We start from the raw sequence: 55,398 nt of genomic DNA, 5'->3' as shown, positions 1-55,398 counted from the left end.
AACGTCCCCGGACGAGATCGACCTGCTGCTTGTGTGCGCGCCGACGCCGCTTTCCTACCCGCTGCCGGCCCGGCTGAACGACTGGCTGCGCCGCCTGGACAGCCGCCGTGTGGTGCTGGGCGGCATTGCCGGCGGCACCGAAGTGCTGGCGCGCTGCGGGCTGCTGGAGGGCTATCGCGTAACGCTGCCCTGGCCGCGCTTTGACGCCTTTGCCCAGGCCTACCCCGAGGTAACGCTGTCGCGCCAGCTCTACGCGCTGGACCGCGAGCGGCTGACCTGCGGCGCCGGCACCGCCGCGCTGGACATGATGCTGAAGCTTATCGCCCTGACCCACGGCGCTGACCTTGCCGGCCGGGCCGCCGAGCATCTGGCCTGCGAGCGCATTCGCCCGGCCGGCGAGCCGCAGTACGTACCGCGGCAAAACGGTATCGGCCATGCCCCGCAAAGCCTGCGCGACGCCGTGGCGCTGATGGCGGCCAACGTCGAAGAGCCGCTTTCCACCCTGGAGCTGGCCGAGCACCTGGGTATTTCCCGCCGGCAGCTGGAGCGTTTGTTCAAAAAACATCTGCAGACGGTGCCCAGCCGCTACTATCTGGATCTGCGCCTGCAGCAGGCGCGCCGCCTGCTGCGCCAGGGCCGCGCCCCGGTGGGCGATATCGCCCTGGCCACGGGCTTTTCATCCGGGGCGCATTTTTCCACCGCCTACCGTCAGCGTTTTGGCCTTGCCCCGCGCGAGGAGCGTCTGCTCTAGCTGCGCGCTTTTGGCAACTTAACGTCACATTGCTGAAAGCAGGGTGGCCGCTGCGCACCGTATACTCCCTTTCACTGCCTTTTTTTATGGCCCACGCCGATACCAGCGGAGAGACATCCATGAGCGCTACCCCGACCCGGCACGATTTCGACCAGTACATGATGCCCAACTACGCGCCCCAGCCGGTGATTCCGGTGCGCGGCGAGGGCAGCCGCCTGTGGGATCAAAACGGTCGCGAGTACATTGATTTTGCCGGCGGCATTGCCGTCAACGCGCTGGGGCACTGCCATCCGGTGCTGGTCGAGGCGCTCAAGTCCCAGGGCGAGACGCTTTGGCATCTGTCCAACGTGTTCACCAACGAGCCGGCGCTCAAACTGGCCAAACGCCTGGTGGAGCGCACCTTCGCTGACAAGGTGTTTCTGTGCTCATCGGGCGGCGAGGCCAACGAAGCCGCGCTCAAGCTGGCCCGGCGCTACGCGGTGGATCATCACGGCGAGCACAAAGACAAGATCATCTCGTTTTCTCAGTCGTTTCACGGGCGTACCTTCTTTACCGTCAGCGTCGGCGGCCAGCCCAAGTATTCCCAGGGCTTCGGCCCGGTACCGGGCGGCATTCTCCATGCCGAGTACAACGATCTGGACAGCGTGCGCCGGCTGATGGGCGATGATACCTGCGCGATCATGGTCGAGCCCATGCAGGGCGAAGGCGGGCTGATTCCCGCCGACCCTGACTTTCTCCAGGGCCTACGCGATCTGTGCGATGAGCACGACGCGCTTTTGGTCTTCGACGAAGTGCAAACCGGCGTGGGCCGCACCGGCAAGCTCTACGCCTACCAGCACTACGGCGTGACGCCGGACATTCTGACAAGCGCCAAGGCGCTGGGCGGCGGTTTTCCCATGGGTGCTGTGCTCGCCACCGACAGCGTGGCCCGCTCGCTGGTGATCGGCACCCACGGCTCGACCTACGGCGGCAACCCGCTGGCATCCGCCGTGGCGCTGGCGGCGCTGGAGGTTATTGATACCCCCGAGGTGCTTGCCGGCGTGCAAAAGCGCCACGACCGTCTGCGCGGCCACCTGGAGCGGATCAACGCCAAACACGGCGTATTCAGCGACATTCGCGGGCTGGGCCTGCTGATGGGCGCGCAGATGGCCGAGGCCTGGGCCGGGCGAGCGAAGGAACTTCTGCCGCTGGCGATCGAAGAAGGCGCCATGGCGCTGATCGCCGGGCCCGACGTGCTGCGCCTGGCGCCGTCGCTGGTGATGCCCGAGGCCGATATCGACGAAGGCATGGCCCGGCTTGAACGCGCCGTTGAACGCCTGGTTGCCAAGGGCTGAGGCCCCCGCCAAAAGGAGCTGGCGATGCTGATCATTCGACCCGTAGAGCCTGCGGACCTGCCCGCGCTGGAAGCGCTGGCGCGCCAGGCCGTGCCGCCGCTGACCAACCTGCCGGCCAACCGCGAGCGCCTGGAGCAGCGCGTGGCGCGCTCCCAGGCCGCGTTCAACGACGAGGTGGACTACCCCGGCGACGAGCAATATACCTTCGTGCTGGTCAACACCGCAGCCGACGCCGCCGAGCGTGTGCTGGGTACCGCCACCGTGCGGGCCCGGGCCGGCGCACGCGAAGCCTATTACACCTACCGTCAGGAAACCCTGATTCACGCCTCCCAGCAGCTTAACGTGCGCCGGGAAGTGCAGACGCTGGCGCTGTCCCACGAGGTGTCTGACGCCACGCTGCTGTGCGCCATGTCGGTCCATCCGCGATATCAGGGCACCAGCGCCGAGAGCCTGCTGCGCCGGGCCCGGCTGATGTTTGTGGCCCAGTATCCCGAGCGCTTTGCCGACGTGCTGGCAGTGGCCTTTCCCGGGCATCTGGAAGCCGGCGGTGCATCACCGTTTTGGGAAAGCGTGGGCCGGCATTTTTTTGCTCGCAGCTACCAGGACATCAATCGCATTGCCGGGCTGCGCTCAAAAAGTTTCATCGCCGAGGTGATGCCGCAGTTTCCGCTGTATCTGCCGCTGCTGACCCCGGCGGCGCGGGCGGCCATCGGCCGCGAGCACCGGGCCCATGAGCCGGCGCTGAACGAAATGCTTGCCGAAGGCTTTGCGCGTTCGCGCCATGTGGATATCTTCGATGCCGGCCCGGTGATCAAAGCCGATCGCAGCGGGCTTGCCACCGTGCGCCGGGCGGCCTGGCATCCGGTGCGTATTCGCCCCGAGCACGCCCTGCCCGCCGCCGAGCCGGCGCTGGTGGCCAACCAGCAGCGCACCGGCTTTCGCTGCGTGGTGGCGCGCTATGCGCGCTCGCCCACCGGCCAGCTGATGCTCACCGCCGAGCAGGCCGAGGCGCTGGGCGTGGAGAAGGGCCGCGCCGTGCTGGCGGCACCGCTTTCACTGCCTGCCGCCGAAGACCGGCTCGACGAAGGAGAAATGTAATGCGCATTCGACCTATTGCCCGCGGCGATCTGGACGAGCTGCAGGCGCTTGCGCAGCAGGCCGGGGTGGGCTTTACCTCGCTGCCGGACAACCGCGAGTTCCTTGCCGGCAAGATCGAGTCGGCGGTGAACGCTCTTGACGCGGGCCGGGGCCGAGAAAGCCAGCTTTACTTTTTTGTCCTCGAAGACGAAGTGGGCGGCGAGCTGGCCGGCTGCTGCGCCATTGAAGGGCAGGTCGGCCACGACGTGCCGTTTTATCACTATCGGCTGGGCACGCTTGCGCACTCGTCGGTACAGCTGGATCTGCACCGCACGCTGGACACGCTGTTTTTAAGCTCGGATCACACCGGCAACGCCGAGGTCTGCTCGCTGTTCGTGCGCCCGGAATACCGCGGCGAGGCCAACCGCCACCTGCGCTGCGGTGCGCTTTTGTCCAAGGCGCGCTGGCTGTTTATCGCCGAGTTTCGCGAGCGTTTTCCCGACAAGGTATTGGCGGAAATGCGCGGGCTTTTCAACGACGACAACAAAAGCCCGTTCTGGGAAAGCCTGGGCCGGCACTTTTTTCCCATGGACTTTGACGAGGCCGACCGCCTGACCGGGCTTGGCCAGAAAAGCTTTATCGGCGAGCTGATGCCGCGCTTTCCCATCTACACCACCTTCATGCCCGAAGCGGCGCGCGCCTGCATCGGCCAGGTGCACCGGGATACCCGCCCGGCGCTTGCAATGCTGGAAAAAGAAGGGCTGCGCTGGGAAGGCTACATCGATATCTTCGACGGCGGCCCCACGGTAGAGGCCTACATTGACGACGTGCGCGCGGTGCGCGACTCAAGGCGCTATGGCGTTGAGGTAGACGCCGGCGCCGAGCAGGAAAGCACCGGCCGCTGGCTGGCGGCCACCACCGCGCTGCAGGGCTTTACCGCCGCCTGGATCGGCCGCGCTCCCGGCGCCGAGCACGTTGTGCTGACCCCCGCCGAAGCCCGGCGGCTAAACGTTGGCGCAGGCGACACCCTGCGCCTGCTGCAAACCTGACGCTGATACACTGAGCCGCTTACGGCCAAGGGAGACGGATATGCACGCCACGCAGCAGCAGCTGATCAACGGGGCATGGATCGACGGCGCCGCGCCGACGTTTGCCAAACACGACGGCGTTTCCGGCGGGCCGCTGTGGCAGGGCGCCGCCGCCGACGACGCTCAGGTCGCGACGGCGGTGAGCGCGGCCCGAAACGCCTTCGCCGGCTGGGCCAAAACGCCCTTTGCCGAGCGCCAGGCGCTGGCCGAGCGCTTCGCCGAAGTGCTCAACGCGCGCAAGGAGGTGCTTGCCGTCGCCGTTGCCAGCGAAACCGGCAAGCCGCTGTGGGAGGCGCGCACCGAGGTCGGGGCGATGATCGGCAAGGTGGGGCTGTCGCTTCAAGCCTATGCCGAGCGCACCGGCGAGCGCGAAAAACCCGCAGGCGAGGCCCGGGCGGTGCTGCGCCATCGCCCTCACGGGGTCATGGCCGTTTTCGGCCCGTACAACTTCCCCGGGCACCTGCCCAACGGCCATATCGTCCCGGCGCTGTTGGCGGGCAATACCGTGGTGTTCAAGCCCAGCGAGCAGGCCCCGCTCACCGCGGACTTGACCCTGCAGTGCTGGCTTGAGGCCGGCCTGCCCGACGGCGTGATCAACCTGGTGCAGGGCGGGGCGCCGGTAGGCCAGGCGCTGGCCGGTGACCCGGCCATCGACGGGCTTTTGTTTACCGGCAGTGCGGCGGTGGGCCGCATGCTGCACCGCCAGTTTGCCGGCCAGCCGGGCAAGATTCTGGCGCTGGAGCTTGGCGGCAACAACCCGCTGGTGGTGAAAAGCGTGCCCGACCAGCGCGCCGCGGTGCTGACGATTCTGCAGTCGGCGTTTGCCTCCGGCGGCCAGCGCTGCACCTGCGCTCGGCGCCTGCTGGTGCCCGAAGGCGAAGTGGGCGACCGGCTGGTCGAGGCGCTGGTGGACGCCGCGGGCAAGCTGCGCGTGGCCGAGCCCTTCGACGAGGCCAACCCGCCGTTTTACGCCGGCCTGGTCAGCGCTGCTGCCGCCGACGGCCTGCTGGAGGCCCAGCAGGCGCTGGAAGCTAAAGGTGCTACGGTGCTCCGGCGCATGGAGCGCCTGGCCGACGGTACCAGCCTTTTGAGCCCCGGCCTTCTTGACGTCACCGGGCTTGACGTGCCCGACGAGGAGCACTTCGGCCCGCTGCTCACCGTGCAGCGCTATGCCGGCTGGGACGAGGCCATTCGCCTGGCCAACAACACCCGCTACGGGCTTTCCGCCGGGCTGATCGGCGGCGAGCAGGCCGACTGGGACGATTTTCTGCTGCGCATTCGCGCCGGCATCGTCAACTGGAACCGCCAGACCACCGGCGCCTCGGGGGATGCGCCTTTCGGCGGCGTGGGCGACAGCGGCAACCACCGCCCCAGCGCCTACTACGCCGCGGACTACTGCGCCTACCCGGTGGCCTCCATGGAAACCGAGACCCTGGCGCTGCCCGAGCAGCTGCCGCCGGGGGTGAGGCTATGATCAGCGCGCGAGATAGCGACAGCGCCGTCGGGGTTAACGTCTGCGAAGTGAATTTTGACGGCCTGGTCGGCCCCACCCACAACTATTCGGGGCTGGCGGCGGGCAACGTGGCCTCAAGGCGCCACGCGGGATGGGTGGCCAACCCGCGGGAGGCCGCGCTGCAGGGGCTTGAGAAAATGCACGCGCTGTACCGAGCCGGCTACGCCCAGGGCGTGTTGCCGCCCCAGCAGCGCCCGGATACGGCCTTTCTGCGCCGGCTGGGCTTTGCCGGCAGCGACGCTGACGTGCTGGCCGCCGCCGCGCAGCGGGCACCGGCCATGCTGCGCGCGGCGTGCTCGGCCTCCAGCATGTGGACGGCCAACGCCGCCACGGTGACGCCAAGCGCAGACGCCCGGGACGGGCGGGTACATTTCACGCCGGCCAACCTGCAGTCCGGCCTGCACCGCTGCCTGGAGCCGGCCACCACCGGGCGTATGCTGCGCGCCATATTTGCCGATCCGGCGCATTTCGCCCACCATGCGCCGCTGCCGGCCACCCCGGCGCTGGCCGATGAAGGCGCGGCCAACCATACCCGGCTCGGCGCCGACTACGGCGCGCCCGGGGTGCATCTGTTCGTTTACGGGCGTGACGCCTTCGGCCTGGAGCCGGCGCCGGCACGCTTTACCGCCCGGCAAACCCGGGAGGCCAGCGAAGCCGTGGCCCGCCAGCACGGCCTGAATGAAGCGCAGACGGTGTTTGCCCGCCAGCACCCGGACGCCATTGATGCCGGGGTGTTTCACAACGACGTGATCGCGGTGGGTAACGGCCCGGTGCTGCTCTATCACGAGTATGCTTTTGCCGACGAGCAGGCCGTGCTTGACGCGCTGCGGGCGAAAATGCCCGAGCCGCTGATCCCCGTGCGCGTGCCGGCAGAGGCAGTAAGCCTCGACGCCGCCGTGGCGACCTACCTGTTCAACTCCCAGCTGCTGAGCAATCCCGACGGCAGCATGACGCTGGTCGTGCCCGGCGAGTGCCAGCACCATGAAGCCGTGTGGCGCACGCTGCAGGATTTGGTCCTGGCCGGCGCCAATCCCATCGGCGAGGTTATCGTCAAAGACGTCAAGCAAAGCATGCAAAACGGCGGCGGCCCGGCCTGTTTGCGCCTGCGGGTAGCGCTCAGCGGCGCCGAGTGCGCCGCGCTGTCCGGCCGTGTTTTGATGACCGACGAGCTTTATGCCGCGCTTGCCGGCTGGGTCAAACGCCACTATCGCGACCGTTTAGCGCCGGAGGATCTGGCCGATCCGCAGCTGGTGGCGGAGTCGCTTACCGCGCTGGACGAGCTGACGACCCTTCTGCAGCTGGGCGCGATCTATCCGTTTCAGCGCAGCGGCTGAGCGGGCAACGGGCATCAAGGAGTACAACGCGTGAGCCAACTGGTGTACTGGCTGGATCTGGCCGGGGTGATTGTCTTTGCGCTTTCCGGGGTGGTGCTGGCGTGTCGCAAGCGCATGGACCCGGTAGGCATGCTGGTTTTGGCCGCGGTGACCGGCATCGGCGGCGGTACGCTGCGCGATCTGGTGCTGGGCGTGCGTCCGGTATTCTGGGTGGACGACCCGACGTATCTATGGGTGATCGTGGCCACGGTGGCGCTTTCTCTGGTCGGCTTTCACTATATTCATCGGCTGTCGCGCGGGTTCATGCCGGTGGCCGATGCCTTCGGGCTTGCGATCTTCACCGCGCTTGGCAGCCACAAGGCGCTGGCGCTGGGCTATACCGGCGAGGTCGCCACGCTGATGGGCATGATGACCGGAGTCGCCGGCGGCATGATCCGCGATGTGCTGGCCCGGCGCGTGCCGATGGTGCTGCGCGAAGAGATCTACGCCACCGCGGCGTTTGCCGGCGGCGTGGCCTATGTGGTGCTGTATAGCCTGGGCGCCCCCACGGTGCTGACCATCGGCGCCTCGCTTGCCGCCACTCTGGGCCTGCGGCTGGCCGCCATTTACTGGGGGCTGGCGCTGCCGGTGTTTGCCTGGGTGACCATACCGACCAGGCCAGCGGAGGAGGGCCGGGCGGCAGCGCAAAAGGCCAAAGAGCGGGTGCGAATGATTCAGCGTCAGCGCAAGCGCCGTTGACCCCGCCGCTTTCGCGGAAAGTCGCTGCTGTTGGCCGGTGTTTTGTGGCATTATGCGCGGCGTTGGTAGCGACAGACTTTCAATGACAACACCAGGCAGGCAGCGAACGCCATGTTCAAGGATTTTTACACGCAGCGCGGTGATACCGTCGTTATCTCCGCCGAGCAGGCCAGCCGCTTCGCCAAGGGCGTGGCCGGTGATTACAATCCGATCCACAACCCTGATGCACGCCGCTTTTGTGTGCCCGGTGACCTGCTGTTTGCGCTGGTGCTGGAGCGCTTCGGGCTTTCCCAGCACATGGAGTTTTATTTTCTCAGCATGGTGGGGGCGGACACGCCGCTGACGTTTCGCCCGTCGGCCAGCGGCGATATTCACGTTATCGACGACGCCGGAAGGTGCTATCTGGAAGTGGTGCGCAGCGGCGAGACCACCTTTGAAGCGGAAGCGGTGGATGCTTTTACCCGCTGCTACGTGGCGTTTTCGGGCAAGAACTTTCCGCATTATTTAAAGCCTTTGATGCAAGCCCACGGCGTGATGTTCAATCCTCGCCGGCCGCTGGTGATCTACCACAGCATGGGGTTTACCCTGGAACGGCTGGACGGTTTTGCGCCGGGGCTGTCTCTGGCGCGCTCGTCGCTTGACGTTCAGGGCAAGCGTGCCGATGCGCTGCTGGAATTTACCATTGAATCGGCCGGAAAGCCGCTGGGCGTGGGCTCGAAAAAGCTGGTGGTCAGCGGCCTGTGCGACTACGACGCCGGGGAAATGGACGCCATTGTGGACGAGTTCTATCGCCTCAAGGCGGCCTGGGAAGCCGCCTGACGCGCCGGCGTGCCGGACGCCGGCGGCGCGCGCATCCCCGAACGGCCTGATCATCGGGCGCTGAAAAGCAATGGCTATATAAGTTGGCGCTGTGATAGCTTAACGGTTTGTGTTTTTTCTTTACCCATCAGCGCGTAAAGCATCGCCCCATGCGGGCGGTGATAAAAGCGCGCACCGCAACGCGGTGCCGGGGTTGAAGGTTCCATTACCACCTGATATTTATACAAAATGAAGAAACGCGCCTACAAGGAACGGTCNGGGAAACGCTCACCCACTCGGCAGCGGAAAAGCGGCTGGTGGCCCTCAAGGCGGAATATCCGTGGCTGAGGGACGTGTCCAGCGTGATCCTGCAACAAGCCCTGCGCGATCAAAAAGCGGCCTTCGATAACTTCTTCAACACCAAGCTCAAGGCGCGCTATCCGCGCTTCAAAGCCAAGAATGGCCGGCAATCCCTCCGGCTGACCAAGGCTGCCTTCCGCTATCGGGACGGCGAGATCACTATCGCCAAAACGAAAACACCGCTACCGATCCGCTGGAGCCGCCCATTGCCTGGCGCTCCCTCCAGCGTCACCCTTTCACGCGACCGTGCAGGCCGCTACTTCATTAGCTGCCTGTGCGAATTCACGCCCGAGCTGTTGCCGTTCTCTCCTAACACCGTGGGTATTGATCTGGGGCTGACCGACCTGTTCATCACCAGCCAGGGGCAAAAGTCAGGCAACCCGCGCTACCTCAAACGGTACGCCGCCAAACTGGCCTACCTGCAACGCCGATTGAGCAAAAAGCAGCGAGGCTCGAACAACCGCCACAAAATGCGCCGCAAGGTGGCGCGTCTGCACGCCAAGATAGCGGACTGCCGCCGCGATTCCATGCACAAGGCCACTCGAACGCTGATCAACGAAAACCAAGTGATCTGCGTCGAGACGTTGAACATTGTCGGCATGCTAAAGAACAAAACGCTGGCCAAAGCCATCAGCGATGCGGGCTGGGGCGAGTTCCTGCGCCAGCTGGCCTACAAGGCCGACTGGGCGGGCCGCCAGCTCATTCAGGTCAGCCGGTGGCTGCCCAGCAGCAAGACGTGCCACCATTGCGGCCACAAGATCAAAAAGCTGCCGCTATCGCAGCGCCACTGGCACTGTGACGGCTGCGGCCAAGCCATTGACCGCGATATCAATGCGGCCAGGAATATCGAAACCGCCGGACGGGCGGGGGTAGCCTGTGGAGCGACTGGATCGGGGGCTGTGGCCTAATCGTCACGGTCTAGTGAAGGCGTGTTGAAGCAGGAAGGTTCTCGGGGTGACCCTGGAACTCTCGCCCAAGGCGCAGTGCGCGGCGGGCGGGGAGTGTCAGACGCCATCAACATGAAGGCCATTGCCATGACGTTATCTAATAATATGCACGCCGGCAGCGCCGCCACTCGCCGGGAATCCGACCTGCTGGGCCACCTGGACGTGCCGGCATCCGCGTATTACGGCATTCAGACGCTGCGCGCGGTGCACAACTTTACGCTTAGCGGCGTGTCGCTTTCCCACCATCCCCGCCTGATTATGGCGCTGGCCATGGTCAAGCAGGCCGCCGCCGACGCCAACCATCGCCTGGGCAACCTGGAAACCCGTCGCTTTGAGGCCATCGAGCACGCCTGCCAGCGGATTATCCACGGCGAATACCACGACCAGTTCGTGGTCGACATGATTCAGGGCGGGGCAGGCACCTCGACCAACATGAACGCCAACGAAGTCATCGCCAACGTAGGGCTGGAATTTCTGGGGCGCGCCCGGGGGGACTACCAGCACCTGCATCCCAACAACGACGTCAACATGGCGCAGTCCACCAACGATGCCTACCCAACGGCGATTCGTCTGGGGCTGATGCTTGGCCACGATGACCTGCTGGAAAGCCTTTCCGGTCTGTGCCGGTCGTTTTCGCGCAAGGGCGATGCGTTCGCCGACGTGCTCAAGATGGGGCGCACCCAGCTGCAGGACGCCGTGCCCATGACGCTGGGCCAGGAGTTTCATGCCTTTGCCACAACGCTTGGCGAAGACCATGATCACCTCAAGCGCCGGGTGCCGATGCTTTTGCGCGCGGTCAATCTGGGCGGCACGGCCATCGGCACCGGCATCAATACCGATGCGCGCTATCAAAAAATCGCCGTCGAGCGCCTGGCCGCCATCAGCGAGCACGACGTGGCGCCGGCGCACGATCTGATCGAGGCCACCTCGGACATGGGCGATTTCGTCATGTTTTCGGGGATGCTCAAGCGGCTGGCGGTGAAGCTGTCCAAGATCTGTAACGACCTGCGCCTGCTTTCCAGCGGTCCGCGTACCGGCTTTAACGAGATCAATCTGCCGGCGCGCCAGCCGGGCAGCTCGATCATGCCGGGCAAGGTCAACCCGGTGATTCCCGAGGCGGTCAACCAGGTGGCGTTTGACGTTATCGGCAACGATCTGTCGCTGAGTCTTGCCGCCGAGGCCGGCCAGCTGCAGCTTAACGTCATGGAGCCGCTGATCGTCTACAAGATCTTTGACTCCATTCGTCTGCTGACCCGCGCCATGGATATGCTGGGCACGCTGTGCGTGGACGGTATTACCGCCAACGAAGCACACTGCCGGGAACTGGTCGAGCGCTCCATTGGCCTTGTGACCGCGCTCAATCCGTATATCGGCTACGACAACGCCACGCGCATCGCGCAAAAGGCGCTGACCACCGGGCGCGGCGTGCTGGAGCTGGTGCGCGAAGAAAACCTGCTGGACGACAACACTCTGACCGAGGCGCTGCGCCCGGAAAACATGGTCATGCCGCGCTAGGTCGCGGCGTAAAAAGCCTGCTGCCGCCGCCAGGCGGGGACTAGAGAGGGTGAAACAGCGAGGTCGTATCTTCCAGCAGCTGCTGGAACGGTTTGAGCTGGCTTTCGTGGAGAATCAGCCGCGTCTCTTCCCGGGCGGCTGCGCTGTGCGGGGGCAGCAAAAAGGCAAACTCGCCTTCTTCCAGATGAAACTCGTGAATTTCACGTAGCCCGGCATCGGTCTGGCACCGGCTGCTGCGATAGAAGTCGTCTTCGCCGTACACCAGACGGTGATACATCTTGAACAGGGTATACAGCGTCAGGCCATGGGCAAACGCCGGCCAGCTGGCGGGATGCGCGATGATTGCATCGTCCAGCGGCTGGCCGCCGCGCCTGGCGGTGGCAATGGCCTGGGCCAGCGGCGGGCCGAGCAGCGGGTGCGAGGTGGCGCTGCGTTCGCCGTAGAAGTCCGCCACCGCGGCGTTGAACGCCTCAAGGCTGCCCAGCGGGTAGTCGGTACAGATAAGCGCCTGGGGGTCGTCGTTGCCGTTTTCCCAGCCGTGGAGCACGCGCAGGGTCAAAAGGCCGCGCTCCATGGGGCAAAAGGCCAGCAGATAAAGCATGACCCGTATATGCAAAAGCCGTTCCTGGCTGTCGTTGTCAAACGCTGCATAGGGGTCGCTGAACAGATCGTGAAGACGACCCTGAACGTGCTCCTTGGCTTCGGTGTAGTGCATGGCGATCCCTTTATACGTGGCAGGAAAATGCGTAAGCCCTCAGGGTAGACCAAGAGCAGGGACTCGCCAAACATGGGGCCCTAATGGAGCTCTATGGGGAGCGCTAGCGGCCAAAAAGCCGGTCAGCCTCGCCCTGGCCGGCCTCGTGGGCCAGCAGCCACTGCTTGCGTGCAAGCCCGCCGGAGTAGCCGGTCAGCCGGCCGCCCGCGCCCACTACGCGATGGCAGGGCACGATAATGGCCAGCGGATTCTTGCCGTTGGCCATGCCCACCGCCCGGGCGGCGGTGGGTTTGCCCAGCGCGGCGGCAATCTCGCCGTAGGTGCGGGTCTCGCCGTAGGGAATGGCCTGGAGCTGGCGCCACACTGCCTGCTGAAACGCCGTACCCTCTGCGGCCAGCGGCAGGTCAAACTCTCTTCGCGTGCCGGCAAAGTATTCTGCCAGCTGCTGCTTGCAGCGCTCCAGCAGAACATGCGAGCGCGGCGTATTGGCCAGGGCGCGGGCAAGCCCTCGGGAAAAGTCCACGCGGGTAATGCCGGACGCATCGGCCGTCAGGGTTAGCCGCCCCAGCGGTGACGCCGCCGGCGGGTCGAAATGATCCAGATACATGGGCTAGGGCTCGGTTGGCAACGTATGGGCTAACGTATGGGCTCAGGGGGTGACCTTGCCGCGCAGGGCCTTGGTTTGGCCTCGGCGGGTTTTGTTGTCTGTGCGCTTGCGCCTGGCACTGCGGCTGGGGCGCGTGGGGCGGCGCTTTTTATGCACGGCGGCTGCGCTTTGGATCAGCGCTTGCAGGCGCGCCAGGGCGTCTTCCTTATTGCGCTCAAGCGTGCGGTGCTTTTGCGCCTTGATGATGATCACGCCGTCCTGGGTGATGCGCTGGTCGGAAAGCGCCAGCAGCCGCTCTTTGTAGAAGGGCGGCAGCGTCGAGCGGTGAATAGCAAAGCGCAGGTGCACGGCGGACGCCACTTTGTTGACGTTCTGCCCGCCGGGGCCCTGGGCGCGCACCTGCTCAATGTGAATTTCCCAGTCGGCAAGCGTTACGTTGTTGGAAATGCGCAGCATAAAAGCTCCTTGCACGTTCTGGCGCGATGCCGGCCTGATCAACGCGGATGCAGCCGCGCCTTGAGCGATGCAAGAAAGGTGTGAATCCGGGCGGCGTTGGTGCCCACGTCGCTTTTGCCAAGCCTTGAGGCCGAGCGCATGTCCACCCGGGTTTGGCCGTCTTTTTCACTCAGGCGCACCACCACGTCGTCCTTGAAGCCGAACCAGCGGGTGGTGGCCGTGGCTTCGACGCGCCTCGGCCCCACATCAGCAATGTGCCAGCCGGCATTTTGCATTTCCGTTTGAACGGCGGCAAGGACCGTGCCGGGCGGTGCATCCACCGTCAGCGGCTGGATCTCCGGGTAGGCGGCGCGCTGCTGCTCGGCGGTGCGCGCGCCGGGATAGTCCACGGCGTTGGGCGCTTTTCTGCGTGCATTCGCCACGGCCTCAAACGCCGGCGGGTTGGTCATATCGGTGGTGATGTCGTGAATCGCCGGCACCGCCTGGGCGCGCTGCCAGTGCTGCCAGGGTACGTACAATAGCGCCACTGCGGCGGCCATCACCAGCACGGCGACAGTGCCCGGACCGAAACGGCGCTTCACTGCGGCTGCAATCAGCGTCACAAGCCCCAGCGCGGCGGCGGCCACCGCGGCGTAGGTGGCGTAGCGCAAAAGGCTAAAGGCATCGCCCAGCGGCAGCATTTCCATGCGGTAAGCCGGGCCCGCAGCGGCGATCAGCACGGCGGAAGCCAGCAGCAGCGCGACGCTCAGCCAGGCCAGCCGGCGCGGCCAGCGAGGCCTTTTTGCGCGCTGGATAATCGGTTGGTGTGCCATGCAAGCCCCCTGTAAAAGTGAAGAATTGTATAGTTGATGGTTCAATCATGTACAGCTTGGCAGCCGGCTGCCAGAATTGCACGCAGCCGTATTTACGGCCGCCTATTTCATCAGGAGACTACGCTATGAGCCAGGTACATGCCTACGCCGCCCACGCTGAAGACGCGCCGCTTGTGCCTTTGACCATCGAACGCCGGGCGCTGCGCGACGACGACGTGGCCATTGATATTCACTACTGCGGCGTGTGCCACAGCGACCTGCACGTGGCGTATAACGACTGGGGCTCGACGCGCTATCCGATCGTGCCCGGCCACGAAATTGTCGGCAAGGTCACCGCCGTGGGCAAAAACGTCACCCGCGTGGCCGTGGGCGACGCGGTGGGCGTGGGCTGCATGGTGGATTCCTGCGGCAGCTGCGCGGCGTGCCACGACGGCGTGGAGCAGTACTGCTTAAACGGCGTGACCATGACCTACGGCAGCGACGACCGCATCGACGGCACCAAGACCCAGGGCGGCTACTCCAGCGCCATTGTCACCCGGGAAGATTTCGTGCTGACAATGCCCGAGGGCATCGAGCTGGCTTCGGCCGCGCCGCTGCTCTGCGCCGGCATTACCACCTACTCGCCGCTGCGCCATCACGGCGTGGGCAAGGGCCATAAAGTCGGCGTGATCGGCATGGGTGGGCTTGGCCACATGGGCGTGAAGCTGGCCCGGGCGCTGGGCGCGGAAGTGACGCTGTTCACCCGCTCCGAGGCCAAGGTGGAAGAGGCCAGGCGCAACGGCGCCCACCACGTGGTGGTGTCCACCGACGAGGCGCAGATGGAAGCCGTGGCCGAGACCTTTGATTTCATGCTCGACACCGTGCCCGTGGCCCACGATATCAACCCCTACCTGGACGCGCTCAAGTACGACGGCACGCATATTCTGGTAGGGCTGATCGAGCCCGTTGAGCCGGCCATCCACGGCGCCCGGCTGATCGGCAAGCGCCGCGCCGTGGCCGGCTCGCTGATCGGCGGCATTGCCGAAACCCAGGAAATGCTGGATTTCTGCGCCGCCCAGAAAATTACCTGCGACGTGGAAATGCTTGATATCAAACACATCAACGAAGCCTACGCGCGCATGCAGAAAGGCGACGTGCGCTACCGCTTTGTGATCGACATGGCGACGCTTGACGCCTAGTCCGCGCGCGCGGCCTCAATCCGGCTTGCGTAGCGCCGGGCGAGAAACGCGCCGACCAGAATCTGGATCTGGTTGTAGCACATGATCGGCAGCACGATCATGCCAAACCCCGGGTGGCCCGCGAACAGCACCTTGGCCATGGGCAGCCCGGAGGCGAGGCTTTTCTTCGAGCCGCAAAACACCACGGCGGTTTCGTCGGCAAGGCTAAAGCCCAGTCGCCGCGAGACGATCTGTGCCAGCCCGATCACCGCCGCCAGCAGCAGCGCACACAGGCCGATGGCAACCATAATCGCCAGCAGCGGCAGCTTCTGCCACAGCCCGTCGGCCACGGACTGGGAAAACGCGGTGTAGACGATCAGCACAATCACGCCCTGGTCGTAGCGGGTGGTCAACGTCTTGCGGCGGTTGAGCCACCTGCCCAGCACCGGGCGCATGGCTTGGCCGGCGGCAAACGGCACCAGCAGCTGCAAAAAGATATCGCGCAGGGCGTCGGCCACCGCAAAACTCCCGCCCGAAGAGCTCACCAGCAGAATCAGCAGGAAAGGCGTGAGCATCATGCCGAACACGTTGGACGCCGCCGCGCTGCAGATGGCGGCGGGCACGTTGCCTCGCGCCATGGCGGTAAAGGCGATCGACGACGACACCGCCGAGGGCAGCACGCCCAGATACAAAAAGCCCACCGCCAGGTCTTCGGGAATCAGCCCCGGGGCGAGCAGCGTAATCGGCAGCACCAGCAGCGGAAAGACGATAAACGTAAGCGCGGTGATGACCAGATGCAGCCGCCAGTGCATGGCGCCGTTGAGCACTTCGCCGCGCGAGAGTGCCGCCCCGTGCAGGAAAAACAGCAGCGCGACGGCTGCGACGCCGGCGCGGTCCAGCCAGCCGGCAAGGGGCGGGCCGGCAGGGAAGAAGGACGCCAGCGCAACGGTGGCCAGCAGTACCAGCGTGAAAGGGTCAAGACGTAGGCGCATAAAGGCAGCGACTCCTGGGTTCCAGGCGGTTTCAGGCGCCGGCAGCGCAAAGCCCTGCGGGTCCTTTGACTGGCCCGGAACGGGCGGGTAGGCGTGGTACGCTTGAGACAGTGCGTATGCACTGGATGAGCGTTCACCCTAAAAAATTTCCTGCTTGAAGGCCAGCGCTACCCGGCGGCTTTTGGCTCATGCCCGGCGATCGGTGCGCCGCGGGGCAGCTGTTGCCGGTGGCGCAGGTTGCCAGTAACCTTTCTGCAGCCTTTGCTGTGCCGGCAGAGGTGTGCGTCCGGCAGAGATGTGCGCTCTGTATCCGGCAGGCTCTACCCCAAGTGACCGCACTCGACCGTGAGTATAACCAACATGACTGATACCCAAGACGCCTCCCGCCGCCATTCCTCGAAGGTCGTCGACGGCCCGGGCAAGTCCGCCAGCCGCGCCATGCTGCGCGCGGTGGGCTTTAACGACGACGACTTCACAAAGCCCCAGGTGGGCGTGGCCTCGACCTGGAGCATGGTGACGCCGTGCAACAGCCACATCAACGAGCTGGCCGAGCACGCCCGGGACGGAGCCGACCGCGCCGGCGGCAAGGGCGTGATTTTCAACACCATCACCATCTCCGACGGCATTGCCAACGGCACCGAGGGCATGAAGTACTCGCTGGTCTCTCGCGAGGTGATTGCCGATTCCATCGAAACCGTGGCCGGCTGCGAGGGCTTTGACGGCATGGTGGCCATCGGCGGCTGCGACAAGAACATGCCCGGCTGCATCATGGGCCTGGCGCGGCTCGACCGCCCCGGCGTCTTCGTCTACGGCGGCACGATTCTGCCGGGCAAGAACCACACTGACATCGTCTCGGTGTTCGAGGCCATGGGCGCGCACTCCCGGGGTGACATCGACCGCATCGAGCTGAAAAACATCGAAGAGACGGCGATTCCCGGGCCCGGCTCCTGCGGCGGCATGTACACCGCCAACACCATGGCCTCGGCGATTGAAGCGCTGGGCATGAGCCTGCCGGGAAGCTCGGCGCAAAACGCCGTGTCCAACGACAAGCGCGACGACTGCGAAGCCGCCGGCGAAGCGGTCCTGGAACTGCTCAAGCGCGACATCAAGCCCTCCGACATCATGACCCGGGCAGCGTTTGAAAACGCCATTACCATCGTCATTGCGCTGGGCGGCTCCACCAACGCCGTGCTCCACCTGGTCGCCATGGCGCGCACCGTGGGCGTGGACGTGGCGCTTTCCGACTTCACCGAGATCGGCAAGCGCGTGCCGGTGGTCGCCGACCTGCGCCCCAGCGGCCACTACATGATGAGCGAGCTGGTCGCCATCGGCGGCATTCAGCCGCTGATGAAGCTGCTGCTCGACGCCGGCCTGCTCCACGGCGACTGCCTGACCGTCACCGGCAAGACCCTGGCGGAAAACCTTGCAGGCGTTGAGGGCTACCCGGACGCGCAGGAGATCATCGCGCCGCTGGACAAGCCGCTGAAGGCGGAAAGCCACCTGCGGATTCTTTACGGCAACCTCGCGCCGGAAGGTGCGGTGGCCAAGATTACCGGCAAGGAAGGCACCCACTTCCGCGGTACGGCGCGGGTGTTCAACTCCGAGGAAGAAGCCCAGGCGGGCATCAACGACGGCACCGTGGTGGCCGGCGACGTGGTGGTGATTCGCTACGAAGGCCCCAAGGGCGGGCCGGGCATGCGCGAAATGCTCACGCCGACCTCGGCGATCATGGGCCGGGGGCTGGGCAACGACGTGGCGCTGATCACCGACGGGCGCTTCTCCGGCGGCAGCCACGGCTTTGTGGTCGGCCACGTCGCGCCCGAAGCCTTTGACGGCGGGCCGCTGGCGCTGGTGGAAGACGGCGATATCATCACCATCGACGCCGAGGCCAACACCATTGACGTGGCCATCGGCGGCGAAGACCTCGAGCAGCGCCACGCCGCCTGGCAGCGCCCGGCACCGCGCTATACCAAGGGCGTGCTGGCCAAGTACGCAAGGCTGGTCAGCTCGGCCAGCACCGGGGCGGTGACCGACGAGGACTGACGCGCTCGGGCGTCAGTCCCGCGCTGGCGCCCGATTCAACCCTCCACGCGGCTGATCCGAACGGGCAGCCCCTGGCGCACGGCGGCGCCGCTGACGCCTTCCAACCAGGTGCCCGCCACCTCGCGGGTGGGATCGGCAAAGCCCAGATCGTTGATGTTGATGCCGGCGCCGATCCACGGGTTGCCGGAGAACGCCTGGCCGTCGATCTCGTGCTGGCTGGCGCCCAGCTCGGTATGGCCGAAGCTGTGCTCGATGCCCAGCGCGCCTTTCATCACGCCGTCGCTGACCAGCGCCAGCGCCTTGACGGCCCGCCCAGGGCTTTCGATGCGCACGGTATCGCCGTGGGCAATGCCGTGACGCGCGGCGTCGTCGGCGTGCAGCAGCACCGGGTTGTACGGCTTGATCATGCGCAGCCGCTCAAGGCCGATGGCATAGGAGTTCATCACGTTGGACTTGTAGGAAAACGCCAGCAGCGGCCATTCATCCTGCGGGTACACCTCGCGCATGGGCGTGCCGTCGGCCATGTTCGCCGCCTGCAGGCAGGGCGTGCCGGACAGACGCTTGCCGGTCTGGCTGTCGACGGTGGTGCCCACCTGGGGGTTGTACACGCACAGCGCCCGGGACCAGGCGTGGGCGAGCTTTTTACCGTCGCCGAAGGCGTCTTCGTGGTCTTCAAAGCGCCCGCCCCGGGCGTACAGATAGGCCACTCGGCCGCGCTCTTCCGCCGGCAGGGTGCGCGTGAGCTTGGGCAATAGCGGTTCGATGCCGCTGTGCATTACGTCGCTTTTGTCCGCTTCGGGCAGCGGTTCACCCATGTAGGCGATGTTGGCCGCCGCGCGCAGAAAGAAGTCCTCGGCGCGGTTTAATGGATAGAGCTTGCCGTCGGCGCCGGGAATGGCGTCGTCGCCGAAGCCCGGCAGCCCCAGCCGCTTGGCCGTCGCGATGAAAAAGCTTTCCATGCTGATGGGCTCGCCGTCCTCGGTCTTGTCCTGGCGCGGCTCGACAATCGGCCAGCAGGCCGTGGTCATTTTGGTCAGGGTGCCGCTCCAGGCGCCGGTAAAGCCCCAGACTTCATACATCACCGAGTCCGGCACAATGTAGTCGGCAAAGCGGTTGGTTTCGTTGATAAAGCCGTCTACCGCCACGTAAAGCCCGAGGTGTTTGGGGTCCTTGAGCTTGTCGATAATGGTGTCGTGCAGCCCGGCCTGGCCGTACAGCGGGTTGGCCATGCAGCCGATCACCGCCTTGATGGGGTAGGGGTAGCCGTCCAGCGCTGATGCCAGCTGCTCGGTGAGAATCGGCGGGGCGAGCGGGCGCCAGGGGGCCTTGGCCGGGTAGGGGTTCTCGCCGGCGTCGATCTTGCGCTGGTACTCCGAGGTGTCCTCGTAGGCAAAGCGCGTGCGCGAGACAAACACGCCCTTGGGGCCGCGCTTGCCGGGGAAGTCGGCGAGATCGTAGCGCGGGCCGCTGCCGGTGCCGTTGAACTTGCCGCCGCCGAGCGCGGCACCGCCCTGGCGGTTGAAGCTGCCGGCGAGCAGGTTGAGCATCATCAGCCCGTAGGCGCCGTAAAAGCCGGTGGCCGACATCATGCCGCCGTGGGTATCCACCACGGCGTCGCGGCCGTAGGCGGCGAAGCGCTCGGCGATGTGCTTGATCACCCGGGCCTCGATGCCGCAGTGCTCGGCGTACTCTTCCAGGCTGTGCTCGTTGGCGGTATCGCGCAGTTTTACCAGGCTGCTTTTGACGCTGACGGTGCCGTCTGTCGTTTCAACCTCGCGCTCAACAAACAGCTCGGCCTTGCGCACCTCGCGGCTGGGCTTCAGTTCGCCCTCGGGATTCACGACCATCACGTCGTCGGCGTTGCTGCCGGCCTCCACGCCGTCTTCAAGGTCCGAGCGGCGCAGAAAGTGGCCAAAGCGCGGATGGTCTGCGTTTTCGATGACCAGGTGGGTGGCGTTGGTGTGGCCGTTTTCACCCGCGGCGTCCACCGCTTCGGGGCTGGGCATGGCCAGGTAGTCGGCGGCGTAGGCTTCGTGCTCGATGAGCCACTGGATCATCGCCATGGCGAAGGCGGTGTCGCTTGCCGGGCGAATGGGCACCCAGCGGCTGCGCTCGCCGGCGGCGTGAGAGGCGCTGGCGTTAAGCCCGGGGTCGATGACCACGTAGTCCAGGTTGCCGGTAGCGCGTGCCTCGGCCAGCAGCCGCCCCTGGCGTTTGAAGGGGTTGCCCGCCTGGCTGGGAGCGGTGCCGATAAACAGCGCGAATTTCGCCCGGGTATAGTCGGGCTTGACGTGGGCAAACTTGGCCATGTCGTCGAGCAGCGCACCGGAGCCCATGCGAAACGCGAGCCCGCAGTAGGAGCCGTGGTGGCCGTAGTTGCGGGTGCCGAAGGCGTTAAAGCCGAAGCGCTTCAAGATCGCCGAGCGGCCGTAGTCGGTGGCCTCCATCATCAGCAGCTGGTTGGCCTTGGGGCCGTACTCGGGATTGTCGGCGTCGACCGGCTCATCGTGGTTGTGAATCGTGCGCAGGCCGTCAACGTGGCCTTCGCCGAACAGGTCGCCGCCTTCGCAGATTTCCTCGATGAGCTTTTCAAAGGAGATGCGCTCCCAGCGCCGCTCGCCGCGCCCGCCTGCGCGCTTTAAGCAGTGGGTGACGCGGTGGGGGCTGGTGATCTGGCCGATCATGGCGTTGCCCCGGGCGCAGGCGGTGGAGCGGCCGGCCAGGCCCTGCTCGTCATGGCCGCTTACGTGCTTGAGCGCATCAACGACCGGGGTGCGCATGGGCAGGTGCGGCTCGCTGGAGAGCGGATGGTAGGGGTTGCCCACGGTGCGCAGCACTTCGTCGGTGTTGCTGTCCACGCGTACCCGCACGCCGCACTTGGTGGTGCAGCCGTAGCACACGGTAAAGGGCATGCGCTGATCGGGGTTCAAGGTCAGCTCGCCGGAGTCCTGATCGACGGTATACTCCGGCGCCAGGGCGTTGCCGTAGATGTTGTGTTCGGGCTTTTCCCCGGCGCTGCCGGAGACGCCCTTGGCCATCTTGGTCAGCGGGCCGGAGTAGCCGGCAACGAAAGCCGCAGCGCCGCCGGTGGCAGCGGCGCCCTTGAGCAGGCGACGACGTGAATTATCCATGGCGGACTCCTTGCGAAGCGGGAGAAACGGGCGACGCGGCAGAGGCAAAAGCGCCGGCGGCAGGCGCGTCGCGCTGCGGGTCGAAAGAGGCCTGGCGCCAGGGCACGAACAGCTCAATGACCAGCAGGGCGGTGAGCCAAAGGCCGAAAATGCCGATGATGCCGGTCAGCCCGTACGAACCGAAGGCGACGTGGTAGTCGTGAAAGCCGGCGCTGTTGCGGGCCACGGTCTGCACGTTCATCAGCACCACCCAGCGGAACATCCACGCCACGTGCAGGGCGAGCAGGCCCAGCACCCAGCCGAACAGCCGGCGGCGCGCGTGGCCGCGGCGTGCGACAAAGGCCAGCACGGCCAGCAATACGCCGGCGGTGATGCCCTCAACGGCGGTGGCGCGCCAGGCCGGGCTCTGGTCGACGGAGTCCAGCGCGGCGGCCACCGAGCCGGACACCGCATTGGCGCCGTCAAGAAACCAGGTGAGTGCGATAAAGCCCGCAGCGATGCAAGCGCCGACCAGAATCGCCAGCATCTGGCGGTTGGTGTCGGGGCTGCGCATGCCGGACATTCGGTTGAGCAGCAAAATCAGTCCGCAGACGCCGATGACGCCGGTGGCGACAAACATCGGCGGCAGCCAAGCGGTGTGCCACAGCGGCCGGCCCTTGACGATGGCCACTTCGGCGCCGGTGTAGAGCATCATGCCCATTGAGGTGGCAAGGGCGGCGAGCCCGACCAGCACCATGACTTTGCGCGAAGCCTGCCAGTCGCCCCAGGCGATCCAGCCGGCAATGCGCGAAAACCAGCCGTCATTCGACCGGGCGCGAGATTTCAGCGCCGGGCGCCAGGCAAGCCAGGCCAAAAGCACCGTGGCGACCAAGTGCAGCGGGAGCAAAAAGCTGCCGATGGACATCCACGACCAGGGCGTGGGGTGAGCGTAAAAGTGCCAGAAGCGCAGCGGCTGGTGCAGATCGGCGAGAAGCGCCACCGGCGCGACCAGCGTGGTGGATACGCAGGCAAGCAGTGCCAGCCGCGAAGTGGCCAGCCAGTGCTGCTTGCCCAGAATGATCCCCGGCGCGGCGACCCAGAGACTGGTGTAGGAAAGCGCAATCAAAAAGAAGTACTGCACCGCCCAGGGGTACCAGGCAATGCCGTAGCGCGGCACGACCACTTCAGTGACCAAACTCATAGTCCAGCTCCTTGCCCGCTTCGTTGATAACGTCCCAGATGCCGGGTTTGGCTTCCGGGCGGTGGGTAAAGCGCTCGTCCATGCCAAGGTAGAAGACCTGGGGGTGAGTGCCTTTCTCCGGCTGCAGCACCATCAGCTCGTCGCGGTGTTCGGCCATCATGCGGCTGATCTGGCTTTCAGGGTCGCGCATATCGCCGATGATCCGCGCCCCGCCCACGCAGGATTCCACGCAGGCGGGCAAAAGCCCGGCCTCCAGGCGGTGGGCGCAGAAGGTGCACTTGTCCGCGGTCTGGGTTTTTTCGTTGATAAAACGGGCGTCATAAGGGCAGGCGTTAACGCAGTAGGCGCAGCCCACGCAGCGGTCGCTGTCCACCACGACGATGCCGTCTCGGCGCTGGTAGGTGGCCTGTACCGGGCAGACCGGCACGCAGGGCGGGTTTTCGCAGTGGTTGCAAAGTCTTGGGAGCATGAAGGTGGCAAGCTGGCCGGTGCTTTCCTGCTCGACCTCAAACTGTGAGACAACGGTGCGAAAGTTGCCCAGCGGGGCATCGTTTTCAATATGACACGAAACGGTACAGGCCTGGCAGCCGATGCACTGGCGCAGATCAATGAGCATTCCGTAGCGTTTTTCCGGGTCGCCCTCTCGGCGCGGCGGCTGATCGTTGATGCCGGCGCTGGCGACGCTTGATAGCGGCACCATGGCCGCACCGGCGCTTAGGCGCGCCAGCTGGCCGAGAAGGGAGCGGCGTATGGGATCCATGGCGCCTCCTTGGTAGGGCAGCGCAGCGGCTGCGATGAATCGTCGGGACAGATTCATTGTACCCTGCGCCCTGACAGGAAAAGTTGATGCCCATCAAGGGGTTATAGGCCGTTTTTTAATGCTGCCTTAATCCTGTTGAGACAACTGCTTGTTTATTCGCCTATTTATGAGAACGGGTGTGCCGGCGAAGGGCGAGGACGGCGTGCCGGGGAATTATCGGTATGGGTGTGCCGGCAAAAAAAGGCAGGGCTATAAAAAAACCGGCCCTGACAGGGCCGGTTTTCGCGATGCGAACAGCTGCTTTCTGGCCGTTTGCATCGTGCGGTGTCTCAGTGAGCCGAAATCACTGCAGCGGCGTTTCCGGCTCCAGCGTACGGTGCAGGACATTAAGCTCGTCGGCGTTTAAGTGCTCAAGCTTGCCGGCCAGCAGGTCGCTTACCTTTTGCACGGGCAGCCCGGCGCGGCGCGCGATATCGCGGCTGCCAAGCTCGGATATGGCCATTAGCCGAGTAATGATGCGCATCAGGCGCGTGCGTTTTTCCAAATCCCTGACGTCAAAATCGTCAGGGCCGGTTCGCGGAGGTTCGGTCAGTTCTGCATGCGCAGAGGAGCGTGCCGTGCTCATGGGTCTCCATCGGTGGGAAATGGCAACATCAACAATGCCGATAAGCGCACGGGTTTTCAATGCCCGCCGCGTTAAAATTTCCCGCCGCGACAATGTCCGCCGGCAAGGCGGTACTGGTAAACTCTGTGGCTTCTTTTCAGGGCTGCTGATTCGGCGGTCTGTTTTCATTTTTGTCAGTGCAAGTCCAGCCAGGGAGCAAAGCAATGGCGTCAGCAAGCCCACCCGTTGTTGGAGTTATCATGGGGTCGCAGTCGGACTGGTCGATCATGGAGCATACCGTTGCCATGCTCGAACGGCTGGGCGTGGCCTATGAGACCCGGATCGTTTCGGCCCACCGCACGCCGGATCTTTTGTTTGACTATGCCAAGGGCGCGGCCGATCGCGGGATTCAGGTAATCGTTGCCGGGGCCGGCGGGGCGGCGCACTTACCGGGCATGGTGGCCGCACAAACGCCGCTGCCGGTGTTTGGCGTGCCGGTGGAATCCAAAGCGCTCAAGGGGCTGGACTCGCTTTTGTCCATCGCCCAGATGCCCGGCGGCGTGGCCGTGGGGACGCTTGCCATCGGCAAGGCCGGCGCTACCAATGCGGGCCTGCTGGCCGCCCAGGTGGTAGGGCTTAGCGATGCCCAGGTGCGCGCCAACGTCGAGGCGTTCCGCGCCGAGCAGACCCGGACCGTGCTCGATCACCCCGATCCGCGCGCCGGCGCCTGAGCGGGCGCCCGCCATCCGCCGCTACTGGCAAACCACCCCGGAGATGTGAAATGAACATTGGCATACTCGGCGCCGGCCAGCTCGGGCAGATGCTCGCCCTTGCCGGCTATCCGCTGGGCAACCGCTTTACCTTTCTCGATACCACCGGCGGCCACAGCGCGGCCATCGGCGATATCATCAGCGACCCGCAACATCAGCGTCTGGCCGAGTTTCTTGAACGGGTCGACGTGGTGACCTATGAATTTGAACACCTGCCCGTCGCGCTGATCCGCGAGATTGAGGCGCACCGGCCGGTGTATCCGAGCAGCCGCGCCATTGCCGTGTGCCAGAACCGGGTGGAGGAAAAGGCGCTGTTTGACCGGCTGGCGATTCCCACGCCGGAATATCGCGTGGTGGAAAGCGCCGAGGCCCTTGAGCATGCAGCGCGGGCGCTTGGCTGCCCGGTGGTGGCGAAGTCCACCACCGAAGGCTACGACGGCAAGGGCCAGGCGGTGCTCAAAGCGCCGGAAGATGCCCAAAGCGCCTGGGCCGCTATCGGCCATTCGCAGCTTGTTGTCGAAGCGTTCGTCGATTTTGTGCGCGAGGTCTCGATTATCGCCGTGCGCGGCCGGGACGGCGAAGTGCGCTTTTATCCCATGGCGGAAAATCAGCACGTGGACGGCATTCTGCGCTACTCCGTGGCGCCGCTGCCGGATCTTGACGATGCCGTACAACACACCGCCGACGGCTATATCCGCGCGCTGCTCGACGAGCTGGACTACGTGGGCGTGCTGGCCCTTGAGCTGTTTCAGACCCGGGACGGCCGGCTTTTGGCCAACGAGATGGCGCCTCGGGTGCACAACTCCGGCCACTGGACCCAAAACGGCGCGGTGACCGGCCAGTTCGAAAATCACCTGCGCGCGGTGCAGGGCTTGCCCCTTGGCGATACCGCCGCCCGGGGCGTGACCTGCATGGCCAACGTGATCGGGCGCGAACCGGCCAGCGCCGAGGTGCTGGGCCAGCCGGGCGCGCATCTGCACCGCTACGGCAAGGCCGAGCGCGCAGGTCGCAAGCTTGGGCATATCAACGTCGTCGCCCCGGACCACGCGGCCCTGCAGACGCGCCTCGATGCCGTGGCCGCGCTGCTGCCGGGCGCGCCGGCCCCGGCGTTCAGCTTCGTTTCCTGACGCTACCCGGCGTTGGCGTTATTGGGCGTCATCAAAGTAGCGCGCCTTGATCTTGTCGTAGGTGCCGTTGTCTTTGAGCGTTTCCAGCGCCTGGTTGAACTGCTCGGCCAGGTCGCGATCGCGCTGGCGAAACGCAATGCCGAAGCCGTCGCCGAAATACTGCTTGGGCTCGGTGATCATCTCACCGACGACCTGGTAATCGCGGCTGTCGCTTTCCAACAGCGTTGACTGGCCTACCGGGTAGTCGAGAAACACGATGTCCAGCCGCTCGGCTTCCATGTCCAGCACCATATCGTCGGCGGTGGAGTAGCGGTTGATGTCGGCCACGTCGCCGTACATGTCGGTGGCGTAGTTGTCCTGCAGTGTGCCGCGCTGTACGCCGATGGTCATGCCGTCAAGCGATGCGTCGGTGGCCTCGTCCAGCTCGGTGGTGGACGGGGCAAACCAGGCCGAGGGCGGGGTGAAATACGGCTCGGAGAACAGCACTTTTTCGCGGCGTTTGTCGTTGATGGTCATCGACGACATGATGGCGTCGTATTTGCGCGCCATGAGGCCGGGAACGATGCCGTCCCAGCTTTGCACGACCCACTCGCACTGCTTTTTCATCTCGGCACAAAGGGCGTTGCCCAGCTCGATGTCAAAGCCGGTGAGCTCGCCGTCCGGCGTGCGGTATTCCATGGGCTCGTAGGGTACGTCCACGCCGATGCGGAGCTGATCGTCGTTGCGTGCCTGGGCGGCGGTGGCGGCCACGGCAAGGCTCAAAAGGGAAAAGGTCAGCAGTTTTTTCATTGTAAGTATCTCCTCGCTAAGGGGATGCACCGCCAAGCGGCGATCAGTCTCAACGTACCTTTGCCGGGGTGTCGGGGCAAAGTTTTTTTGCTGCCGGAAAGGGGCGCGCCTAGGTAGCCGGGCCCAGGTGGGCCAGCAGGCGCTTTTCCAGAAAGCGGAAAAAGTAAAGAATGGCAAACGTCAGGCACAGATAGATCGCCGCGACGAACAAAAAGGCATCGAAAGGCGCATAGAAGCGGGCATAGACAAAACGGGCCGCGCCGGTCAGATCCATCAGCGTCACGACGCTTGCAATGGCGCTGGCGTGGAGCATAAAGATCACCTCGTTGCCGTAGGCCGGCAGCGCGCGGCGAAAGGCGCTGGGCAGCACGATGCGCCGCAGCGTCAGCATGGGCGACATGCCGTAGGCCCGGGCGGCCTCGACCTCGCCCTTGGAGGTGGCCTTGATCGCGCCGCGGAAAATTTCGGTGGTGTAGGCGGCGGTGTTCAGGGTAAAGGCCACCAGCGCGGGCACGAAGGGGTCTTTGATCAGCGGCCACAGCCAGGACTGCTGCACGCCTTCCACGAACACCACGCCGTAGTAGATCAGGTACAGCTGCACCAGCAGGGGCGTGCCGCGAAACACATAGGTGTAGGCAAAAATCGGCCATTTGATCCAGCGCCGCCCGGAGCAGCGGCCCACGGCCAGCGGCACGGCCAGCAAAAGCCCAAGGAGCAGCGAGAGAAACACCAGCTGTACGGTGGTGGCCAGCCCGTCGCCGTAGTAGGCAAGGGTCTGTAGCGTGAAGATGCTGTTGTCGGCGAGCAGCGCCTCCAGCCGGTCAACGAGTGCCTGCATTAGTCCCCCTCCCCGTAGCCGATGCTGTAGCGTTTTTGCAGCCGGGCGAAAATCCATTCCGAGACGCTGGCGATCAGCAGATACGCCACGGCGACGACCATCATGAAGGTGAACGGCTCGCGGGTGGCCTTGGACGCCTCGGCGGCAATGCGCACCATGTCGGACAGGCCGATCACCGAGACCAGCGCGGTGGTCTTGAGCAGCACCATCCAGTTATTCGAAAGCCCCGGCAGGGCGTGGCGCATCATCTGCGGAAAGCGAATGCGCCAGAACACCAGCCGCGGGCTCATGCCGTAGGCCTTGCCGGCTTCGATCTGGCCCTGCTCCACGGCCATGAAGGCGCCGCGGAAGGTTTCGCCCATGTAGGCGCCGAAAATCAGCCCGATGGTGACCACCCCGGCGACGAAGGCGTCGATATTGATGAAAATATCCACGTCAAAGGTGTAATAGAGCCAGTCGGTGAACGTGTTGACGCCGATCTGGCCGCCGAAGAACAAAAGCATCATCAGCACCAGATCGGGCACGCCGCGGATCAGCGTGGTGTAAAGCGTCGCTGCGCGGTGTGCCACCCGGCTTGGCGACATCTTGGCGCTGGCGGTCACCAGCCCCAGCACGATAGCCAGCGCAAGCGACAGCACGGCAAGTGATACGGTGACGCCGGCGCCTTCCAGCAGCCGGGGGCCGTAGCCCTGTAAATCCAGCATGGTGGCCTCCGGAGATCAGTACTTGGGCGCCAGAAACTGCTTGAGACGCGGCGACTGCGGGTTGCCGAGCACGTCGGCGGGCGCGCCGGCCTCTTCTACCAGCCCCTGGTGGAGATACATCACCCGGCTGGAAACGTCCCGGGCAAAGCCCATTTCGTGAGTCACCACCACCATGGTGCGGCCTTCGCGGGCCAGGTCGTGCATCACCTTGAGCACATCGCCGACAAGCTCCGGGTCCAGCGCCGAGGTGGGCTCGTCAAACAGCATGACGTCCGGGTCCATGGCCAGCGCCCGGGCAATGGCGCCGCGCTGCTGCTGGCCGCCGGAAATCTGTGTGGGGTAGGCGTTGGCGCGGTGGCTTAAGCCCACGCGTTCGAGCAGCGCTTCGGCGTGCTCAACGGCGTCTTTTTTTGACTTGCCCAGCACATGAATCGGCGCTTCGATGATGTTTTCCAGCACCGTCATATGCGCCCAGAGATTAAAGCCCTGAAACACCATGGAAAGCCGGGCGCGCATGCGCACCACCTGCTTCCAGTCGGCGGGCTCGCGGCCTTTGGCGGTGTTTTTAAAGCGGATGGGCTCACCGTGGACGATCAGCTCGCCGGCGTCGGGCTGCTCCAGCAGGTTCATGCAGCGCAAAAAGGTGCTTTTGCCCGAGCCAGAAGCGCCGATCAGGGTAATGACGTCGCCCTTGTGCGCTTCAAGCGATAGCCCTTTCAAAACATCAGTGTCGCCAAAGCGCTTGGTCACGTTGCGCACTTCAAGAGGCAGAGGAGTGGCGGCCATAGCAGGGGCTCCAGAACAGGGATTGCCGCGGCAACCGTTGCGTATCAATCAGAACAGGGCGTTAAAACGCTATGCCATAGTGCCGTATTTGGCGGGTAGCGTCGTGGTTGGCGCGCAAAAAAGCTGGTGATTTATTTGCCTGGAGCGCCGGGTGCCATCGTGCGCGCGGCCAGCAGCGCTGCCCGAGCGCCGATTTCCACCTGGGCGTTGGGAAAAACCACGTGCAGCGGCTCGCCGCTCACCCGGGTGTCGCCGCCCTGGCCGTCGTGGGCGATGCGCGTACCCGGGGCAAAGGCGGTAAAGTTGGGCGTGTCGTCGGCAAAGCACAGATGAAAGTCGTCGCTTTCGCGCCTGATTTCCTGCACGACGCGAAAAAAGGCCATGCGCTCGGTGCAAGCTTCAGCAGGTGTGCCGCCGCCGGCCAGCGTTTTCAGCAGAGCGAGCATGGGCGCCAGCGCGTCCAGGTCGTTGTGGCCGAAAGGTGCGACCTGACCCAGCTCCAGGGTGAAGGCCTCGGCAGCGTGGTAGTGGCGGCTGTAGTGAGAAAACGTCCAGCTATGGCGGTGCTGGCAGAGTGCTGCCTGCATGCCGGCGGCGGCGAGGCGCCGCCAGTGCGCCAGGCAGACAGGCGCGTTCGAAAACGGCGCCAGGGCAAAGCGCGGATAGCGGCTCTGGCGTATGGCGGTGTGCAGGTCGTAGTGCAGCGGGGGCAGCGCTGCGTGACGGGCATAAAAGGCGTCGACCTGAGCCATGAGCGCCCGGGCGCGGTCGGGCTCGTCGCCGGGCGTTGCCAGGCCGCGGTGAAAAAGCCGGTTGAGGTTGGTGTCGATATAGCGCACGCCGGCGCGCAGCGCGGGAATATTGCCAAGCATCACCAGCAGCGGCGCACCCGGGCGCAGCACGCCGGCCTCGATGGCGCAGAGCAGCTCGCCGATCAGCTCCACCGGCGCGGTTTCGTTGCCGTGGACGGCGGCGGAAAACACGCAGGCCCGGGCGTTGGCTGCCTGCTTTGCGGGTATGATTTCCACTACGCCCGGGGCGTGCAGCGTATAGCCGTACGCTGCCAGCACGCCTGAGCGCACCGGCGGCGTACCGTCCAGCGTTATGTCCAGCCATTGGTCGAGCATGGTTTTCCCCTGTGCCTAGGCACGTTTTTGTTGAATCGCGCTGAATTTTTTACTTAAAACTGTATTTATTGCTATTTTATGCCGGGCTCAAAAAGGGTAGACCGCATCATCGATGACGGCCAGTGCGGCATCGTGCTTGGGCCTTTCCCTATCATCCGCAAACGGAAAAACGCCATGGACAACACTTTTTTTGCTGCCTTCGCCGGGCTGGTGGATGCCGGCAACGGCCTTTTATGGGGCAGCGTGCTGATTTATCTGCTGCTGGGCGCGGGCCTTTATTTCACGGTCATGACCCGGGGTATCCAGCTACGCTATTTCGGCCACATGTTCAAGCTGCTGCGCCATTCCCGGGAGTCCGACGGCGGCATTTCTTCGTTTCAGGCGCTTTCCACCAGTTTGGCGGCGCGCGTGGGCACCGGCAACCTTGCCGGCGTGGCCGTGGCCATTTCGCTCGGCGGCCCCGGGGCGGTGTTCTGGATGTGGATGACGGCCATGGTGGGCATGGCGACCAGCTTTATCGAGTCGACCCTGGCCCAGGCGTTCAAGGTAGATCACGGCGACGGCACCTTTCGCGGCGGCCCGGCGCGCTATATCGAGCGCGGTCTGGGCCTGCGCTGGCTGGCCGTGGCGTTTTCCGTGTGCCTGATCATTGCCTTTGGCCTTGCGTTCAACAGCGTGCAGGCCAACTCCATTGCCCAGGCCATGGAGCAGGCCTTTGCCGTGCCCACCTGGGCCATCGGCGTGCTGCTGATCGCGGTGGTTACGCCGATTATCTTCGGCGGGCTGAAGTCCATCGCCCGGGTGGCGGAGCTGATCGTGCCGCTGATGGCGCTGCTGTATCTGCTTTTGGCGCTGGTCGTGGTCGCCACGAACGCCGCGGAGCTGCCCGGCGCCCTTGCCACGATTGTCAAAAGCGCGTTCGGCCTGGAGCAGGCCGCCGGCGGTGCGGTGGCCTATGCTGTGTCCCAGGCGATCATGAACGGTATTCAGCGCGGCCTGTTTTCCAACGAAGCGGGCATGGGCTCGGCACCCAACGCCGCGGCGACCGCTACCACCAAGCCCGACCATCCTGCCGCTCAGGGCTTTATTCAAATGCTCGGGGTGTTTCTCGATACGCTGGTAATCTGCACGGCGACGGCGGCGATTATTATTATGGCCGGGCCGGGGCTGCTGGCCGGTGACGAGGTTAACGGCATCCAGCTGACGCAGATGGCGCTTTCCAGCCACGTAGGCCAGTGGGGCGGCATGTTCGTTGCCGTGGCGATCCTGCTGTTTGCCTTCACCTCGGTGATTGCCAACTACTCCTACGGCGAGGCCAACGTGGAGTATCTGGCCGGCTGCCGTGCGCCGGTGGCGGTGCTGATCTATCGGCTGGCGGTGCTGGCCATGGTCATGGTGGGCTCGGTGGCAAGCCTGGGGCCGATCTGGAACTTTGCCGATTTATCCATGGGCATGATGGCGCTTATCAACCTGGTGGCTATTTTGCTGCTTTCGCCGGTGGCCTTTGCGCTGTTTCGCGACTACGAGCGCCAGCTCAAGGCCGGGGTGGAGCCGGTCTTTGACCCGGCGCAGTTCCCGGATTTGGCTCACAAGCTGGACGCGCAGGCCTGGCCGGCGCGCAAAGCGGGCCGCGAAACCCGATAGCGTTTTTCATCAACGGACGAAGCCATGGCCCGCCCTGAGCTGCTGGAGCAGATTCACACCGTAGTCGCGCAGATACCGCCGGGGCGGGTGACCACCTACGGCCGCGTGGCGCAGATGACCGAAGGCGCGACGGCGCGGATGGTGGGCACCGCCATGCGCAAGCTGCCCGCGGGCAGCGAGCTGCCCTGGCACCGGGTGGTGGCAGCCAGCCGGCGGCCGGCCGATCACGGCGGCGCCGATCGCCAGCGAGCACGGCTGGCTGACGAAGGCGTTGTATTTGATGCGGCGGGGCGTATCCCCGCGCATTTGCTGTGGCCCGATGCCGGCCCCGGGCCGGGCGGCTAGCCGTCGCGCCTTTTGTCCTGTTCCAGGTGGGCGCCGGACTTCCACGACCAGTCTCGCCAGCGCAGATCGAACAGGTCTTGCCGGCGATCCTTGAGGTTGGTCACCGAGCCTTCGGCGCGCACCACGGTCAGCCGGGTCAAATCCAGGTCAGAAAAGAAGATCATCTCGGTGTTGGGCGTGGTTTCTGCCAGCACCGCGTCGTGGGGAAAGGCGAAGTCTGACGGCGAGAATACCGCCGACTGGGCGTACTGGATGTCGAGATTTTCGATGGACGGCAGGTTGCCGACGCTGCCGCACAGCACCACGTAGCATTCGTTTTCGATCGCCCGGGCCTGGGCGCAGTGGCGCACCCGCAAATAGCCGTTTTTCGTGTCGGTCCAGAAGGGCACGAACAAAATATCCATGTCCTGGTCTGCCAGCAGCCGCGACAGCTCGGGAAACTCCACGTCATAGCAGATCAGAATGCCCACCCGCCCGGCATCGGTATGGAAGACGTGCAGCTCGTCGCCGCCCTCGATCACCCAGTCCCGGCGCTCCTGGGGCGTAATGTGCAGCTTCGCCTGGCGCTCGACGCTGCCGTCGCGATGAAACAGATAGGCGATATTGTAAAGCCGGTCGTCGTCGCCGATTTCAATCATGGAGCCGCCGACGATATTGATGTTGTAGGCCACCGCCATGCGCGAAAGCTCCGTTTTGAACGGCTCGGTAAAGCCGGCCAGAAAACGGATAGCGCCGATGGAATCCTGCTGCGCGGCGCGGTCCTGCAGCCCGATCAGCGGCGCGTTAAAAAGCTCCGGGAAAACGGCAAAGTCGCTTTGGTAGTCCGACAGCGCATCGACGAAATATTCGATCTGCTGCAGCGCGGCTTCCACCGAGGAAAACTCACGCATCTGCCACTGTACGGCCCCCACGCGCACCTGGGTGGGGCGGGTGTTGAGCACGCGCTCGGCGGGCTCGAAGAGGATGTTGTTCCATTCCAGCAAGGTGGCGTAGCCCCGGGACGGGGCATCTTCAGGCAGGTATTTGCGCAATAGCCGCTTGACCTGAAAATCGTTGGCCAGCTGAAACGACAAAATGGGGTCGTGCAGCTCTTTGCGCGCGACTTTTTCGATGTATTCGCTGGGGGCCAGATCCTCGGCATGCTCGTAATATCGGGGAATGCGTCCGCCGGCGAGAATGGCGCGCAGGTTAAGCGAGCGGCAAAGCTCCTTGCGCGCCTCGTACAGCCGGCGCCCCAGGCGGTAGCCGCGATAGTCCGGGTGGATGAGCACGTCCAGCCCGTACATGGCGTCGCCGTCGGGATTGTTGAGAACGGTCTCCCGGTGATCAATCAGGTCATCGTAGCGGTGAGGGTTGGAAAAGGCGTCGTAGTCGACCTGAACGGTCAGCGCCACTCCGACGATAACGCCGTCGTTTTCAATGGCGATCTGCCCGTCGGGAAAAGCCTGGATCAGCTTTTCGATCGTGCGCGCCGGCCAGGCGCCGCCGAGATCGTGATAGACGGCGTCCATCAGCGCTTTGAGCTGCGGATAGTCGGCGGGTGTCAGATTGCGCAAGTTCAGTTGCAGGTCTTCTAGCGACATGGCAAAACCCCGGATAAGAAAAGACGGCGCACTATACCGCGCATAGGGCAAGGCCGATAAGGCCGCAATGCAAAAACCCGGCACATGGCCGGGTTTAGCGCGTATGTTGTCAATGCGCCTCGGGCAGGCGCAGAGCCCGGCCTTGAAGCCTGGCCCTGCGCGGGCAGCCGCGAGCGTTATCCTTTGACGTTGGCGGAGTCGACGCCGTGATCATCTACCAGGCCGTCATCTTCCGGCAGTTTGCCGTCCGGCCCGTTTTCTGCGGAGGGAGCGTTGGCGCTGTTGGTGCTTTCCTGCTTGGTGACAACCGGATCGCCCGGATCGACTTCACCGGCTTGGCGCGTTTCGGCCTGTACGTCCGTGGGGTCGTTGGCGGAATCTGCCGCCTGGTCCGGATGTACGGCGTTTTCACCTTGCTGATCGGCGAGTGCCGTGCCGGAAACCAGGGTGAGAGCGCCGGCGATGGCGGCTGTCTGGATAACGTGTTTCATTGATAGCTTCATGCTCACCTCGTTTCGTAGGATGGAAAGCCTTGTAGGATACAAGGTGTTGTAGGATACAAGGTGTTGTAGGATGAAAAGTTGTGCAGGATAGAAGGCGTTGCCCGTTGCTCGCTGTTGTTTTTAGTTCTGCTCTCAGCATAGATGATACAGCGTATTTTTCAAATACAGCGTTTGATAAACCCTGCTATCCGCCGGCAGTGCGCCGCCGTACGGCGTGAGCCCGTGAAGATCCGTACGCATCGTCTCAGGCGTTATACGCTTGTTTGAAAACCGCACGACAAGAGCGTGATGGCACCGTATCCCGGACGTTGCCAACCGCCGCACCCGGGCTTGCCGCGACTGGCAGCGGCGCGTTACTTCAGGGTCAGCCGGCAGACGTCCACGACTGGCACCAGCCTCCGGAGGCTACGCTGTGCTGCGGGAAAAGCTGGCAGCCCTGGGTGTCAGCGGTGTAGAACATGCAGCTAGCGCAGGTCTGGCCGGGTTCGTAGGCCGGGTGATCGCTGGCGTTGCTGGCCTTTTCTACATAGTTGAGCGCCCGGGCGTTGCTGGAGGACGGGTCCAGCCGGGGCAGGGATTGCGCCTGCGCCGAGGGGGAGAGCAGCCCGGCGCCCAGCGGCAGGGCCGCCATGCCCAGCGTGCTTTGGCGTATAAAGCGGCGGCGGCTTTGATCAGCCATAAAAACCTCCTTGGGTTGTCAATGGGCGTAGTGCACGTCCGCATTCATGCTAGCGCAGCCGCTTGCCGGGTGCGACCCGCTGTGTGGCGCGGCGCTTGCTGCTATACTCGCCTGGCTGCCGGCAAGGCAGACAGCTGATTTGACACAGCGCTGCACCGAATACGTGCGCAGGGGGAGGTTATGCAAAACGCGGTAATTCTGATCAATACCCAGCAAGGCCAGGTCAAGCCCGTGGCTGAACGGCTGGCCGAGGTGGACGGCATCAGCGAAGTGTATTCGACCTGCGGGCGGTACGACCTGGTGGCCATTGCCCGTACCCGGGATTTTGAAAGCCTGGCCGAGCTGGTCACCGGCAAGCTCAACGCCGTAGAAGGCGTCAGCGATACGGAAACCCTCAACGCCATGCAGGTGCACTCGCGCCACGATCTGGAAAGCATGTTTTCTCTGGGCTGGTAGCGCCCCGATCACAGGAGCCTGATGTGGCCAAGCCGCTACGCTTTCGCCGATACGGACGTCGTTTGGGCATTACGCTGCTTTTCGCAGTGGCGATCACCGGGCTCTGGCAGTATCAGGAGCGCCAGTACCGCGACGACTATACCTGGATGGGCGTGCCCGGCTGGGATGAGCTGACGCCGACCAGCGTCCACCGCGTGCTGCGTAACGACGGCTATCTGGTGGGCTGGTCGGACGTGCGCATCGGTGCGCTGTGGGTAAGCTATCAGGTGCACGCCGTACGCGACCGCCGCATCGGCTCGCGCCCGGGCTTTACCAGAGACTGGCGTACGCTATGGCCGATTGCCCCGGACAGCTATTTCGGCAGCGGGTACGACCGGGGTCATCTGGCGCCCAACTACGCCATTGCCGCGGTACACGGCCGCGATGCCCAGGTCGACACCTTCCGCATGAGCAACATGCTGCCTCAGAAGCCGGCGCTCAATCGCCAGCTCTGGCAGCGCCTGGAAGAGGCGATCATGGATCATTTTGCCCCGCGCTTTACGCGTTTGCAGATCGTGACCGGGCCGGTGTATCCGCCGTCTTTTATGGAGAATGTCTTCAACCGCGTAGGGCTTGTCGAAGTGCCCGCGGCGTTTTACAAGATTATCGTCGCCCCGGACGCTGCCGACCCGAAAGCGCTGGCGTTTATCATGCCGCAAAACGTCAAGGGCAACGAGCCGCTGGACGACTACCTGGTCAGTATCGACGAAATCGAGGCGCGAACCGGGCTGGATTTTTTCCCCGACTTGCCCGTGGACATGGAAGACCGCCTGGAAGGGCAGACGCGAACCGAGGGCTGGGCGCTGGACGCGGTGGCAAACAAGCCCGGGCGTTTTCAGTAGCAGTCGCCCAACCAGAACAGACAAAAGGATAGAACGAAACAGAACAGGAGAAAAGCAGGACAGAGAGAAGTTAGTACAGAGAGAAATGAGTACAGAGGAAGGGCAGTGCAGAGAAAAATCAGTATGGGCAAGAAAAACACTGCAGGAGAAAGCAGGAAAAGATGCGCGGGCTGCCACCGTTGCGGTGGTGCCCGGGAGAGGACTTGAACCTCCACGTCCTTACGGACACTAGCACCTGAAGCTAGCGCGTCTACCCATTCCGCCACCCGGGCGCATCGTTGTTTTGCGTACTTGCCGTGTCGGTTATATTCGCGTGGTGCCCAGGAGAGGACTTGAACCTCCACGTCCTTACGGACACTAGCACCTGAAGCTAGCGCGTCTACCCATTCCGCCACCTGGGCGAATATAACCTTGTGCACCCGTTCATGTCTCGCAGCACGATCACGCTTTGCGCGACGATCTGCCTTGATCCATGAAATGGTGCCCGGGAGAGGACTTGAACCTCCACGTCCATACGGACACTAGCACCTGAAGCTAGCGCGTCTACCAATTCCGCCACCCGGGCAAGTGGCGCGTATGATACCGCCGTGATGATAAAACGCAAGCTTTTTTTATCGGCCGCCGGCGCTGCCCGCCCCGCACCGCTTGGCCGCGGGCCAGTGCCGGCGGCCTGTGTAGCCGGCTGCGGGTATTTGGCGGTTGGGTGATAGCGCGCGCAACGCTATACTGCCCGCATGATGAAAAGCACATTCCCCGAAAGAGCGCCCTTTTGTATCAGCGCCGCCGGCGCTGCATTTTACTGCTCGCCGCGCTCTGCGCCTGCCAGGCATGACCGCCTGCCACGCACGTCATCAAGGATGCCTACCGCATGAAAGAATGGACGTTACGCGATGATCCGCACGCCCGTCGCGAAGCCCACAAGTATTCCAATCCGGCGCCCAGCCGAGAGTATCTGCTGGCGGCGCTGGAAGCCTACGGCAAGCCGATCACCCACGAGAACATGAGCCGCATGCTGGGCCTGGACGATGACGAGCTTCAGGAGGCCGTGCGCCGCCGTCTGGCCGCCATGGAGCGCGACGGCCAGGTGCTGCGCAACCGCGGCGGCGCCTACGCGCTGATTGACAAGCTCGACCTGATCAAAGGCAAAATCATCGGCCACCGCGAGGGGTTCGGTTTTTTACAGCGCGACGACGGCAAAAAGCCTGACCTGGTGCTGCAGCCCCGGCAGATGCGCCGCGTCTTCCACGGCGACTACGTGCTGGTGCGTATCAGCGGCCGCGACCGGCGCGGGCGTGACGAAGCCACGATTGTCGACGTGCTGGCGCGCAACACCCAGACCCTGGTCGGCGTGTATCGGCGCAACACTCCTGAATTCGGCGTGATGATTCCGGAAAACCCGCGCATTACCCAGGAAGTCATCGTGCCGCACAGCGCCTGCGCCGGCGCTCAGGACGGTCAGGTTGTGTCGGTCAACATTACCCAGCAGCCGGCGACGCGAGTGCAGCCGGTAGGTGAGGTGGCCGAAGTGCTGGGCGAGCGCATGGACCCGGGCATGGAAATCGACATTGCCATCCGCAGCTACGAGATTCCCGCCGAGTTTCCGCCCGAGGTGATCGATCAGATCGCCTCGATTCCTGCCGAGGTCGAAGAAGACGACAAGCGCCACCGCATCGACATGCGTGACGTGCCGCTGGTGACCATCGACGACGAAACCGCCAAGGACTTCGACGATGCCGTCTATGCCCGGCCGGCCGAAGGCGGCGAGTGGAAGCTGATGGTGGCGATTGCCGACGTTTCACACTACGTGCGCCCGGGGACGCCGCTGGACGACGAAGGCCGCCGGCGGGGCAACTCGGTGTACTTCCCCGGCCAGGTGGTCCCCATGCTGCCGGAGCTTTTGTCCAACGGGCTTTGCTCGCTGAATCCGAAAGTCGACCGGCTGGTGCTGGTCTGCGAGATGACCATCACCGCCGCCGGCGAAGTGAAGGACTACCGCTTTTACGAAGCAGTAATGAACTCCCACGCCCGGCTGACCTATAACAAGGTGGCCGCGATTCTCGATGAAGACAGCGAAGACGGCGCGGCCCTGCGCGAGGAGTATCGCGATCTGGTCACGCCGTTAAAGCAGCTCCACGGGCTGTACCGTGTGCTGCGCCAGGCCCGTGAGGCCCGCGGCGCCATCGAGTTTGACACCACCGAAACGGCGATCGTGTTCAACGACGAGCGCAAGATTGAAAAGATCGTGCCGCGCAGCCGCAACGACGCCCACAAGATGATCGAAGAGTGCATGCTGGCGGCCAACGTGGCCACCGCGCGCTTTCTTGATACCCATGATCTGCCGGCGCTTTATCGCATTCACGAAAAACCCTCGGCCGAGCGGCTGGAAAAGCTGCGCCTGTTTCTCAGCGAGCTGGGGCTGACCCTGCCCAACGGCGACGACCCCACGCCCCAGGACTTTCAGGCGCTGCGGGAAAGCATCGCCGACCGGCCGGACGCCGACGTTATTCAAACGGTAATGCTGCGTTCAATGAACCAGGCGGTGTATTCGCCCCAGAACGAAGGCCACTTTGGTCTGGCTTACGACGCCTATGCGCATTTCACCTCACCGATCCGCCGCTATCCGGATCTGCTGGTGCATCGCGCCATCCGCTCGGTGATTCGCGGGCCGCGCAAGACTGATACGGTGCTGCGCGCCGAGGGCGCACCGGTCGAGCCGCCAAGCCAGTGGAGCCCCTACACGTTTGAGCAGATGCTGGAATTCGGCGAGCACTGCTCGATGACCGAGCGCCGCGCCGATGACGCCACACGCGACGTGGAAAGCTGGCTCAAGTGCGAGTTCATGTCCGACAAGCTGGGGGAAACCTTCGACGGTAGCGTGGCGGCGGTGACGCAGTTTGGCCTGTTCGTGCGGCTGGACGCGTTTTTCGTTGAGGGGCTTTTGCACATCAGCTCGCTGCCGTCGGACTACTACCACTACGAAGCCGAAAAGCACCGCCTCAAAGGCGAGCGTACCGGTACCACCTACCGGCTGGGCGATGGCGTCACCGTGCAGGTGGCAAGAGTGGACATGGACGATCGCAAGATCGACTTCATCCTGGCCGATGAACGCCCGCCGCGGCCGCAGCGCCCGTCGCGCCGTCGGCGTACCGGCTCGGGCGGCAAGGGTGATGCATCGTGAGTGCTCACGGCTCTGCGCATCGTCGGGGACCGCGCCCGCCGGAAGGGCTGGATCACGTCTTTGGCGTGCACGCCCTGGAAAGCCTGCTGGAGCGGGGCGAAGCGCCCCGGGCGCTGTGGGTGCAGCAAGGAGCCGCTAAGCGATTGCAGACGATCATCCGCCGGGCCCGGGACGGCGGTGCCGTGGTCAAGGAACACCCGCGGGAGGCGCTCGATCAGCTGACTCGCGGCGCCGCTCACCAGGGCGTGGTGGCGTTCTGCCCGCCGCTGGTGGCGGAAAGCGAGGCCTCACTGATGCTCAAGCTCAAGGCCTGGCCCCACGACACGCCGCCGCTTTTGCTGGTGCTTGACGGCGTGACCGACGTGCACAACTTCGGCGCCTGCCTGCGCAGCGCCGATGCCGCCGGCGCCCACGGCGTGATCGTGGCCAAGGACAAGGCCGCGCCGCTGAACGCCACGGTGCGCAAGGTCGCCTGCGGCGCGGCGGAGAGCGTGCCGGTGTATCAGGTGACGAACCTGGCGCGCACGCTGGGTGCCTTGAAAGATGCCGGGGTGTGGATTACCGGCACCGCCGGCGAAGCCGACCATAGCGTCTATGATATCGATTTCAGCGGCCCGGTGGCGCTGGTGATGGGCGCTGAGGGCAAGGGCATGCGAAGGCTCACCCGAAACGCCTGCGACTACCTGGCCAAACTGCCCATGGCCGGCGAGGTTTCCAGCCTCAACGTCTCTGTTGCCACCGGCATCTGCCTTTTCGAGGCGCTGCGCCAGCGTCGGCTTGCAAGTTAGCCGGCGCTTCCATAGAATGCCTGCGCCCGCTTTTTACCGGCGGGCATTTTTATCCGTTCTGCTTGATGCCCGGCAGCGCACCCGCGCGTCCGGCGCATTGTAGTATGACTCCTTGCTTCCTTGCGGCCGCGTGCCCAACGGAAGCTGCCAAACCGCAAGGAGATTCCATGCGTCATTATGAAATCGTGTTCATGGTCCACCCGGACCAGAGCGAGCAGGTGCCGGCCATGGTCGAGCGCTACACCGGCATTGTCACCGACAACGGCGGCACCGTGCATCGCCTGGAAGACTGGGGCCGCCGCCACATGGCATACCCGATCAACAAGATCCACAAGGCCCACTACGTGCTGATGAACGTCGAGTGCGAAGGCGAGACGCTTGAAGAGATCGAAAACATCTTCCGTTTCAACGATGCGATCATCCGCAGCCTGGTCATGCGCTGCAAGGAAGCCATCACCGAAGCCTCGCCGATGATGAAGCCGGTGGAAGAAAAGCGTCAGCGTCGCGACGACAAGCCGCGTGATGACAAGCCGCGCAGCGAGTCTGCGTAACGCCGCTTGCTGTTTTACGCCCTGCGCTTTATCTACTGCACGTATTAAGGAGCTGTTCCATGGCACGTTTTTTCCGTCGCCGCAAGTTTTGCCGCTTTACCGCTGAAGGCGTCAAGCAGATCGACTACAAGGATCTGGACACGCTGAAGGCTTACATCACCGAAACCGGCAAGATCGTTCCCAGCCGTATCACCGGCACCAAGGCACGCTACCAGCGTCAGCTGGCCGGCGCCGTCAAGCGCGCGCGCTACCTGGCCCTGCTGCCCTACACCGATAGCCACCAGTAAGCCGCCAACGCCATGCTGGCTTTTGCCCGTTGGCTGATGCAGCGCCCGAGCTACGCCGTGGGCGCTACGCTGCTGGCCTCGCTCATACCCTGGCTTTTTTGGCTGGGTGCGGCTATTGCCGCGCTGGTCACCTTGCGCAAGGGTGCTGCAGCCGCGCTGCCGGTTATCCTGGCCGCGGCCATTCCCGCCGGCTGGTGGTGGACCCAGGGCGACGTAGTGCCCCTGGCAAGCGTACTGCTGGCCACGCTGATGGGCGTGGTTCTGCGCGAGCGCATGCGCTGGAGCGAAGCGCTGCTGGCCGGCACCCTGGCCTGCGCTGCCATGATTGAGCTGGGCATTTTTCGCCCGCCGGGCGGCACCGAAGCCATGCTCGCACAGCTGCGCCAGAGCTCGGCCGAGTTCGACCGCATGGTCACCGAGCTTGGCCGCACCGGCTACGACACCACGCTGCTGGCCGACCTGGTCGTCAGCGGGGTAACCGGGCTTGTGATTTTGCTGCTGGCCGTTGCCTGCCTGGCGATCGGGCGCAGCTGGCAGGCCGGGCTTTATAACCCCGGCGGCTTTCGCCGGGAGTTTCACGCCCTGCGCCTGGCCCCGCGTGAGCTCGCCCTGCTGGCAGGGCTTGGCGCTATCAGCATGCTGTTCGGCATGGCCGGGTTTGCGCTGGTGGGCTGGGTGCCGCTGCTGATTGCCGGCGTGGCGCTGGTACACGGAATTATTGGATTAAAGGAGATGAACGGGCTGTGGCTCGGCGCATTTTACCTGCTGCTGATTACCACCTGGCCCATGATTCTCATTGTGCTGCTGTCAGGGCTGATTGATTCGTTCGCCAACGTTCGCGCACGCCTTGCCCGCAGCAACGGACAGTAGCAACTGACAAGAGGTTTACGAGATGGAAGTCATTCTGCTCGACAAGATTGGCAAGCTGGGCGGCCTGGGTGATCAGGTCACCGTCAAGCCCGGTTACGGACGCAACTACCTGATTCCCTACGGCCACGCCGTACCGGCCACCAAGGACAACATTGCCGCGTTTGAAGCCCAGCGCGCCGAGCTCGAAGCGCAGGCCGCCGAGCGCCGCGCCGAGGCCGAAGCTCGCGCCGAGCAGCTCAACGAGATTGAGCTTTCGCTGGTGTCCAAGGCCGGCGAAGAGGGCAAGCTGTTTGGCTCCATCGGTCCGCGGGATCTGGCCGACGCCATTTCCTCTGCCGGCATCGACGTGGCCAAGCGCGAAGTGCGCATGCCGGAAGGGCCGCTGCGCCAAACCGGCGAGTACGACATCACGCTGCACCTGCACGCGGAAGTCGACGCCGTGGTGCGCATTATCGTCGTGGGTGAATAAGCCATGACCGCATAAACGCCGCCGCGCCCCGAGGGCGGCGGCGCTATGTACGACGCGCAGAAGGGCGCGGGGAAACTCCCCGCGCCCTTTGTGTTCCCGGCCGCCGGCCGGATGTCGTATGCTTTCGCTGATTTTTTCGTTGACCGTGCTGCCAAGGAGCCTTGCCATGCCGGACACCACGCATGAGGCGCTGCCCGTGGATCAGCAGACCGCCGCGCTGAAGCTGCCGCCTCACTCGCTGGAGGCGGAGCAGTCGGTGCTGGGCGGGCTGATGCTGGATAATCCGGCCTGGGATCACGTTGCCGATCATCTGGCGGCGGATGATTTCTATCGCTACGAGCATCGGCTGATTTTCAACGTCATGGCGCACCTGGCCGAGGCCGGCCAGCCGCTGGACGTGGTGACGCTCTCTGAGGCGCTGGAAGCCCGGGACCAGCTCGATACCGTGGGCGGGCTTGCGTTTCTCGCCGAGCTTGCGCGCAACACCCCGTCGGCCAGCAACATCCGCGCCTACGCCGAGATCGTGCGCGAGCGCGCCACGCTGAGAAAGCTGATCCGCGCGGCCAACCAGATTGCCGACGGCGCCTTTGCCTCCCAGGGGCGCCCGGCGGATGAACTGCTCAACGAGGCCGAACGGCTGGTGTTCCAGATTGCCGAGGAGCGCCCCAAGGCCGGTGGCCCCATCGGCATGAGCGAGCTTTTGACCAAGGCCGTGGATCGTATCGACGAGCTTTTTAACCTCAAGGGGGAAATGACCGGGCTGCCCTCGGGGTTTCGTGACCTCGACGAGATGACCACCGGGCTGCAGCCGTCGGATCTGGTGATCATCGCCGGCCGGCCTTCCATGGGCAAAACCTCCTTTGCGATGAATATGGTCGAGCACGCAGTCATTTCCAGCGACAAGCCGGTCATGGTGTTTTCCATGGAGATGCCTGCGGAATCGCTGATGCTGCGCATGCTGTCGTCGCTTGGGCGCATTGACCAGACCCGTGTGCGTACCGGCCAGCTTGAAGACGAGGACTGGCCGCGGCTGACCTCGGCGGTCAATATCCTCAAGGACAAGCAGCTTTTTATCGACGATACCGCCGCACTTTCGCCCAACGAGATGCGCTCGCGCATTCGCCGGGTGGTGCGCGAGCACGGCAACGTAGCGCTGATCATGATCGACTATCTGCAGCTGATGCAGATTCCCGGTTTTTCCGAGAACCGCACCGGGGAAATTTCGGAAATTTCCCGCTCGCTCAAGGGGCTGGCCAAGGAGTTCGGCTGCCCGGTGGTGGCGCTTTCCCAGCTCAACCGCTCGCTGGAGCAGCGGCCCAACAAGCGCCCGGTGATGTCGGATCTGCGCGAGTCCGGTGCCATCGAGCAGGACGCCGACGTTATCGCCTTTGTGTACCGCGATGAGGTTTACAATCCCGACAACCCCGATAACCAGGGGCTGGCCGAGCTGATTATCGGCAAGCAGCGTAACGGGCCCATCGGCACTGTGCATATGGCGTTTATCGGCAAGTACACCCGCTTTGAAGACCTGGCGCCGGACAGCTACGGCGAAACCTTTGGCGAGTAGCGCGCCGGCGCAGATTGGCTTGTGCCGGCGCGCTTGAGACTCGCCGGCGAGCACGTATAATGCCCGGCCCGTTGCACAAAGCGCCGGTATCCGGCTCACATATCACAAAGAGGAAACACGATGGCAGGTGGTTTTCGCCGAGGTAAACGTACGCCCAAACTGCAGGCGCGTGGAGAGCTTCAGGCCGTGGAGCGCGAAGGGCCGTTCAAGGAGTGGCTGGGTATGCCCGATCTGTACCGCTATGCGCTGAAGGTGGACGGAGAGGCCTACAGCTATCAGACCGAAGATGCCGAGCTGCCCGTGGCCATCGGTGATCGGGTGGTGTTTCGCTACAAGGAAACCAAGGCCGGCAACTGGATTGACCGCAACTCTCTAGGCAAGGCCATTGATCCGTCTGAATACCAGTGACGGGTTGCAGGGGCGCTTTTGCATTTTTGCATAGCGCCGTTTTGCCAGCGGGCTTTTGTTAAGAGTGGCTTTGTGAAGACAATCTTTTCGAGACCGGTTTCATCAAAAACTATTTGATCAATAGTTATACAACGCGTTTTTCGGGCACAAGGACGTACCGCGCTGTGCGGTAAAAGTGCTATCATCCGGGCTTATGACAACGCCGGATTCAGGAGAGACGCATGAGCACCACGATAGCCAAGGATCAGCCGGGTGAGGGCCGCCTGGCTCACGCCGACAGCGACCACCCGCCCATTGCACCGGCAAAGGTCGGTGTTGTGCTGGCCAACCTCGGCACCCCGGACAATACCGACTACTGGTCCATGCGCCGCTACCTGGGCGAGTTTCTCTCTGATCGGCGCGTGGTCGACTACGCCCGCTGGAAGTGGCAGCCGATCCTGCAGCTGATCATTCTCACCCGGCGGCCTTTCGCTTCCGGTCAGGCCTACAAGGGCATTTGGAATACCGAACTTGACGAAAGTCCGCTGCTCACCATTACCCGGGCGCAGACGGAAAAGTTCGCCCAGCGTATGCAAGCCCTTTACGGCGACGACGTGGAAGTCGATTTCTGCATGCGCTACGGCAACCCGTCTACCGAAAGCGTGCTCAACCGCATGGCGGAGAAGGGCTGCAAGCGCATCGTGTTCTTCCCGCTGTACCCGCAGTACGGCTCGCCCACCACGGCCACGGCCAACGACCAGGCGTTTCGCACGCTGATGAAGATGAAATGGCAGCCGGCCATTCGCACGGTGCCGGCCTATTTTGATCATCCGGGCTATGTGCGCGCTCTGGCGGCGTCGGTGGTGGACGGCTGCGCCGGGCTTGACTCGGCGCCGAGCAAGCTGGTGGCAAGCTATCACGGCGTGCCCGAGCGCTACCTGCTGGAAGGCGACCCCTACCACTGCCAGTGCCAGAAAACCACGCGCCTGCTGCGCGAGCAGCTGGGCTGGGAAAAAGGCGATATCGACACGGCCTTTCAGTCCCAGTTTGGCCCGGAGAAGTGGGTGGGGCCGGCAACGGTAGACCACGTCGCTGAGCTGGCGAAACAGGGGCACAAGCATATTGCGGTGATTTCCCCGGCGTTTTCCGCCGACTGCGTGGAAACTCTGGAAGAAATAAAAGAAGAGATCCACGACAGCTTCATGGCCGCCGGCGGCGAGACCTTTACCTACATTCCCTGCCTGAACGACCGCGACGATCATATCGACGCGCTGGTCGATATCGCCAACAACGAGCTTGGCGGCTGGCTGCGCTAACCCCGTCACGGCGCATGTACCTGCCCGCTCTTGCCTCGCCCTCCGCCAGCGCCGCCGTACCCGTCGAGGGTTGCGGCGGCGCTGCACCGTGATTTCCCCGCGACGCGTCTCTTTTGTGTACATTCATTGTACGACGTGTTTTTATTGTCGAATTATTGATATCCAGCGAGCGAGCCATGCAGCGCAAAGCCGACCTGCCGCACAAACGCTGCGCCTGCTGCCAGCGCCCCTTTGCCTGGCGCAAGAAATGGGCGCGCTGCTGGGACGAGGTGCGCTACTGCAGTGAACGCTGCCGCCGCCAGGCACGGGCCGCTCGCCGCCACCGGGAGACGCCGCTATGTCCCAGACCGTGACCGACATCATCTGGCTCAACAATGATCTGCGCGTAGCGGATAATCCGCTGCTGCGCTTTGCCTCGCCGCCCGAGGCCATGCTGGTGGTGTATGTGCTGGACGGTCGCGAACTGGACGCTTGGCACCGCGAGGAAAGCGGAATGCGCCTGGGGCCTGCTCGGCTGACGTTTATCTGGCAAAGTCTGATGGCGCTGCGCGGCGAGCTGCTGCGGCTGGGCAGCGATCTGCTGGTAAAAATCGGCACGCCGGCCGATGAGCTCGCCGCGCTGTGCAACACGCTACGCCCGCGCCGGGTTCGAGTAAGCCGCCAACCCTGCTGCGATGAAGCGGCTCAGATCGATGCGCTACGATCAAAACTGCCGGCCGGCACCGCGCTTGAGGTGGTTGCAGGCAACACCCTGGTTGATACCGCCGCCCTGCCGTTTGCCCTGGACGCGCTGCCGAGCACCTTTTCGGCGTTTCGCCGCCGCGTGGAAAAAGACGCCGAAATTCCCCCGGCCTTGCCCGCGCCGGTGACGCTGCCGCCCTGGCCGGATGACGCATCGCGCGGCTTTCCGCCGCTTGCCCGGCTGAGCCGGCAAAGCGCCGCCTGGCAGCCCGACCCGCGCGGGCAGTTTGACTACGTCGGCGGCGAAGCGGCCGGGCACAAGCGCCTGGAGGCGTATCTGTGGCAAACCGGCGCGTCGCCTGCGCCTTCGGGGCCGGCGCACTATAAACAGACGCGCAACGGCCTTGCAGGGCCGGATTTTTCCACCCGCCTGTCGGCCTGGCTGGCCCGGGGGTGTCTGTCGCCGCGCCAAGTGCATCAGGCCGTCAAACGCTGGGAGGCGCGCCACGGCGCGTGCGAATCCAGCTACTGGATCACCTTCGAGCTGTGGTGGAGAGACTACTTTCACCACGCCGCGGCCCTCGACGGCAGCGGGCTTTTTGGCCGCCGCGAGCTGCCCCCGCTCAGCGATGCCTTCTGCGCCTGGCGCGACGGGCGCACCGGCATTCCCTTTATCGATGCGGCCATGGTCGAGCTTGCCGCTACCGGCTTTCTTTCCAACCGCGCCCGGCAGAACGTCGCAAGCTATTTGGTCAAGGATCTGGGCGTGGACTGGCGGCTGGGCGCGGCCTGGTTCGAGCACTGCCTTGTCGACTTTGACGCGCCGAGCAACTGGGGAAACTGGCGCTACGTCGGCGGCACCGGCCGCGATCCGCGTCGCGACCGCTACTTCAACGTGCTCAAACAGGCCGAGCGCTACGACCCCGACGGGCATTACGTGGCCCGCTGGCTGCCCGAACTGGCGGCGCTGCCCGCCGCCTTGCGTCACCGCCCGTGGCGCCACGCGCCGGAGCGCTTTGCCCCGCCCCGGGTCACTCCGCCCGCCTGACGGGCAGGCGCCGGGGCTGGCGTTGGCCGCGTTTATAAGGGACCATCGCTTCTTTGCCCGCGACAACTGAGGAGCGCCATGTTGCCTTTTATCCCCGGTGTGCTGTCTGCTCGATCAGGTCTTGCCCGCGCCTCGCTGCTGGGCGTACTGCTGGCGGCCGGTAGCGTTCAGGCCGAAAGCGCGCTGATGCAGGAAGTCGATAGCCGCTCGGCGCCCGAGGCCAGCGAGCAGCGCGCCGGCTTCGTCGACTGGCTGGGCGCGTTTCGTCGCCGCGCCGCAGGTCAGGGCATCAGCGAGCGCACCCTTGAGCGAGCGCTGGACGGCGTGCGCTACCGCCCCGAGGTTATCGAAAACGACCGCTACCAGCCGGAATTCGTGCGCCCGATATGGCAGTACCTCGACACCGCCGTTTCCAGCGCCCGGGTGAACACCGGCCGGGAAAAGCTTGCCGCCCACCGGGCTACCGCCCGGGCCATGCAAAAGCGCTACGGCGTGCCGGCCGAGGTGATCGTGGCGATCTGGGGCATCGAGAGCAACTACGGCCGCCATTTCGGCGACTATTCCACGCTGGACGCTTTTGCCACCCTGGCGTTTGACGGCCGCCGGCGCGACTTTGCCCGCCAGGAGCTTTTGGCCGCGCTCAAGATCATCGATGCCGGGGACATTGCCGCCGACGACATGGTGGGCTCCTGGGCCGGGGCCATGGGCCATACCCAGTTCATCCCCTCCAGCTTTCGCGCCTACGCGGTAGACGGCGACGGCGACGGCCGCCGGGATATCTGGGGCAGCATCCCTGACGTTATGGCCTCCACGGCCAACTACCTCAAGCGCGCCGGTTGGCAGCCGGGCCAGCCCTGGGGCACCGAGGTGCGCCTGCCGGAAGACTTTGACTACGCCCAGACCGGGCAGCTGAGCACGGCCCAGTGGCGCCGGCGGGGCGTGCGCGCCGTCGACGGCGCCACGCTGCCCGAGTTTGCCGAGGCCAAAATCATCGTGCCCGCGGGGGCCGAAGGCCCGGCGTTTCTTACCGGCCCCAATTTTCGCAGCATCCTGCGCTACAACAACGCCACCAGCTACGCGCTGGCCGTGGCCAAGCTAAGCGATGCCGTTGCCGGGCGCAGAGGCATCGTCAACGCCTGGCCCCGGGAGCAGGCGCCGCTGACCCGGGACGACGTAACTCGGCTGCAGCGGCTGCTGAACCGGGCCGGCTATGAGGTAGGCGGCGCCGACGGCATCATGGGGCCCAATACCCGCAAGGGGCTGCGCGCCTTTCAGCGCGATCAGGGCCTGACGGCGGACGGCTTTGCCACCCAGGCGCTGCTCAAGCGGCTGGAAAACAGCTAACGGAGTACTGTATGACCGCATGCGTGACGCGAATGCTCGCCGGGCTGGCGGCCGGCTGCCTGCTGGCGGCCGGCGGCGCCGCTGCCGACTCGTCCGAGGTGTTGGGCTGGGTCGAAAAGGCCGAGCTCAAGCCGTGGGACATCAAGGTCAAGGCCAAGCTGGACAGCGGTGCGCTGACGTCATCCATCGACGCCCGAGACATTGCATCTTTCACCCGAGACGGCGAAGACTGGGTGCGCTTTCGTTTCCGGCTGGAAGACGAAGACACCGGCGACACCGTTACTGAAGAAGTCGAGCGCCCGCTGTATCGCACCCTGACCGTGCGCGGCGCCGGCGGGCGCGACCAGCGCCCGGTGGTGCTGCTCAAGCTGTGCATAGGCAACACCGTGTACGAAGAGCAGTTCAGCCTGCGCGATCGCAGCGCGATGAACTACCCGGTACTGCTGGGGCGGCGCACCCTTGGCCATCTTGGACACCTGGACGTAGGCCGAACCTTTACCCGGGATGCCGAATGCGGGGAAGACGCCGAGTTTGTGGCGCACAAGCCGCACGCGCAAGACGACGACTAGCCTGCAGGCCGCCTAGAACAGCCGCGACAGCAGGGCGGTCACGGCGGTTTCCACCCGTAAAATGCGCGGGCCCAGGTGCATGCCTTCGCAGCCGGCGGCAAGCAGCCGCTCGACTTCCCAGTCGATAAAGCCCCCTTCGGGCCCCACGACCAGCACCGCAGGCTCGCGCAGCCCGCGGGGGCAGGCGTTGGCCATGCCCGGATGCGCCACCAGCCCGCGGCGGGTGCTCAGCAGCCCGGGCAGCACGTCTTCGACAAAGGGGCGAAAGCCGCGGCGTAGCGTCACCTCGGGCAGTACGGTATCCCGGGCCTGCTCCAGTCCCAGCACCAGATGCCGGCGGATTTTTTCCGCCGCCAGCTCCGGCGACTGCCAGTAGCTTTTCTCCACGCGCCGGGTATGCAGCAGGGTGATGTCTTTGACTCCCAGCGCGGTGACGTGCTCCAGCGTGCGCGCCAGCATGCGCGGGCGGGGCAGGGCCAGCACCAGATGCACCGGCAGCGCCGGCGGCGGGGTCTGGGTCAGCGGCGCGCAGTGAAACGTAGCCTGCTGGTCGTTCAGCGCGGTGAGCTCGGCGCGGCCCATGGCGCCGCCGGCCACGCCTACGGTCAAATGCTGGCCGGGCGCGGCGCGGTGCACCTCGCGCAGGTGGCGCAGGCGGCGCGGATCGCGGATCGTCGCGTTGCCGTCGGCGGTGATATCCTCAGGGCTGAGTAAAATCAGGTTCATGGCGTATCGGTTGATGGGTGGGAAAAACGCCGGCAGGGGCTGGCCGGCCCGGCGCTTGGCTGTGGCATAATACGCCTCTGCAGCGCGCCTGGCGAACGCGGCACCGGCGCCCACGACGCTTTAGCTCAAGAAGGGACAGCATGAAGGTACTACTCATAGGCGGCGGTGGCCGCGAACACGCGCTGGCGTGGAAAATCGCCCAGTCGCCCTCGGTCGAGCAGGTGCTGGTGGCACCGGGTAACGCCGGCACGGCCGGCGAGCCCGGCCTGACCAACGTTGACATCGCCGTCACCGACATCGACGGGCTGGTCGCGCTCGCCCGTAGCGAGCAGGTCGGCCTGACCGTGGTCGGGCCCGAAGCGCCGCTGGTGGAAGGCGTGGTGGATCGTTTTCAGGCGGCCGGGCTTGCGATCTTCGGCCCCACCCGGGCGGCGGCCCAGCTGGAAGGCTCCAAGTCGTTTGCCAAGGATTTTCTGGCTCGCCATGCCATTCCCTCGGCGGCCTATCAGACCTTTACCGAGGTGGCCCCGGCGCTTGACTACATGCACAGGCTCGGCGCGCCCGTGGTCATCAAGGCGGACGGCCTGGCAGCCGGCAAAGGCGTGGTCGTGGCCGCCAGTGAAAGCGAAGCCGAGGCGGCCATTCGCGACATGCTGGAAGACAACGCCTTCGGCGATGCCGGCGCCCGGGTAGTGGTCGAGGCGTTTCTCGAAGGCGAAGAAGCCAGCTATATCGTCATGGTGGACGGCGAAAATATCGTGCCCATGGCCACCAGCCAGGACCACAAGCGCGCCTGCGACGGTGACACCGGCCCCAATACCGGCGGCATGGGCGCCTACTCGCCGGCGCCGGTGGTCACCCCGGAAGTGGACGCGCGCATCATGGAGCAAGTGATTGCGCCTACGGTGCGCGGCATGGCCGCCGAGGGCAACGCCTACACCGGCTTTCTCTACGCCGGGCTGATGATCGACGCGGCGGGCAACCCCAAAGTCATCGAATACAACTGCCGCTTTGGCGACCCGGAAACCCAGCCGATCATGCTGCGCCTTGAGTCCGACCTGGCCGAGCTGTGCCTGGCCGGCGCCAACGGCGCGCTTGCCGGCCGCGAGTGCCGCTGGGACAGCCGCGCCGCCGTGGGCGTGGTCATGGCCGCCGGCGGCTATCCCGGCCGCTACGCCAAAGGGGATGCGATCAGCGGCATCGACGCCGCCGAGGCCGGCGGCTGCAAGGTGTTTCAGGCCGGCACCGCAGTGGACGCTGACGGGCGCTTGCTTACCGCCGGCGGGCGCGTGCTCTGCGTTACCGCGCTGGGCGAGCGCGTGCTCGACGCCTGCGACGCCGCTTACCGGGGCGTGGCCTGCGTGCACTGGGACGGCGCACAGTACCGCCGGGATATCGCTCACCGCGCCATTGCCCGGGAAACCGAGCAGGCCGCCGGCGCCGCGCCTCGGGGCCGCTGATGTCCCGCGAGTATCCGATCATTGCCGTTACCGGCTCGTCCGGTGCCGGCACCACCACGGTGCGGCGCAGCTTTGAGCGCATGTTTCAGCGCGAAGACGTGCACGCCGCGATAGTCGACGGCGATGCCTTCCACCGCTATACCCGCGACGACCTGCACCGCATGTACTGCGCCGAGCCCGAGCGCTACGAAAAGCTGTCGCACTTTTCCGTCGAGGCCAACCTGATGGACCGGCTGGAAGCGCTGTTCGTGGAATACGGCGACGGCGGCAGCGGCCAGTACCGCCACTATATTCACGCCGAGGATAAGCAAAAGGTGGAGGCGGGCTATAAGGTCGGCACCTTCACCGAATGGCGGCCGCTGCCCAGCGGCACTGATCTGCTTTTTTACGAAGGGCTGCACGGCGGGCTGGTCACCGAAGAGTACGACATTGCCCGCCACGTGGATTTGCTGGTGGGCGTGGCCCCGGCGATGAACCTGGAATGGATCCAGAAAATCGACCGCGATACCCGGATGCGCGGCTATTCCCAGGAAGCGGTGATCGACACCATTCTCGGGCGCATGGGCGACTACGTGCGCTGCATTCAGCCGCAGTTTTCGCGCACCCACATCAACCTGCATCGCGTGCCCGCGGTGGACACCTCCAATCCCTTTGAGGTGCAGGATATTCCCACCGACGGTGAATCGTTTGTGGTCATTCGCTTTCGCGAGCACTCAAGGGTGGACTTTCCCTGGCTGCTGGCGATGATCAGTGACTCGTTCATGACCCGGCCGCACACCCTGGTGGTGCCCGGCGCGCGCCTGGCGCTGACGCTGGAGCTGATCATGGCGCCGCTGTTGCGCCAGCTTCTGGCCGAGCGGCGCTTTTACTAGCGCTGACCGTGGCGTATGCCGCGCAAAAACGCTACCGTAAGCGCAGCCGTGCGCGGCAGCGTTGCGGATTGCAAGGAGGAAAACGGATGGAATGTTTGTTCTGCAAGATGATCGAGCGGGAAGTGCCCGCCGACATCGTTTACGAAGACGAGCACGTGCTGGCGTTCAACGATATCAATCCTCAAGCGCCGACCCATGTGCTGATCATCCCCAAAAAGCACATCGCCACGCTCAACGATATCAACGAAAGCGATCTGGAAACCGTAGGGCGGCTGCAGTACGCGGCCGCGAAGCTGGCCAGGCAAAACGACTTTGCCGAAGACGGCTACCGCGTGGTGATGAACTGCAACGAGATGGGCGGCCAGACCGTCTATCACATCCACATGCACCTGCTTGGCGGGCGCGAATTCACCTGGCCGGCGGGCTAACACTTAAAGCACTGAACACAAAAAAGGCACCCTCGGGTGCCTTTTTTGATCGTACATGCTGCGCGCTGCGCTATTACGCGTCGATGCGCTTGTACTTCATGCGCTTGGGCGTGTCGCTGCCCACGCGCTTTTTGTGGTCGGCTTCGTACTCGGTGTAGTTGCCGTCGAAGAACTCCACGTGGGAATCCCCTTCAAACGCCAGAATATGCGTGGCGATGCGGTCGAGGAACCAGCGGTCGTGTGAGATCACCAGGGCACAGCCGGGGAAGGCCAAAAGCGCTTCTTCCAGCGCCCGCAGGGTCTCGATATCCAGATCGTTGGACGGTTCGTCAAGCAGCAGCACGTTGGCGCCCTGCTTGAGCGTCTGGGCCAGCTGCAGCCGCCCACGCTCGCCGCCGGAGAGCTCGTCGAGGCGCTTTTGCTGGTCGTTGCCCTTGAAGTTGAAGCGGCCCACGTAGGCCCGGGACGGCACTTCGTAGCCGTTGATGTTGAGGATATCCTGGCCGTCGGATACCGCCTCCCAAACGGTCTGCTTGTTTTCCATGTCGTCGCGCAGCTGTTCGACATAGGCGGTTTCGACGGTTTCGCCCAGCACGACCTCGCCGGCATCGGGCTTTTCGGTGCCTTCGATCAGCTTGAACATAGTGGATTTGCCCGCGCCGTTGCCGCCGACGATGCCGACAATCGCACCGGGGGGAATGGCAAAGCTCAGGTCGTCGTAGAGCAGCTTGTCGTCAAAGCGCTTGGCGACGTTGTGAAACTCGATGACCTTGTCGCCCAGGCGCGGGCCGGGCGGAATATAGATCTCGTTGGTTTCGTTGCGCTTTTGAAAATCGCCGGACTGCATCTCCTCGAAGCGGTTCAGGCGCGCCTTGCTCTTGGCCTGGCGGCCCTTGGCGTTGGAGCGCACCCACTCAAGCTCTTTCTTGATGGCCTTTTGACGCGAGGCCTCCTGCTTGGATTCCTGGGCCAGCCGCGCTTCTTTCTGCTCCAGCCACTGCGAGTAGTTGCCCTCGAAGGGAATGCCCTCGCCGCGGTCGAGCTCAAGAATCCAGCCGGCCACGTTGTCGAGGAAGTAGCGGTCGTGGGTAATCGCCACCACGGTGCCGCTGTAGTCGTGAAGAAAGCGCTCCAGCCAGGCCACGGACTCGGCGTCCAGGTGGTTGGTGGGCTCGTCGAGCAGCAGCATGTCCGGGTTGGACAGCAGCAGGCGGCACAGCGCCACCCGGCGACGCTCACCGCCGGACAGGTTGCCCACAGTGGCGTCCCAGGGCGGCAGGCGCAGCGCCTCGGCGGCGACTTCCAGCTTGCGCTCAAGGTTGTGCGCGTCGGCGGCTTCGATGATGTTTTCCAGTCGCGCCTGCTCGGAGGCCAGCGCGTCGAAGTCGGCATCCGGCTCGGCGTAGGCCATATAGACGGCCTCAAGCTCTTCCTGGGCCTTTTTGATCGCGCCGAGGGCTTCTTCTACCGTGTCGCGGACGTTGTTGTCATCATCGAGCTCCGGCTCCTGGGGCAGATAGCCGATGTTCAGACCCGGCATCGGGCGGGCTTCGCCCTCAAACTCCGTATCGACACCGGCCATGATGCGCAGCAGCGTGGACTTGCCCGCGCCGTTCAAGCCCAGAACGCCGATTTTGGCGCCGGGGAAAAACGACAGCGAAATGTCCTTGAGGATTTGCTTTTTGGGCGGCACGATCTTGCCGACCCGGTTCATGGTGAAGACGTATTGCGCCATGGATATCCGATAGGTTGGTAAACGAAAGCGTCGGCGGCCGCTGCGTGGGCTGCCCGGGCAAACGCGCCGGGCAGCGGGATTACACGCAAACAGGGCCGGATTGACAGGGCCACGATGATAGTGCCGGGCGACGGGAAAGGCCAGCGTTGCCGGCGGCTTACTCGGCGGCATTGGCGCGCTTGAGTGCTGCAAGCTCTTGCTGCGCTTCTACCCGGTCGGTCACATCCTTTTGCACGCCGATGTAATACATCAGGTTATCGGCTTCGTCGAATACCGGGGTAATCGACAGCTCGTTGTAGAACATGGTGCCGTCCTTTTTGTAGTTGCGCAGCACCTGCCGGGACGGCAGGCCCTGCTTCAAGGCGCGGCGGATGGCATCAAGCGCTTCCTGGTCGCGGTCATCGCCCTGCAGAAAGCGGCAGTCGCGATAAAGAATCTCGTCTGCGCTGTAGCCGGTCAGGCGTTCAAACCCCTTGTTGACGTAGATCAGGATGTTTTCGTCGCCTTCCTGCTCGGCCACGACAATGCCGTCTTCCGAAGCGTCAACAATGCGTTCCAGCAGCGCCGGGCTGATCAAGGGAGATCGTGTCATCAGAACTTGCGCGGGATACCCGGTACTTCGAGTGCCGGGAGGGATAGCGCGTCACCCGCAGGGCGACCCGGATTATGCCACCGCCTGTCCCGCTCCTCCTTTCCGTTGGTGAGTGGTTATTGTGAGGTGGTAGCCGTAGCCATCTCCACGTTGGATAACGGTGCAGTATGTGTGCGAAATGCCCTGCACTGCTTCCTGTTGGGTCTGGATATTAAAGCGGCCGGTTTTGCGGACGGCCACACGGCCCGTATGCGTGCCGGCTTTCCTGCCGGTGGGCACGGTGGCGCTTACCATGTCGCCGGTCTGAAAACCGTGTACCTGTTTTTGTCGCATCAGGTAGCCACGCGGAAAACCGTGTTTGGTCAGTCGAGTGCGCTGATAGCTGC

General features: G+C 64.5%; 54 protein-coding genes, 3 tRNA genes and 1 pseudogene (1 of these 58 only partly in view). 34 read left to right on the top strand and 24 right to left on the bottom strand.

The window, feature by feature from the left end:
- The 10 genes from ABD654_RS01425 to ABD654_RS01380 form a co-directional block, all read left to right on the top strand.
- A protein-coding gene (locus ABD654_RS01425) for a GlxA family transcriptional regulator (RefSeq protein WP_344701552.1) crosses the window boundary here: on the top strand, positions 1-751 show its 3' portion. The gene continues 227 nt to the left of window position 1, outside the view; only the last 751 of its 978 coding nucleotides appear in the window; its start codon lies beyond the left edge, outside the window; the stop codon is at positions 749-751.
- A 119-nt stretch (positions 752-870) separates the two neighbouring features.
- Positions 871-2,085 (top strand): aspartate aminotransferase family protein, encoded by a 1,215-nt coding sequence (locus ABD654_RS01420; RefSeq protein ID WP_344701550.1) that lies wholly within the window; start codon positions 871-873, stop codon positions 2,083-2,085.
- Positions 2,086-2,109: 24 nt separating this feature from the next.
- Positions 2,110-3,183 carry an arginine N-succinyltransferase gene (locus ABD654_RS01415; RefSeq protein ID WP_344701548.1) on the top strand — a complete coding sequence of 358 codons (1,074 nt, stop codon included), beginning with the start codon at positions 2,110-2,112 and terminating at the stop codon, positions 3,181-3,183.
- Positions 3,183-4,211 carry an arginine N-succinyltransferase gene (gene astA / locus ABD654_RS01410; RefSeq protein ID WP_344701546.1) on the top strand — a complete coding sequence of 343 codons (1,029 nt, stop codon included), beginning with the start codon at positions 3,183-3,185 and terminating at the stop codon, positions 4,209-4,211. The genes ABD654_RS01415 and astA overlap by 1 nt, the downstream gene beginning before the upstream one ends.
- Positions 4,212-4,251: 40 nt before the next feature.
- Positions 4,252-5,724 carry a succinylglutamate-semialdehyde dehydrogenase gene (gene astD, locus ABD654_RS01405; RefSeq protein WP_344701544.1) on the top strand — a complete coding sequence of 491 codons (1,473 nt, stop codon included), beginning with the start codon at positions 4,252-4,254 and terminating at the stop codon, positions 5,722-5,724.
- Positions 5,721-7,097 carry an N-succinylarginine dihydrolase gene (astB, locus tag ABD654_RS01400; protein ID WP_344701543.1) on the top strand — a complete coding sequence of 459 codons (1,377 nt, stop codon included), beginning with the start codon at positions 5,721-5,723 and terminating at the stop codon, positions 7,095-7,097. Before astD ends, astB begins: the two co-directional genes overlap by 4 nt.
- Positions 7,098-7,127: 30 nt before the next feature.
- Entirely contained in the window at positions 7,128-7,835 is a 708-nt protein-coding gene (locus ABD654_RS01395) for a trimeric intracellular cation channel family protein (RefSeq protein WP_344701541.1), read from the top strand.
- Positions 7,836-7,946: 111 nt separating this feature from the next.
- Entirely contained in the window at positions 7,947-8,654 is a 708-nt protein-coding gene (locus ABD654_RS01390) for a DUF3581 family protein (RefSeq protein ID WP_344701539.1), read from the top strand.
- Between the two features lie 296 nt (positions 8,655-8,950).
- A complete protein-coding gene (locus ABD654_RS01385; protein ID WP_344701537.1) occupies positions 8,951-9,901 on the top strand; it encodes an RNA-guided endonuclease InsQ/TnpB family protein in 951 nt (316 codons plus the stop codon).
- Positions 9,902-10,045: 144 nt separating this feature from the next.
- On the top strand, positions 10,046-11,455 hold the full coding sequence (locus ABD654_RS01380; RefSeq protein WP_344701563.1) for an aspartate ammonia-lyase: 1,410 nt from the start codon (positions 10,046-10,048) through the stop codon (positions 11,453-11,455).
- 40 nt (positions 11,456-11,495) lie between these two features.
- On the opposite strand, the gene ABD654_RS01375 is transcribed toward ABD654_RS01380, so the two are convergent.
- From ABD654_RS01375 to ABD654_RS01360, 4 genes are all read right to left on the bottom strand, one after another.
- On the bottom strand, positions 11,496-12,170 hold the full coding sequence (locus ABD654_RS01375; RefSeq protein WP_344701535.1) for a hypothetical protein: 675 nt from the start codon (positions 12,168-12,170) through the stop codon (positions 11,496-11,498).
- 103 nt (positions 12,171-12,273) lie between these two features.
- Positions 12,274-12,777, bottom strand: coding sequence for a methylated-DNA--[protein]-cysteine S-methyltransferase (locus tag ABD654_RS01370; RefSeq protein WP_344701533.1), 504 nt, complete (start codon positions 12,775-12,777; stop codon positions 12,274-12,276).
- A gap of 42 nt (positions 12,778-12,819) precedes the next feature.
- Positions 12,820-13,233: an alternative ribosome rescue aminoacyl-tRNA hydrolase ArfB gene (gene arfB, locus ABD654_RS01365; protein ID WP_344701531.1), complete on the bottom strand. Its 414-nt coding sequence runs from the start codon at positions 13,231-13,233 to the stop codon at positions 12,820-12,822.
- A 38-nt stretch (positions 13,234-13,271) separates the two neighbouring features.
- Positions 13,272-14,045, bottom strand: a complete 774-nt coding sequence (locus tag ABD654_RS01360; protein WP_344701530.1) for a DUF1499 domain-containing protein — start codon at positions 14,043-14,045, stop codon at positions 13,272-13,274.
- A gap of 125 nt (positions 14,046-14,170) precedes the next feature.
- Between ABD654_RS01360 and ABD654_RS01355 the strand changes: the two genes are divergently transcribed.
- Positions 14,171-15,223, top strand: coding sequence for an NAD(P)-dependent alcohol dehydrogenase (locus ABD654_RS01355; RefSeq protein ID WP_344701529.1), 1,053 nt, complete (start codon positions 14,171-14,173; stop codon positions 15,221-15,223).
- Here ABD654_RS01355 and ABD654_RS01350 read toward each other — a convergent pair.
- Positions 15,220-16,194: a bile acid:sodium symporter family protein gene (locus tag ABD654_RS01350; protein ID WP_344701528.1), complete on the bottom strand. Its 975-nt coding sequence runs from the start codon at positions 16,192-16,194 to the stop codon at positions 15,220-15,222. The genes ABD654_RS01355 and ABD654_RS01350 overlap by 4 nt on opposite strands.
- Positions 16,195-16,554: 360 nt before the next feature.
- On the opposite strand from ABD654_RS01350, the gene ilvD reads away from it, so the two are divergent.
- Positions 16,555-18,237 carry a dihydroxy-acid dehydratase gene (gene ilvD, locus ABD654_RS01345; RefSeq protein WP_344701527.1) on the top strand — a complete coding sequence of 561 codons (1,683 nt, stop codon included), beginning with the start codon at positions 16,555-16,557 and terminating at the stop codon, positions 18,235-18,237.
- 35 nt (positions 18,238-18,272) lie between these two features.
- Here the strand turns inward: ilvD and ABD654_RS01340 are convergent, their stop codons facing one another.
- The 4 genes from ABD654_RS01340 to ABD654_RS01325 form a co-directional block, all read right to left on the bottom strand.
- A complete protein-coding gene (locus tag ABD654_RS01340; RefSeq protein ID WP_344701526.1) occupies positions 18,273-21,368 on the bottom strand; it encodes a molybdopterin dinucleotide binding domain-containing protein in 3,096 nt (1,031 codons plus the stop codon).
- Entirely contained in the window at positions 21,361-22,548 is a 1,188-nt protein-coding gene (nrfD, locus tag ABD654_RS01335) for an NrfD/PsrC family molybdoenzyme membrane anchor subunit (RefSeq protein ID WP_344701525.1), read from the bottom strand. Before nrfD ends, ABD654_RS01340 begins: the two co-directional genes overlap by 8 nt.
- Positions 22,532-23,308, bottom strand: a complete 777-nt coding sequence (dsrO, locus tag ABD654_RS01330; protein ID WP_344701524.1) for a sulfate reduction electron transfer complex DsrMKJOP subunit DsrO — start codon at positions 23,306-23,308, stop codon at positions 22,532-22,534. Before dsrO ends, nrfD begins: the two co-directional genes overlap by 17 nt.
- Positions 23,309-23,651: 343 nt before the next feature.
- A complete protein-coding gene (locus ABD654_RS01325) occupies positions 23,652-23,933 on the bottom strand; it encodes a hypothetical protein (RefSeq protein ID WP_344701523.1) in 282 nt (93 codons plus the stop codon).
- Between the two features lie 203 nt (positions 23,934-24,136).
- On the opposite strand from ABD654_RS01325, the gene purE reads away from it, so the two are divergent.
- Both purE and ABD654_RS01315 read left to right on the top strand, forming a co-directional pair.
- Complete coding sequence (purE, locus tag ABD654_RS01320) at positions 24,137-24,643, top strand: 5-(carboxyamino)imidazole ribonucleotide mutase (protein WP_344701522.1); 507 nt, start codon at positions 24,137-24,139, stop codon at positions 24,641-24,643.
- Positions 24,644-24,693: 50 nt separating this feature from the next.
- On the top strand, positions 24,694-25,809 hold the full coding sequence (locus tag ABD654_RS01315) for a 5-(carboxyamino)imidazole ribonucleotide synthase (RefSeq protein WP_344701520.1): 1,116 nt from the start codon (positions 24,694-24,696) through the stop codon (positions 25,807-25,809).
- A gap of 18 nt (positions 25,810-25,827) precedes the next feature.
- On the opposite strand, the gene ABD654_RS01310 is transcribed toward ABD654_RS01315, so the two are convergent.
- The 5 genes from ABD654_RS01310 to ABD654_RS01290 form a co-directional block, all read right to left on the bottom strand.
- A complete protein-coding gene (locus ABD654_RS01310) occupies positions 25,828-26,598 on the bottom strand; it encodes a transporter substrate-binding domain-containing protein (protein WP_344701518.1) in 771 nt (256 codons plus the stop codon).
- 109 nt (positions 26,599-26,707) lie between these two features.
- Positions 26,708-27,436, bottom strand: a complete 729-nt coding sequence (locus ABD654_RS01305) for an ABC transporter permease (RefSeq protein ID WP_344701516.1) — start codon at positions 27,434-27,436, stop codon at positions 26,708-26,710.
- Positions 27,436-28,140 (bottom strand): ABC transporter permease, encoded by a 705-nt coding sequence (locus tag ABD654_RS01300; protein WP_344701514.1) that lies wholly within the window; start codon positions 28,138-28,140, stop codon positions 27,436-27,438. Before ABD654_RS01300 ends, ABD654_RS01305 begins: the two co-directional genes overlap by 1 nt.
- 15 nt (positions 28,141-28,155) lie before the next feature.
- Entirely contained in the window at positions 28,156-28,926 is a 771-nt protein-coding gene (locus ABD654_RS01295; protein ID WP_344701512.1) for an ABC transporter ATP-binding protein, read from the bottom strand.
- A 131-nt stretch (positions 28,927-29,057) separates the two neighbouring features.
- Positions 29,058-30,053 carry a succinylglutamate desuccinylase gene (locus ABD654_RS01290; protein ID WP_344701510.1) on the bottom strand — a complete coding sequence of 332 codons (996 nt, stop codon included), beginning with the start codon at positions 30,051-30,053 and terminating at the stop codon, positions 29,058-29,060.
- A 174-nt stretch (positions 30,054-30,227) separates the two neighbouring features.
- Between ABD654_RS01290 and ABD654_RS01285 the strand changes: the two genes are divergently transcribed.
- Positions 30,228-31,697 carry an alanine/glycine:cation symporter family protein gene (locus ABD654_RS01285; protein ID WP_344701508.1) on the top strand — a complete coding sequence of 490 codons (1,470 nt, stop codon included), beginning with the start codon at positions 30,228-30,230 and terminating at the stop codon, positions 31,695-31,697.
- A 24-nt stretch (positions 31,698-31,721) separates the two neighbouring features.
- Complete coding sequence (locus ABD654_RS01280; RefSeq protein WP_344701506.1) at positions 31,722-32,042, top strand: MGMT family protein; 321 nt, start codon at positions 31,722-31,724, stop codon at positions 32,040-32,042.
- Here the strand turns inward: ABD654_RS01280 and ABD654_RS01275 are convergent.
- From ABD654_RS01275 to ABD654_RS01265, 3 genes are all read right to left on the bottom strand, one after another.
- Positions 32,039-33,625, bottom strand: coding sequence for a GNAT family N-acetyltransferase (locus ABD654_RS01275; protein WP_344701504.1), 1,587 nt, complete (start codon positions 33,623-33,625; stop codon positions 32,039-32,041). The two genes, ABD654_RS01280 and ABD654_RS01275, sit on opposite strands and share 4 nt — an antisense overlap.
- A 176-nt stretch (positions 33,626-33,801) precedes the next feature.
- Complete coding sequence (locus ABD654_RS01270; protein WP_344701502.1) at positions 33,802-34,128, bottom strand: hypothetical protein; 327 nt, start codon at positions 34,126-34,128, stop codon at positions 33,802-33,804.
- Between the two features lie 364 nt (positions 34,129-34,492).
- Complete coding sequence (locus ABD654_RS01265) at positions 34,493-34,807, bottom strand: high-potential iron-sulfur protein (protein WP_344701500.1); 315 nt, start codon at positions 34,805-34,807, stop codon at positions 34,493-34,495.
- A 180-nt stretch (positions 34,808-34,987) separates the two neighbouring features.
- On the opposite strand from ABD654_RS01265, the gene ABD654_RS01260 reads away from it, so the two are divergent.
- Both ABD654_RS01260 and ABD654_RS01255 read left to right on the top strand, forming a co-directional pair.
- Complete coding sequence (locus tag ABD654_RS01260; RefSeq protein ID WP_344701498.1) at positions 34,988-35,263, top strand: Lrp/AsnC family transcriptional regulator; 276 nt, start codon at positions 34,988-34,990, stop codon at positions 35,261-35,263.
- 23 nt (positions 35,264-35,286) lie between these two features.
- Positions 35,287-36,144: a DNA/RNA non-specific endonuclease gene (locus ABD654_RS01255; protein WP_344701496.1), complete on the top strand. Its 858-nt coding sequence runs from the start codon at positions 35,287-35,289 to the stop codon at positions 36,142-36,144.
- 185 nt (positions 36,145-36,329) lie between these two features.
- Here ABD654_RS01255 and ABD654_RS01250 read toward each other — a convergent pair.
- The 3 genes from ABD654_RS01250 to ABD654_RS01240 form a co-directional block, all read right to left on the bottom strand.
- Positions 36,330-36,416: transfer RNA gene (locus tag ABD654_RS01250), tRNA-Leu, on the bottom strand.
- A 42-nt stretch (positions 36,417-36,458) separates the two neighbouring features.
- Positions 36,459-36,545, bottom strand: a tRNA-Leu gene (locus ABD654_RS01245).
- Positions 36,546-36,622: 77 nt separating this feature from the next.
- Positions 36,623-36,709 (bottom strand) — tRNA-Leu (locus tag ABD654_RS01240).
- 303 nt (positions 36,710-37,012) lie between these two features.
- On the opposite strand from ABD654_RS01240, the gene rnr reads away from it, so the two are divergent.
- The 13 genes from rnr to rloA3 all read left to right on the top strand — a co-directional run bounded on the left by rnr (position 37,013) and on the right by rloA3 (position 49,199).
- Positions 37,013-39,322, top strand: coding sequence for a ribonuclease R (rnr, locus tag ABD654_RS01235; RefSeq protein WP_344701494.1), 2,310 nt, complete (start codon positions 37,013-37,015; stop codon positions 39,320-39,322).
- Positions 39,319-40,110 carry a 23S rRNA (guanosine(2251)-2'-O)-methyltransferase RlmB gene (gene rlmB / locus ABD654_RS01230; RefSeq protein WP_344701492.1) on the top strand — a complete coding sequence of 264 codons (792 nt, stop codon included), beginning with the start codon at positions 39,319-39,321 and terminating at the stop codon, positions 40,108-40,110. The genes rnr and rlmB overlap by 4 nt, the downstream gene beginning before the upstream one ends.
- 167 nt (positions 40,111-40,277) lie before the next feature.
- The gene (rpsF, locus tag ABD654_RS01225; RefSeq protein ID WP_344701490.1) at positions 40,278-40,661 is read left to right on the top strand and encodes a 30S ribosomal protein S6; all 384 of its coding nucleotides are present in this window, start codon (positions 40,278-40,280) and stop codon (positions 40,659-40,661) included.
- A 59-nt stretch (positions 40,662-40,720) separates the two neighbouring features.
- Positions 40,721-40,948 carry a 30S ribosomal protein S18 gene (gene rpsR / locus ABD654_RS01220; RefSeq protein ID WP_179928855.1) on the top strand — a complete coding sequence of 76 codons (228 nt, stop codon included), beginning with the start codon at positions 40,721-40,723 and terminating at the stop codon, positions 40,946-40,948.
- Between the two features lie 12 nt (positions 40,949-40,960).
- Positions 40,961-41,818, top strand: coding sequence for a hypothetical protein (locus ABD654_RS01215; protein WP_344701484.1), 858 nt, complete (start codon positions 40,961-40,963; stop codon positions 41,816-41,818).
- A 22-nt stretch (positions 41,819-41,840) separates the two neighbouring features.
- A complete protein-coding gene (gene rplI / locus ABD654_RS01210; protein WP_344701482.1) occupies positions 41,841-42,287 on the top strand; it encodes a 50S ribosomal protein L9 in 447 nt (148 codons plus the stop codon).
- A 166-nt stretch (positions 42,288-42,453) separates the two neighbouring features.
- Entirely contained in the window at positions 42,454-43,854 is a 1,401-nt protein-coding gene (dnaB, locus tag ABD654_RS01205) for a replicative DNA helicase (protein ID WP_344701480.1), read from the top strand.
- A gap of 120 nt (positions 43,855-43,974) precedes the next feature.
- Positions 43,975-44,262, top strand: a complete 288-nt coding sequence (locus ABD654_RS01200; protein ID WP_344701478.1) for a hypothetical protein — start codon at positions 43,975-43,977, stop codon at positions 44,260-44,262.
- 221 nt (positions 44,263-44,483) lie between these two features.
- Positions 44,484-45,557, top strand: a complete 1,074-nt coding sequence (hemH, locus tag ABD654_RS01195; RefSeq protein WP_344701476.1) for a ferrochelatase — start codon at positions 44,484-44,486, stop codon at positions 45,555-45,557.
- A gap of 176 nt (positions 45,558-45,733) precedes the next feature.
- Positions 45,734-45,910 (top strand): DUF2256 domain-containing protein, encoded by a 177-nt coding sequence (locus tag ABD654_RS01190; RefSeq protein WP_344701474.1) that lies wholly within the window; start codon positions 45,734-45,736, stop codon positions 45,908-45,910.
- Positions 45,895-47,286: a DASH family cryptochrome gene (locus tag ABD654_RS01185; protein WP_344701472.1), complete on the top strand. Its 1,392-nt coding sequence runs from the start codon at positions 45,895-45,897 to the stop codon at positions 47,284-47,286. The genes ABD654_RS01190 and ABD654_RS01185 overlap by 16 nt, the downstream gene beginning before the upstream one ends.
- A 78-nt stretch (positions 47,287-47,364) precedes the next feature.
- Entirely contained in the window at positions 47,365-48,630 is a 1,266-nt protein-coding gene (locus ABD654_RS01180; RefSeq protein ID WP_344701470.1) for a lytic murein transglycosylase, read from the top strand.
- Positions 48,631-48,641: 11 nt separating this feature from the next.
- Complete coding sequence (gene rloA3 / locus ABD654_RS01175; protein WP_344701469.1) at positions 48,642-49,199, top strand: retropepsin-like aspartic peptidase RloA3; 558 nt, start codon at positions 48,642-48,644, stop codon at positions 49,197-49,199.
- A 12-nt stretch (positions 49,200-49,211) separates the two neighbouring features.
- Here rloA3 and ABD654_RS01170 read toward each other — a convergent pair whose 3' ends face one another.
- Complete coding sequence (locus ABD654_RS01170; RefSeq protein ID WP_344701467.1) at positions 49,212-49,925, bottom strand: 16S rRNA (uracil(1498)-N(3))-methyltransferase; 714 nt, start codon at positions 49,923-49,925, stop codon at positions 49,212-49,214.
- 140 nt (positions 49,926-50,065) lie between these two features.
- Here ABD654_RS01170 and purD point away from each other — a divergent pair, with 140 nt between their 5' ends.
- The 3 genes from purD to ABD654_RS01155 all read left to right on the top strand — a co-directional run bounded on the left by purD (position 50,066) and on the right by ABD654_RS01155 (position 52,685).
- Positions 50,066-51,385: a phosphoribosylamine--glycine ligase gene (gene purD, locus ABD654_RS01165; RefSeq protein ID WP_344701465.1), complete on the top strand. Its 1,320-nt coding sequence runs from the start codon at positions 50,066-50,068 to the stop codon at positions 51,383-51,385.
- Complete coding sequence (locus tag ABD654_RS01160) at positions 51,385-52,257, top strand: phosphoribulokinase (protein ID WP_344701463.1); 873 nt, start codon at positions 51,385-51,387, stop codon at positions 52,255-52,257. Before purD ends, ABD654_RS01160 begins: the two co-directional genes overlap by 1 nt.
- An 86-nt stretch (positions 52,258-52,343) precedes the next feature.
- Complete coding sequence (locus ABD654_RS01155) at positions 52,344-52,685, top strand: histidine triad nucleotide-binding protein (protein ID WP_344701461.1); 342 nt, start codon at positions 52,344-52,346, stop codon at positions 52,683-52,685.
- A 73-nt stretch (positions 52,686-52,758) separates the two neighbouring features.
- Here the strand turns inward: ABD654_RS01155 and ettA are convergent, their stop codons facing one another.
- The 3 genes and pseudogenes from ettA to ABD654_RS01140 form a co-directional block, all read right to left on the bottom strand.
- The gene (gene ettA, locus ABD654_RS01150) at positions 52,759-54,420 is read right to left on the bottom strand and encodes an energy-dependent translational throttle protein EttA (protein ID WP_344701459.1); all 1,662 of its coding nucleotides are present in this window, start codon (positions 54,418-54,420) and stop codon (positions 52,759-52,761) included.
- 157 nt (positions 54,421-54,577) lie between these two features.
- Positions 54,578-55,012 (bottom strand): PAS domain S-box protein, encoded by a 435-nt coding sequence (locus ABD654_RS01145; RefSeq protein ID WP_344701456.1) that lies wholly within the window; start codon positions 55,010-55,012, stop codon positions 54,578-54,580.
- A gap of 72 nt (positions 55,013-55,084) precedes the next feature.
- A pseudogene (locus ABD654_RS01140) lies at positions 55,085-55,398 on the bottom strand (RNA-guided endonuclease IscB); the annotation flags it as partial.

The organism is Halomonas cibimaris (genome assembly GCF_039537045.1).
GTDB lineage: Bacteria > Pseudomonadota > Gammaproteobacteria > Pseudomonadales > Halomonadaceae > Vreelandella > Vreelandella cibimaris.
Note: the sequence above shows the minus strand (reverse complement) of the source record. Positions and strands in the feature narration are given on the sequence as shown.

Coding starts and splice junctions, on each gene's coding strand:
- ABD654_RS01420 (WP_344701550.1), top strand. CDS start 871: ATGAGCGCTACCCCGACCCGGCACGATTTCGACCAGTACATGATGCCC.
- ABD654_RS01415 (WP_344701548.1), top strand. CDS start 2,110: ATGCTGATCATTCGACCCGTAGAGCCTGCGGACCTGCCCGCGCTGGAA.
- astA (WP_344701546.1), top strand. CDS start 3,183: ATGCGCATTCGACCTATTGCCCGCGGCGATCTGGACGAGCTGCAGGCG.
- astD (WP_344701544.1), top strand. CDS start 4,252: ATGCACGCCACGCAGCAGCAGCTGATCAACGGGGCATGGATCGACGGC.
- astB (WP_344701543.1), top strand. CDS start 5,721: ATGATCAGCGCGCGAGATAGCGACAGCGCCGTCGGGGTTAACGTCTGC.
- ABD654_RS01390 (WP_344701539.1), top strand. CDS start 7,947: ATGTTCAAGGATTTTTACACGCAGCGCGGTGATACCGTCGTTATCTCC.
- ABD654_RS01380 (WP_344701563.1), top strand. CDS start 10,046: ATGCACGCCGGCAGCGCCGCCACTCGCCGGGAATCCGACCTGCTGGGC.
- ABD654_RS01375 (WP_344701535.1), bottom strand. CDS start 12,170: ATGCACTACACCGAAGCCAAGGAGCACGTTCAGGGTCGTCTTCACGAT.
- ABD654_RS01370 (WP_344701533.1), bottom strand. CDS start 12,777: ATGTATCTGGATCATTTCGACCCGCCGGCGGCGTCACCGCTGGGGCGG.
- arfB (WP_344701531.1), bottom strand. CDS start 13,233: ATGCTGCGCATTTCCAACAACGTAACGCTTGCCGACTGGGAAATTCAC.
- ABD654_RS01360 (WP_344701530.1), bottom strand. CDS start 14,045: ATGGCACACCAACCGATTATCCAGCGCGCAAAAAGGCCTCGCTGGCCG.
- ABD654_RS01355 (WP_344701529.1), top strand. CDS start 14,171: ATGAGCCAGGTACATGCCTACGCCGCCCACGCTGAAGACGCGCCGCTT.
- ABD654_RS01350 (WP_344701528.1), bottom strand. CDS start 16,194: ATGCGCCTACGTCTTGACCCTTTCACGCTGGTACTGCTGGCCACCGTT.
- ilvD (WP_344701527.1), top strand. CDS start 16,555: ATGACTGATACCCAAGACGCCTCCCGCCGCCATTCCTCGAAGGTCGTC.
- ABD654_RS01340 (WP_344701526.1), bottom strand. CDS start 21,368: ATGGATAATTCACGTCGTCGCCTGCTCAAGGGCGCCGCTGCCACCGGC.
- nrfD (WP_344701525.1), bottom strand. CDS start 22,548: ATGAGTTTGGTCACTGAAGTGGTCGTGCCGCGCTACGGCATTGCCTGG.
- dsrO (WP_344701524.1), bottom strand. CDS start 23,308: ATGGATCCCATACGCCGCTCCCTTCTCGGCCAGCTGGCGCGCCTAAGC.
- ABD654_RS01325 (WP_344701523.1), bottom strand. CDS start 23,933: ATGAGCACGGCACGCTCCTCTGCGCATGCAGAACTGACCGAACCTCCG.
- purE (WP_344701522.1), top strand. CDS start 24,137: ATGGCGTCAGCAAGCCCACCCGTTGTTGGAGTTATCATGGGGTCGCAG.
- ABD654_RS01315 (WP_344701520.1), top strand. CDS start 24,694: ATGAACATTGGCATACTCGGCGCCGGCCAGCTCGGGCAGATGCTCGCC.
- ABD654_RS01310 (WP_344701518.1), bottom strand. CDS start 26,598: ATGAAAAAACTGCTGACCTTTTCCCTTTTGAGCCTTGCCGTGGCCGCC.
- ABD654_RS01305 (WP_344701516.1), bottom strand. CDS start 27,436: ATGCAGGCACTCGTTGACCGGCTGGAGGCGCTGCTCGCCGACAACAGC.
- ABD654_RS01300 (WP_344701514.1), bottom strand. CDS start 28,140: ATGCTGGATTTACAGGGCTACGGCCCCCGGCTGCTGGAAGGCGCCGGC.
- ABD654_RS01295 (WP_344701512.1), bottom strand. CDS start 28,926: ATGGCCGCCACTCCTCTGCCTCTTGAAGTGCGCAACGTGACCAAGCGC.
- ABD654_RS01290 (WP_344701510.1), bottom strand. CDS start 30,053: ATGCTCGACCAATGGCTGGACATAACGCTGGACGGTACGCCGCCGGTG.
- ABD654_RS01285 (WP_344701508.1), top strand. CDS start 30,228: ATGGACAACACTTTTTTTGCTGCCTTCGCCGGGCTGGTGGATGCCGGC.
- ABD654_RS01280 (WP_344701506.1), top strand. CDS start 31,722: ATGGCCCGCCCTGAGCTGCTGGAGCAGATTCACACCGTAGTCGCGCAG.
- ABD654_RS01275 (WP_344701504.1), bottom strand. CDS start 33,625: ATGTCGCTAGAAGACCTGCAACTGAACTTGCGCAATCTGACACCCGCC.
- ABD654_RS01270 (WP_344701502.1), bottom strand. CDS start 34,128: ATGAAGCTATCAATGAAACACGTTATCCAGACAGCCGCCATCGCCGGC.
- ABD654_RS01265 (WP_344701500.1), bottom strand. CDS start 34,807: ATGGCTGATCAAAGCCGCCGCCGCTTTATACGCCAAAGCACGCTGGGC.
- ABD654_RS01260 (WP_344701498.1), top strand. CDS start 34,988: ATGCAAAACGCGGTAATTCTGATCAATACCCAGCAAGGCCAGGTCAAG.
- rnr (WP_344701494.1), top strand. CDS start 37,013: ATGAAAGAATGGACGTTACGCGATGATCCGCACGCCCGTCGCGAAGCC.
- rpsF (WP_344701490.1), top strand. CDS start 40,278: ATGCGTCATTATGAAATCGTGTTCATGGTCCACCCGGACCAGAGCGAG.
- rpsR (WP_179928855.1), top strand. CDS start 40,721: ATGGCACGTTTTTTCCGTCGCCGCAAGTTTTGCCGCTTTACCGCTGAA.
- ABD654_RS01215 (WP_344701484.1), top strand. CDS start 40,961: ATGCTGGCTTTTGCCCGTTGGCTGATGCAGCGCCCGAGCTACGCCGTG.
- rplI (WP_344701482.1), top strand. CDS start 41,841: ATGGAAGTCATTCTGCTCGACAAGATTGGCAAGCTGGGCGGCCTGGGT.
- dnaB (WP_344701480.1), top strand. CDS start 42,454: ATGCCGGACACCACGCATGAGGCGCTGCCCGTGGATCAGCAGACCGCC.
- ABD654_RS01200 (WP_344701478.1), top strand. CDS start 43,975: ATGGCAGGTGGTTTTCGCCGAGGTAAACGTACGCCCAAACTGCAGGCG.
- hemH (WP_344701476.1), top strand. CDS start 44,484: ATGAGCACCACGATAGCCAAGGATCAGCCGGGTGAGGGCCGCCTGGCT.
- ABD654_RS01190 (WP_344701474.1), top strand. CDS start 45,734: ATGCAGCGCAAAGCCGACCTGCCGCACAAACGCTGCGCCTGCTGCCAG.
- ABD654_RS01185 (WP_344701472.1), top strand. CDS start 45,895: ATGTCCCAGACCGTGACCGACATCATCTGGCTCAACAATGATCTGCGC.
- ABD654_RS01180 (WP_344701470.1), top strand. CDS start 47,365: ATGTTGCCTTTTATCCCCGGTGTGCTGTCTGCTCGATCAGGTCTTGCC.
- rloA3 (WP_344701469.1), top strand. CDS start 48,642: ATGACCGCATGCGTGACGCGAATGCTCGCCGGGCTGGCGGCCGGCTGC.
- ABD654_RS01170 (WP_344701467.1), bottom strand. CDS start 49,925: ATGAACCTGATTTTACTCAGCCCTGAGGATATCACCGCCGACGGCAAC.
- purD (WP_344701465.1), top strand. CDS start 50,066: ATGAAGGTACTACTCATAGGCGGCGGTGGCCGCGAACACGCGCTGGCG.
- ABD654_RS01160 (WP_344701463.1), top strand. CDS start 51,385: ATGTCCCGCGAGTATCCGATCATTGCCGTTACCGGCTCGTCCGGTGCC.
- ABD654_RS01155 (WP_344701461.1), top strand. CDS start 52,344: ATGGAATGTTTGTTCTGCAAGATGATCGAGCGGGAAGTGCCCGCCGAC.
- ettA (WP_344701459.1), bottom strand. CDS start 54,420: ATGGCGCAATACGTCTTCACCATGAACCGGGTCGGCAAGATCGTGCCG.
- ABD654_RS01145 (WP_344701456.1), bottom strand. CDS start 55,012: ATGACACGATCTCCCTTGATCAGCCCGGCGCTGCTGGAACGCATTGTT.